The organism is Bacteroides caecigallinarum (assembly GCF_016902295.1).
Lineage (GTDB): Bacteria > Bacteroidota > Bacteroidia > Bacteroidales > Bacteroidaceae > Phocaeicola > Phocaeicola caecigallinarum_A.
The window spans coordinates 1-57,671 of sequence record NZ_JACJLQ010000016.1; the positions used below are offsets into that span (position 1 = coordinate 1).

Genomic DNA, 57,671 nt, shown 5'->3' on the forward strand with positions numbered 1-57,671 from the left:
AATACTGATAACTTAAATTCCAAATCAAATTTTCGATGTGTTGATTTCTTCTTTCCCATTTTAATCTCTAATTTGTTAAAACGGTGTAAAGTAAATCTGTATTAAGTCAGCTTAATTCAGATACTAAATTAAGCTGACACAAATTTAATCCTTATATTATTTTAATAACTCAGAAAGCTTTGAAGCAATCTCATCACCGCGCAAATTTCTTGCAACGATTGTTCCTTCCTGATCTACAAGTACTGTAGCAGGTATCGCACGAACGCCATATAGCTTGGCGCCTTCACACTGCCATGCTTTAAGGTCAGACATCTGAGGCCATGTAATGTTCAAATCCTTAATTGCTTTCTTCCACTGCTCAGCATCTTTATCCAATGAAACGCCAACAATACCGAAGCCCTTGTTCTTGAACTGCTTGTAAGCTTCGACCACATTAGGCATTTCCTGACGACAAGGTCCGCACCAGCTTGCCCAAAAATCAATAAGTGTATATTTGTTCTTAGTTACGAAATCAGACAATTTAACAGTTTCTCCTTCAGGAGTATTCATAGTGAAATCAATATACTTGTTTCCTACTACTGTCTTCATCGCATTGTCAAGATATTCCTTAAGTCCGGCCATAGACGAAGACATGAATTTTTGTGGCAATTTCTGCATCAAAGCATTAGCCTGTTCAACATCGAAAGAGAATCCGTTAGACTGCAGCAGATATGCTCCTACAGCATTTTCAATGTTAACTTCTGTCTGGCTATAGATATAGTCCATGCAATCGTCCATTATTTTGTCATAAGCTTCAACCAAAGAATCCTTCTGTACATCTGTAAGTGTAGAATCTGTGCGATAGGTTGTAGCAATCGCTGTCATCTGATTTTCATAATCTGCATATTTCTCACTGAATGCGGCAAAGGCATCATTGGCGGCAGTTCCTGACGCCTTAGAGTTACCTTCAGCCATTTGGAGTGTAATATTACCTTCTTCAGTAAAGACCAATGCATTGATATACTGCATATCGTCACCATAAGTTATGAATTTTGGCGCATATATAGAATCAGGCATTCCCTTAAATTCAAACTTACCGTTTTTTACTATGGCAGAATCCACTGTAACGGCTTCTTTACCTTCGTAATAGCGCATGTAAACATAGTCACCATCTTTCGCACCGGCAATAGTACCGTTAATGGTATAACCGCCTTTTTCCTGACATGCAGCCAATGCCATCACACCTGCTGCAGCAAATAGTAATACTTTTTTCATTTTTGTTTTTAAATCTAAAATTATTGTCTGCAAATTTATATCATTATTGTCTAATTATGATATAGAACATAACGTTTTAATTATATTTAATTTTCTGATGAAGGCAAAATTCCCATATAACAGGAAGGAAGCAACATATCCACTCAGCGATATCAAACATTTCGCGCGTCATTCCTATATATTCAGCCAAACCACTGTAATCAAACGCGGTAACAAAATTTATAACAAAAAACAATGATACTAAATATGAAGGAAAACGTGAAAACAAATACGACATTCCTTTTACCACATCCGTATCACTTCGGTAATGGTCGGCCGAATATCCATACATCATTGACACCAAGCCTAAACCTAATGCCAATATACCTGAAGCCCCATCGTGTAATGGCGAATCGACATACCTGCCTGTAACGCCACGGACTATATTCCACGGTCCCCATGCCAACAAGGCATAAACTATGAAATAAGCCACAGCTATCAATGCAGACGCAACAAGCGATTTCTTCTCCTTACCCGAAAGCTTTCGCTCATGACGCACTATCCGCCAAAGTACTCCGCCCAGACCTGAATGAACAAAAAGCCCTACCGACATGAAGAATATTATGGCTATATATAGTACAGGCGATGACATGAGTCTCTCTTCAGAATATCTGAGAAACCATCTCAACGCTTCTGTACTAATAATATTCTTAACACCGTTCCAGGCATATATGCTACCAATCCATGAGATTATAGCTACAAGCCACCAAAGCAGGAAGAATACAGTAGCCGGATGTATAATGTTTCTATTCCTCATCGGGCTCAAGATTGTCGATATCAAGTATTCTCAACTCGAATGCACGGGTTACAAGACGGCATGCGTTGACCCCAACCCTTTCATCAGGACGGAACAAACGGTTTATAAGCTCATTCTGTCTTTTCTCGATGGACTTGACGCCGAATGGCATAGCCTTGAGATTTGTTATCATCTCTTTTGTATAACCCAGGGCAAGGTGACGGAGCAGTCTTTCATCATACTCATCAATATCATAGTCAATGATTGCCTCCTGACGTCTCTGTTCGGCAGCTACACTCTGCTTGAAGCGAGCTACAATCTTTTCCAGAATAGGATAATTGAACACAAGTTTCTTCCCTTCCATTACCGCCTGTACATCTACAGCCGTAAGCAACTCGCCTGTCTTAAGAATTATTCCGTCGGCACCGGCATTAAGAGCGTCAACCCACAATTTTTCGTTCAGTACTTCGCCAGTGAATATCAGAATCTTGATTTCCGGCTTCTGCTTATGCAGACGCGAACAGATGTCAACACCTATCGTTGTAGAACCACCCAATCCGAGATCCAACAAAACCATATCAGGAGATTTTGTCTCGAGCAAGTTCCAGAACTCCGCTTCTGTCATGGCAGTGCCTATAACTTCAGCATTTGGAATTTCATGTCTGAATATTTCTTCAGTTCCTTTCAATTCCAACTTTACATCCTCTACTATTATTACTTTAAATTTTTCCATCTTAATAATATATATCTTTGTTTTCTTATATTTCCTATATCACAGTTTTCAACGGCAAAGTGAACCATACACTGAATCCCACACCGTCATCGGCTACATTAGCATTTATGCGACATCCTCTTCGTCCGCCAAATTCATCGTGGTCTCTGATAATCTGTTTGCAAATCAGATATTCCGTTCCGTACAATACATCACCATTGTCGGATACACCAACTTTCGCATTATCAGGATAAAACAGCAAATTCAGCTCTTCTTGAGTGAAACTTCGTCTTCGGTCAATGAAATCAAATCTTGCGAAACCGTCATCAATGCCTACTTTCAGCAACAATTCTCCTTCACCAGCATACCTCAACGCCTCATCCAACAGATTTTCAAAAAGATAACGTAACAATATTTCATCGCCTGTCACAATACAGTTATTTTGGACTTCTATATCAAGTACAGGATACGACTTCATACGTTTAACTGACTTCAGATAATACTTACGGGTATATTCCAGCACATGCGAGACATCGACTGACGAACGCTTAAAAGTTACCCCATCAAGCATCCTTGATGCACATGATGACAAAAGTGTAAATATTTCTTTGTAATAATTCACCAGTTCATCCATATCTTCGAGGCTCTTTGAAACGTCATCAGTAGTGAAATTGTCCGCTTTCCTCACCTGGTCAACAATTCTTTTCAGTCTTCCCGGATAATATATAGTCTCATGCTTGATAGTAGAAAGACAATTGTCAAGCACAAGGTTCTGAACATGGAGCGTATTCTCCTCATGCTCGGCTCTCAATGCCTCATCTTTAGCCAATTCAATATCCTGAAAACGTTGCTCTACCTGTACAATGGTATGATATAGCGCAACTCCCAAATATTCTCCTACAACCTCGAGCAATAATCTGTCCTCTATCCTTACTGACCTTTCATCGCACATCATAGCCATAACTCCTATATACTTCACGCCATCAGGAACATCTACACGCAATGGAATGAAAATCCAGTTGCTGTATTCATCGTAACTTATACTTTGACTAAAATATGATTTATTCAGTTTGTCCAGAATATTTTCATCGTTACAATCCTTATACCATGAGCAGTTCAGTTTCTTATCAACCTCATCGTAAACGCCTATAACAAGGTTTTCAATGGTAAGAAGTTCGTTAATATCACGGAAAATAACATTTACGGCTTTTGAACATATTTCGGACGGCAACTGTGATTTACTGTCCGACGCAAGTGACGAAAATACGGAACTGTTGATAGTAAGTACCTGTTCCATATTATACCTGTAATGAAGCATTCGCCTAAGATACATTACATAATATGCCACCAGACCCACTATTATCAATACCACGAAAAGCATAATCGCTACAATCTTGTTGTTCGAAGAACGCTGCATCTTCTGACAATATTGTTCCAACGATTTATCCTCACTAATTTGTTTATAGAGTGAAGTATAAGCCCTGTTATTGTAATAATATTTTGAAAATTCCTTTACGGCAAGACTGGCTACAGCCACCTCGTTGCGTACATCAAGAATAATATAATAGTCTGTATCAAAATTCTCATTCAACCATACAAGTTCAGGAACTTTATTTTTGTTCTCAGTATATAGAAGAGGTGATTTCTTTCCGGAATATTCAAGATAATGCATGTTCAGATAATGGAAAGCACTATCGGCAAAGCTTAAAGCCTGACGGTATTCTGCCCTTACATTACTCTCGTAAACCATATTGGCATACATATTAGCAATAGACAGAAGACTGTCGTAACCAGATATCACATAACCATTTTGAGTTAAAGCCTTTGATTCAGGACTACTTAATGCATTACAAGGCAGGACTCCGAAAGAGAACAACAGGATAAACAGAGTTATAACTTTCCTTACACCTTTTGGAAGGCGAAAATAAAAACGGCTTCCTTTTCCTGGTTCGCTATCAATTCCGAACATACAAACACTGAACAAAGGGCTTGTCTTTCTGTATTTATCAATAATACCCTTACAGTTCATCAGTCCGAAGCCATGACCTTTCTGACGCGCAAGCTCATCAGTATCAGCAGCTGTATCCACACCTATCTTTAATGAGTCGTAAACCTTCTCGTTCAATATACGTTCCACATCAGCCTGTGAAAGTCCGGGACCATTGTCTGTAACTGAAACTTCCACATAGTCATCTTCCTCTCTTGCATATAATTTAATACTGCCACCTGCGCCGGTATATTTACGCGCATTGTCCGTCAGAGTATTAATCATAAACATGGTCAAAGCCTTATCTGCCTTAACTATACTATGACACTCGCCAACATCGAGTGTCTGCTTCTTCATTTCGAAAGTACGCTTGCCCTTTGAGATGACAGCAAAGAGTTCGTCGAGTCCGAAATTTTCTATATTCAGGCTTATATCTCCACGTTTCATCTTAATCCAGACCGCAAGAATCTCATTGTAGTCATTAATCTTTGAGAGTAATTCTTCAATATAATCCAACTTGGAATTTCTGACATCATCTACTTTGGTGAATGAGGCTTTTCGTAGTTTAGCCACCTCGTTTATAACTCTGTCTATATAGGGTATTATACCAGTAACTATTGACACACAAGCTTTTTTCACTTCATTCTGATGCTTATTCTCGGCTATATGTTTACGGTGAATATACTCCTCATGTTCCAGTCTAACCTTTTCGTCAGTCAGCATCATTAAGTTCAATCCGTTTTCAAGCGTCCACGCCATGTAAGGAATTACAAGTTTCATTACAGATGTCTCGTCGCGTCTCAGTTTTCCTGTTTTCTTAAGCCATAACCTCCCTACAGCTTCACTTCTTCCAGGAGCGACAAGGTCAATTACAGGCATCCTGTTACCTGAAACCCACTGTGGTTTGTCTGAAATATTCTCACCTGAAGATAATTCAATCCACAAATCATCAGATCCGGTAATGCTCAGCACGTCAAGCCTTATAGCCTGTTCAACCATTGTCACCACCTCATCAGCTCCAGAAGCCTCAACAGGTACAGAAGCTGTTATATTACGACATACCTCAAGAACCTTTTTCAGTTTGTCTATATAAAGACTATTCCTTATTCTCCAGAACCTGTTAAGCAAAACCATAACAACGGCAAGAATAAAGAAGCCAAGCATAACCATCATAAGCAGGACATTCAGCAGATACGATTCTCGGTCAAGAGCGGCATATCTGCTTTCCAATTCTTTGTCCTGACGGGTATAATCCAATATATCAAGATAAATATTTCTGTTATAGTCCGACTGCGCTTTCATCCCCATTGCCGAATAAGTACGGCTCAGCTGTTCCCTCAAGCGTGCAATCCACTCGGGAACAGTCTTAATACCATCCTTGTTTATCCATTTGAGCTCAAGCGAATAGGGTATATCAGGACTATATGTTCTCAGTCGGTCCGTTGAGTCATTGCAATTATAAAACTTTTCATGATGCATGTTGACATATTGCAATGCCATGTCAAGGAGTGGCAAAGCTTTTTCAGGCATCCCCATATAATTATAATATGTAGCCATAGTTCTGTATGCGCCCGATATCTGATACCAGTCTCCATAAGTCTGGAAAAGATTCAGCGCACGCTTAGCCAGGTTCAACGGCAAACTGTCAATAGGACAGTCATCATCGTTTACAATTTCAAGCCATGCCTTCCTCTTTTCAGAAATCAAAGTCCTATTAGACCTGAAATTAAGAAGTTCAGCCATAGCCTGAAGCGAATTTGCCTCAAAATATACATAACCTTTTTCATGAGAGATTCTCAAACAGTCCAAAAGATAGCCGAACTCTCCGATAACTACCTCATTGGCTGTAGGAGCAGAATACATACCACCCGATCCCCTCATATACATATAGTTAAGTAATTGGGCCGTATCAGATTTAATCTTATTTATATCAATGGCATCAATCTCTGCCATTGATTCTTTTTCCTGTTGTAGATAATAGAAATAAACCCCAGAAGCTATATGAAACTCTGAAAGCGCATAGTTGAACCTCGCCGACAATATAGAATCCGTCTCCACTACCTTATCCTGACTTATTCTTTTTATCCGGCGTCGGGCACGGTTCCGATAATCATAAAATTCCTTGTTTGAAGAAGTACGCTGACATATTTTCATCAATCCAACATCAGCCACCAGACATTCAACCTCATTGTCGGAAATATCCACCACCGTGGAATACAATTTTATGGACTTCTCGAAATCCATCCGCATATATGCACAAAAGCCCATATTATTAAGTACTTCCGGAAAATCCGAATAATCAGGTGAAGCAAGATTAAATGCCTGCTCAGCAAATTCCGATGACTTAGTGAGGTCCTTATAACGGAAATTATACGAAAGATTATTTAATGAATCTATCTCCGACATTACAGCATCACGCACAACATCCTTATGACAAGAAGAGACTGTCACAAGTAACAAAAAAAACAAAAACATATCGAAGAATTTCTTCATTTCAATCTCCTTAATTAAATTAATATATGACGATACACGCCAAACCGCCAAACTATTTCATGACAAAACATTTAAACAAAAAGGTTGTATCACTCCAAAAATACAGAAGTAATACAACCCTCTAAATAAAGCGTTGCCAAAACATTATTTTTTAGATTCTTCTAAAGAAACTTTTCTAAATTCTTTCAACACTTTTTCCAAATCCAAAGATGCCTTGCGTGCACGTGTACCGGCAGCTTTGTTTCCTTTTTCAGCTTGCTGAGTAGCATCAGCAATAAGAGCCGCGCTCAATTCCTGAATCTTTCCAATTAATTCGTTCATAAATTATAATTTATTAAATTCTAAAAGGCCAAATCCGTTCATAATAAACACCTTGGTTTCTTCAAAGTAAATACAAAAACTTGGATTTACATTATCAATAGATATACATTTTACTATATTTAACCAAAAAACATATAATCTTATATCTTATTATATATTAGCTTAATATCTTTTTTTACAGAAAAGAAAAATTGTTATCCATATCAGGTTTTTGAAGACAAGACCTCAATCTCGACAACGTTTTCTGTCTTACCGTCAACACGGAATCTATTGTCTGTTCTTTCGTTTACTATCCACACTATATTATCACCTGAAGTAACAACCATAACATTCTCTTTTTCAAACAATGAAAGTTTCCTGTCGCGCAGATAATCACGAATTTTCTTAAAGCATTTCATTCCAAAAGGAACAAATTTGTCACCGGACTGCCACTTTCTCAACTTCAACTCTCCACAAAGCTTATCCGCATCAAGATATGCTACATCTGAACGTTTTGGAACTTCAAAACCTGGTTCAACTCTATAAGTTTTATAGTTTAGAACAAAACTTTCTGTTTCCTTATCCTTTGTTCTCAACAAAAGCGTATCCCTGTCTCTAAGTAATGTCCAGTCTTTTGAATAAAACATTTTACCGGACGTTGACTTCAAGCTTCTCAATACATCATCAATTTGTGCCGAATTAAATCCTAACGGTGATAACCATTCGAACAGAACAGCCTGAGGAGACACTTCCAATAACAATTTTCCGATTGATACAGAATTTGGTGAGATTTTTATACGCTGTAAAGATTCTGCCACAGCCTGCCTGTATATGGATGCCACTCCTGCCAGGCGCGATGCTGTTTCCGATACAGAATCACAAAAAGAAGGATTAATCTGTTTGAACAAAGGGATAATATCAAGTCTAATCTTATTTCGTGTATAGACATCCTCAAGATTTGTGCTGTCCGTGACATAATCTTGTCCTAAACCGCCCAAATACTCCAATATATCATCACGACCGACTTCAAGCATAGGGCGTACTATCAATCCATTCTTTGGCATAATACCTTTAAGACCGTTAATTCCGGTCCCACGGGAAAGATTCAGCAAAAAAGTCTCCACACTGTCATCCTTATGATGGGCAACAGCTATATACGAAGCACCATTTTTTCTCCTGATAGCGTCAAACCACTCATACCTCAATTCGCGGGCTGCCATTTCTATAGACAAGCCTTTTTCCTTTGCATATCCGGCTGTCTGAAAATGTACAACCTCAAGAGGTACAGACACGCTTCCGCAAAGATTTCTTACAAAAGCCTCATCCCTATCCGATTCTTCTGCGCGTAAATGGAAATTACAATGCGCGGCCACACAATCATAACCCAGCGACAACAAGATTCTCAGCAAAGCCACAGAATCGGCTCCACCGCTTAAGGCAACGACCAGCTTATCGCTATGGCCGAAAAGTTCCTTATCATGTATATATCTTTCTATTCTACGTTCTAACATACTGCAAATGTAGCATTTTTGTAAAGATGATATATCAAAGTATATAGATTTTATAGATAAACGATTGTCAGGAAGCGCCAAGCCACACAAGCCACAACTTTATTATTTAAAAACAATCTAAATAGCTTGCATAAAAAATTAGTATCAGCTATCTTTGCAGGAAAATAGAAGAATCATGAAATTATCGGAACTCAAAACAGGAGAAAAAGGAGTTATAGTCAAAGTATTGGGACACGGAGGCTTCCGAAGAAGAATCATCGAAATGGGATTCATCAAGGGAAAAACCGTTGAAGTAATACTGAACGCTCCCCTAAAAGACCCTATCAAATATAAAATAATGGGATACGAAATCTCATTACGCCGACAGGAAGCGGAGATGATAGAAATAATCAGTGAAGAAGAAGCAAGAAAAACAGCTACAGGAACATCATTGTACGACCCTATATCCGAAAACATACCGGTAACAGAAGAACAGATGAAAGCTTTGGCACAGGGTAAAAGACGTACTATAAACGTGGCATTGGTTGGCAATCCAAACTGTGGAAAGACATCATTGTTCAACATAGCTTCAGGCTCACACGAGCATGTAGGGAATTACAGTGGAGTAACAGTCGATGCGAAAGAAGGCTTCTTCGATTTCCAGGGTTATCATTTTCGCCTTATAGACCTTCCTGGCACTTACTCATTATCAGCATACAGTCCTGAAGAACTGTACGTAAGGAAACACATTATAGAGCAGACACCGGACGTTATTATCAACGTGGTTGACGCAGGAAATATAGAAAGGAACTTGTATCTTACAACGCAGTTGATTGACATGAACGTCAGAATGGTTATTGCGCTCAATATGTACGACGCGCTTCAGAACAGCGGAAACAAGCTTGACATAAAGAAACTGAGCCAGCTGTTGGGGGTTCCTGCCGTACCTACAATAAGCCGTACAGGCGACGGTATAGACGAACTGTTCCACGTAATTATCGGGCTATACGAAGGAGCGGACTTCATGGGACAGAAAGAAGAAATCCAGAATGAAGCCCTTTCAGAGTACCGTAAATGGCATGACGCATACGTTCCGGACCATAAATACGGTAGCCACAAGGAAGAGGAAAACGATTTCACACCCCGAAACTTCATCCGTCATATACATATCAATCACGGACCGGAACTTGAAAGAAGCATAGAAGCTGTCAAAAAGGAAATAGGCAAAATAGATAATATCAGGCACAAATACTCTACACGTTTCCTTGCCATCAAAATGCTGGAAAACGACAAGGATATTGAACGCCGCATAATTTCCGACATGCCTAACGCCGACACTATTATCGAAATCAGAAACAGAGAAGCCGAAAGAATAAAGGCCGCGATGAACGAAGACAGCGAACAGGCCATCACTGATGCAAAATACGGTTTCATTTCAGGAGCTCTGAAAGAAACATATACAGACAACAACCAGAACACCGAGTTATTTACACGCATAGTGGACAGCATAGTAACGCATAGGATATGGGGATTTCCTATCTTCTTCATCTTCCTTTACATCATGTTCGAAGGTACATTTGTCATAGGCGACTACCCTATGCAGGCTATCGAATGGTTGGTTGGAGTTATAGCTCAGGCTGCTGATAATTTCATTCCTGCCGGACCGGTTAAAGATTTGATAGTTGACGGTATAATAGGCGGTGTTGGAGGTGTAATAGTATTCCTTCCAAACATACTTATCCTATATACTTTCATTTCAATAATGGAAGACTCGGGGTACATGGCCCGTGCCGCATTCATTATGGATAAAATTATGCATAAGATGGGCTTGCACGGCAAATCTTTCATTCCGCTGATTATGGGATTCGGATGTAACGTGCCGGCAATAATGGGCTCGCGCATCATAGAGAGCCGCAAGTCAAGACTTGTGACAATGCTCATAACACCGCTTATGTCATGTAGCGCACGTCTGCCAATCTACCTTATACTTATCGGTGCATTCTTCCAGAAACATGCAAGCCTTGTATTGCTGACAATATACAGTACAGGAATATTGCTTGCTATAATCGTGGCAAGGATATTCAGCAAATTTATTGTAAAGGACGACGATGCCCCTTTCGTAATGGAACTTCCGCCTTACAGGATGCCTACTGTAAAATCAGTACTAAGGCATACATGGGAAAAAGGCGTACAATATCTTAAGAAGATGGGAGGCATAATCATGGTGGCATCTATCATTATCTGGTTCCTGGGATATTATCCTAACCATAATGAATACGCTACACAGGCAGAGCAGCAGGAACATTCATACATAGGCCAGATAGGAAAAGCCATCGAACCTGTTATCGAGCCATTAGGATTTGACTGGAAAATGGGTATAGGTATCCTTTCAGGAGTTGGTGCCAAAGAACTTGTAGTAAGTACATTGGGAGTCCTTTATGCCGACAATGAGGACGTTGACAGTACAGGATTGGCCGAGAGACTGAACATCACTCCACTTGTTGCTTTCGGATATATGCTTTTCATTTTGATATACTTCCCTTGTGTGGCGACAATAGCCGCCATCAAACAAGAATCCGGCAGCTGGAAATGGGCACTTTTTGCCGCCACTTATACTACAGCATTGGCATGGATTGTGTCATTCCTCGTATTTCAAATCGGAAAACTATTTATATAATATGGACATTCAATCTATAATTATAGGAGTAATATTAATCCTTTGTATCGTTTTCGTAGGGATACATATATACAGAATATTATCAGGCAAAGGGAAATCCGCATGTGACTCTTGCGCAGGATGCGCCCTTAAGAATGCATGCGAAAAGAAATCTTAGAATAAATTTTCCATACGTTTAGAAGGTGTTTACAAACCGTTTAGAAGGTGTTTATCTACAAAAATAGAGCATAAAAAGACATTGAAAATATATATTACACATAATGCTCTGAAACACAAGACAAACAGCCGTCTTTAATGGATATACAATCAGTATTGCAATTATTAAACAAGCGACAAAGTACAAATTAAAAGATATTTTTTTAATACAAAGTATTGCACATTTAAAAAAAAGAAGTACCTTTGCATCGCATTTGAGAAAAACAATATCAAAATGCCTTCCGGTTCCTTGGATGAGTGGCTTAGTCAGCGGTCTGCAAAACCGTGTACGGCGGTTCGAATCCGCCAGGAACCTCACTTTACTGAAAAAATTAATTGCTACGGTTCCTTGGATGAGTGGCTTAGTCAGCGGTCTGCAAAACCGTGTACGGCGGTTCGAATCCGCCAGGAACCTCAAAATAGCAGAATGCACTCTTAGCTCAGTTGGTAGAGCAACTGACTCTTAATCAGTGGGTCCAGGGTTCGAATCCCTGAGGGTGTACAAAAAGAGAAGTATTGAAAGACTATTGACTTTCAATACTTCTCTTTTTGTATGCCATAACAAATTTATCAATCCATTTTTAGAAATCAAATGATTCATTCACCTAATCTTTTAGCTACGAACGAAGCATATTGAATTCCTATAGGCAAACTAATGTCTCCTTTTAATGTAATTTTTGTATGCGAATATGATAAAACAACATCTAATGCTATGATATATGAGCGATGAATCCTTAGGAATCTGTCAGATGGAAGAAGATTGTATATAGATTTCAGATTATTACGCGTAAGGACATGACCTCCTGAACGACGCATGATCTTAACATAATTCCCCAAAGCCTCAACATATAGAATGTCCGATAACAGAATATTAACCTATTAGTAATCAGGCAAAATGGTATTATAATGACCTTAAAAAAGCTTCTGAACTAACAGATAGAGAATTGAATGCAGCTATAGGCTGGTTAGCCAGAGAAGGAAATATTGAGTTTGAGGAAGAAAAATCATCAGGCAAGGATGTATTCTTTTTATCATTAAACGTTTACTATTAATGATTCACTCAAAAAAAACGAACCCAACATAATCTTTATAAAAAAACTCATTTTCTAATTTACTTTATCCGGCTTTAATGCCGGATAAAGTTTTTTCAGTTTATTCTAAGACATAATATTTTCATAAATATACCACATTATTATATATGATAAGGAAAGAATTAATCCGCAGATATTTTGTTTTTTGTATCTCACTCTTAATTATTGCGTTAGGAATCAGTATCATCACACGTTCCGATTTAGGCACATCGCCTATAACAAGTGTGCCTTATGTAGCAAGCCTTAACACGTCTGTATCTTTAGGCATGTATTTCTTTTTATTTACCATAGTCCTGATTATATTACAATTATTGTTGTTAGGTAAAGAAAAGATAAAAGAAAAGAAAATGGAACTGTTAATGCAGTTTCCGGTTGCATTTGTATTGTCTGTCTTTACAGATCTGACTATGTGGTTAACAACCAGCCTCACCCTTGAATCATATTTTTTAAAAGTCATTTCTCTGATTATCGGATGTATCATATTAGCGCTTGGAATATGCTTGGAAGTCATAGCCGATGTGACAATGATTAGCGCTGAATATACAATACAATTTGCTACAATGCGCTTTAAAAAAGACTTTGGAACAATAAAAATCGGATTTGATGTATCTCTTGTAATTATTGCCATTATATGCTCATTAGTTATGTCCGGGAATATTGAAGGAGTACGAGAAGGCACTGTAATTACATCACTTCTTACAGGACCATTTGTTCGTATTATCATGCCGCGACTTTTCTCTTTGAGAAACTGGTTGACAGGAACAACAGCAACAACAGCCACATCCAAAAATACAAATAATACAAATTTACCTTTGGTTATTACTATATCACGAGAATATGGTAGTGGGGGGGCACAATTTAGGTAAAATACTTGCAAAACAATTAGGAATTACATTCTATGATAAGGAACTTATAACTTTAGTTGCCGGAGAAACAAATTTTAGTGAGGATTTTATATCCGAAAATGAGCAGAAATTACCTAACTCACTACTATATCAAATGATAATGCAGGATTACGAAGCCCCATTAAATAAAAGTATGTCCTATGATGATGCTTTGTTCGTTGCACAAAGTAGAATCATTCGACGCATTGCATCTGAAAAACCATGTATTATTGTTGGTCGTTGTGCTGACTATATCTTAAAAGACCGTCCAAACACTATCAATGTATTTTTATATGCAAACATGGAATTTAAAATAAATAGAGTAATTAACGAATATGGCGTTTCATCAGATAAGGCATTAGAAACCATTAAACAAACAGATAAGAATAGGAAGGAACATTATTTCCATTACACCGGTCAAGAATGGGGTTATTCAAGAAACTATAATATTACATTCGATACCAGCACTATTCCAATATCAAATATCGCTGATTTTATCAAGGGAATATACACAGAGAAAATTCCTGAATAATTTATGGTACAAGCCTAATCATGTTATTTTTAACGTGACAAGTTTCCAAATGATTAAATATTTTATTCTTAATTACAAAGTTCAAATTTGGTTCAACTCTCTAAGGGTGTACAAAAAAAATTGTATTTTTGCACCAACTAACAAATAAATATATCAGATTATGGGTCTATTATCATCCCTGTTCGGCGGGAACAAGAAAGACGAAAGCAACGAACAGGAGAAACAGGAAAAGAAGAATTTTGAGATTTTAAAATACGACGGCATCAGAGCGCGCAATATCCATCAACTGCCTTATGCCATCAAATGTTTCGAAGAAGCTACAGCTTTGAAGGAAGATACTGAAACAATGGAGCTATTGGCCGCTTCATACATTCAAACAGGAAAGACAGACGAGGCAAGAACTGTTTATAACCGCCTGACAGAACTTGAACCGGAAAACACAAAGATATTACTATCGCTTGCAGGCGTATGCTTCATACAGGAAGATTACTCAACCATGAAAGAAGTTTGTAATAAAGCTATTGCAATAGACGACAAAAACAAAGCGGCTTTCTATCTGGCGGCAAAGGCTGCAATGGGAATCAAGGATTACATACAGGCTATCGTGATGCTGACAAAAGCAATAGCCCTCGACGAAGACTTCAAGGATGCATACCAGCTTAGAGCCGAAGTGCTATGGAGCATGAGGCAGGCCAAAGAAGCTATAGACGACCTTGACGTTATCCTGTCAAAGGAGAGTGATGATGAGGATGCTCTGGTCCTGAAAGGAGAGATTTGTGCAGCGACAGGAAAGCAGGAAGAAGGTATCTCGTATTTAGATAAAGTGCTATCCGTGAATCCTTTCAACGAAAAGGCTTATATAATAAAAGGTACAGTCCTGCTGGAAAGCAAAGAATTCGACAAAGCTATTGCAGTTTATGACGAAGCGTTGGAACTTTCACCGGAGAATGCCAAACTTTATCAGGAAAGAGGACGCGTGAAATTGCTTAAGGGTGATAAGGATGGTTCTGTAGAGGACTTGAAAAAAGCTATAGAACTTAATCCGGAAAGCGAAAATCTGATAAACGGCAATTACAACAATTTCTCTCAGGAAAATAAAGTAGGAATATATTAATCCATTTTCAAACAGTATTTAAACACTGTTTAAACGGTATTTAAACAAAATAAAAGCCCGGCATAAAAGCATAAAGAACTTTTATTGCCGGACTTATTTTTATGGTTGTTATAAAGATTTATACGCCTCTGACAATTGCTTCATGGCACGCTCAACCACAGAACGCTGAGTGCCGACGTTCATTCTCATAAACCCTGCGCCTTCACGACCGAACATCTCGCCGTCATTCAATGCAAGACCAGCCTTGTCGGCGAAGAATGAATTTAGCTCCCCATGATTCAATCCCAATTCACGGCAATCCAGCCATATCAGGTATGATGCCATCGGACGTATAGCCTTGATTTTCGGGGTATTCTCTTTCAGGAAAGAGTCAACATAATCTATATTTCCCTGAATATATTCCAGGCATTGGTCAAGCCACTCTGTTCCATTCGAATAGGCAGCCTCAACGGCAGGGAATGCAAACACATGGCCCGCTCCAAGCTCACCGGCTTCAAGATAAGTCTCGAACCTCGCGCGCAAAGCATCATTATAAATAATGGTGTGCGAAGCAGCTACCCCAGGCATATTGAAGACCTTGCTTGGAGCCATGAAAGTGACAGAATTATTCTTTGCCTTTTCAGAAACCATGGCAAATGGAATATGTTTATGCGGTGGAAGAGTAAGGTCGGCATGTATTTCGTCAGAAAACACAAGGATATTGTCCTCCGCACAGATTTCCGCAAGTTCCTGAAGCTCTTCTTTTTTCCACACTACCCCACCCGGATTATGAGGATTGCAAAGAATAAGCGCACGAACACCTTTCTTTATGCTCCGTAGAAGTTCAAGATTCATTCTGTATTCCCCGTTCTCGAATATCATGGGACATTCCACCAACCGCCTGTTGTTTTTCGTAGTCAGCCATGCGAAAGGATGATAAACCGGAGGCATAATCACAACTTTATCGCCGGGGGATGTAAAACATTTCAATGCCATGCCCAGTCCGGCAACTATACCAGGCACATAGTCAATATGTTTTTTCTCGACCACCATACCATAACGGTCCTTCACCCAGTTTACTATAGAGTTGTAATAACCATCCGACTTCATTGTATAACCTAATATAGGATGTTCACAACGTTTCTTCACGGCATCGATTACAAAATCCGGTGTGGCAAAATCCATATCTGCCACCCACATCGGGATAAGATCGTCCCTACCCCATATATCTTTCATTTCGTCAAGCTTGACAGCATTCGTATTCTTTCTGTCAATCTGTTCATCAAAATTATACTTCATAATGACTATTTTGTTTGTTGCAATATCAATTAAGCATTACAAAATAAGGTAATAATGCTTGAAAATTAAAAATTTTGAAGAAAATTTTCATCATATTCTTGTTTTTTCAAGAAAAGTATTACATTTGCATCAGAAACGATAACAAAAAGTATTTTATGAAAACATTTGCTACATACTTCTTCTTTTTCTTTTATTACTTTTACTTTAGCAATGAAGTGAAGCGGGAAGTCGTATGTGCATGATACGAAAGATAATCAATACAAAATAAAATAACGAAATCCCGCTTCTATATGAGGCGGGATTTTTTTTAATGGTTAAATAAAAAAATGAGAAAGATAGCAATTCAAGGAGTAAAGGGCTCATATCACGACATAGCTGCCCACAAGTATTTCAAGGAAGAAGAAATTGAGCTTATCTGTTGCAATACCTTCGAGGAAGTGTTTGCACAAATGAAGAAAGACAGCGACGTGATAGGCGTGATTGCGATAGAAAACACAATAGCAGGAAGCCTGCTGCATAACTACGAACTCCTTCGTGAAAGTGGCGCCACAATCATAGGCGAACACAAACTCAGAATAAGCCACAGCATAATGTGTCTGCCGGAAGATAACTGGGAAGACCTTACAGAAGTAAACTCCCACCCTGTAGCCCTGGCTCAGTGCCGCGATTTCCTCCACAGCCATCCGGAACTGAAAGTAGTGGAAACAGAAGACACAGCAGGAAGTGCCGAGAATATCAGAAAGAACAACCTGAAAGGACATGCGGCCATCTGTTCCAAATATGCTGCCGGACTTTACGACATGAAAATTCTGGAAGAAGGAATAGAAACAAACAAACATAACTTCACACGTTTTCTGGTAGTTTGCAATCCTTGGCTTGCCGATGAAATAAAAGACCGCTCGAAGGTAAACAAGGCTAACATAGTATTCTCATTACCACACAGCGAGGGAAGCCTTTCGCAAGTACTTTCAATCTTCTCATTCTACAAGATAAACCTGACGAAGATACAGTCACTGCCGATAATCGGACGCGAATGGGAATACATGTTCTACGTTGACGTGATGTTTAATGATTATTTAAGATACAAACAGTCTATAGATGCTGTTACACCGCTTACAAAAGCACTTAAAATTTTAGGAGAATATGCAGAAGGAGAATCAACAATATAACATTCAGCCGGCCGACAGACTGGCAAATGTCAGTGAATACTATTTCAGCAGAAAGCTGAAGGAAGTGGCAAAGATGAACGCCGAAGGCAAAAACGTGATAAGCCTCGGAATCGGAAGTCCTGACATGCCGCCTTCAGAAGAAACCATCAACGTACTTTGTGAAAATGCCAGGAAAGCAGACGCGCACGGATATCAGCCTACCGTGGGAATACCGGAACTGAGAAAGGCCATGGCCGACTGGTACAAAAGATGGTACAATGTAGATCTTGACCCGGCAACAGAAATACAGCCCCTTATCGGCTCAAAGGAAGGTATCCTGCACGTTACCTTGGCATTGGTAAATCCGGGCGACAAGGTTCTGGTTCCAAATCCTGGCTACCCTACTTACACTTCGCTAAACAAAATACTTGGCAGTGAAATAATCAACTATAACCTGCGCGAAGACAACAACTGGCAGCCGGATTTCGACGAACTTGAGAAGATGGACCTTACAGGAGTGAAAATCATGTGGACCAACTACCCTAACATGCCTACCGGAGCCAATGCCACAATGGAACTCTACGAAAAGATAGTCGGTTTCGCACGCCGCCACAACATCGTAGTTGTGAACGACAATCCTTACAGCTTCATTCTCAACCGCAAACCTATAAGCATACTTAATGTTCCTGGAGCGAAAGAATGCTGTATTGAATTCAACTCTATGAGCAAGAGCCACAATATGCCGGGCTGGCGTGTGGGAATGCTTGCAACAAACGCCACTTTCGTGCAGTGGATACTTAAAATAAAGAGCAACATCGACTCAGGAACATTCCGACCAATGCAGTTGGCAGCCGCACAGGCATATCAGAACAGCGCCGAATGGCACGAGGAGGCAAACATAAATGTTTACAGCCGACGCCGCAAACTGGCAGAAGGAATTATGGACGAGCTAGGATGTACTTACGACAAGAATCAGGTAGGAATGTTCCTCTGGGGCAAGATTCCGGAATCATACAACGATGTGGAAGACCTGACAGAAAAAGTGTTGCACGAAGCCAGAGTCTTCATCACTCCGGGATTTATATTCGGAAGCAACGGAAAGAGATACATCCGCATCTCGCTTTGCGCAAAAGATGAAAAATTAGCAGAAGCGCTCGAAAGAATCAAGAATATGAAATAAAATTTACAATACAAATAAATCTAAAATATTACAACTATGGCACTCGAATTAGAACCCATCAGACTGGAAGGCGTATCAGAAGAACGTCCTTTGATTATAGCAGGACCTTGCAGCGCAGAAACAGAAGAACAAGTAATGAGCACAGCAAAACAGCTGGCCAACAATGGCACAAAAATTTTCCGCGCCGGAATATGGAAACCACGTACCAAACCGGGAGGCTTCGAAGGTATTGGAGTTGAAGGTCTGGCATGGCTGAAAGAGGTTAAAAAGGAAACAGGAATGTATGTAACTACAGAAGTCGCTACAGCAAAACATGTCTATGAATGTCTTAAAGCGGGAATAGATATCCTGTGGATTGGTGCACGTACCACTGCCAACCCGTTTGCCGTACAGGAAATAGCCGATGCCCTGAAAGGAGTTGACATACCTGTTCTTGTAAAAAATCCTGTAAACCCTGACCTTGAGTTATGGATTGGAGCGATGGAGAGAATAAACAACGCAGGAATTAAGCGTTTGGGAGCCATTCATCGCGGTTTCTCTTCATACGACAAGAAAATCTACCGTAATCTTCCACAATGGCATATACCTATCGAACTGAGAAGACGTATTCCTAACCTTCCTATCCTGTGCGACCCAAGCCATATCGGTGGTAAACGTGAACTTATCGCATCACTATGCCAGCAGGCTATGGACCTCGGTTTCGACGGACTGATTGTGGAATCCCACTGCAATCCTGACAGTGCATGGAGCGATGCCTCACAACAGGTTACGCCGGATGTGCTCAACTATATCCTCAATCTGTTGGTTATACGTAAGGAACGCCAGTCAACAGAAAGCCTTAGCGAGCTGAGACGCCAGATAGACGAATGCGACAACGAACTGATGGAGATTATGGCAAAACGTATGCGCGTGTGCCGTGAAATCGGAACATTCAAGAAAGAACACAATATGACTATCCTCCAGACAGGACGTTACAATGAAATCCTTGACAAGCGTGGCGCACAAGGTTCTCTGTGCGGTATGGATTCTGAATTTGTGAAACATGTATTCGAAGCTATACACGAAGAAAGCGTACGCCAGCAGATGGAAATAATAAACAAATAAGTTCATGAGTTTTTAAGTTTGTCAGTTTGTTATCATCCAACAACTTAAAAACTCAACAACTTAAAAACTTAAGAACTCAACAACTTAAAAACTTAAAAAATGCGTATATTAATAATGGGAGCCGGCAAAATGGGTTCCTTTTTTACCGATGTATTGAGTTTCGACCACGAAGTAGCGGTTTACGATGTAAAGCCTCAGAACCTGCGTTTCATGTACAACTGCCAGCGTTTTACATCATTAGACGAGATTAAGGAATTCCGCCCTGAACTTGTGATTAATGCAGCGACAGTGAAATACACCCTCGAAGCATTCCGCCAAGTACTTCCTGTTCTCCCTAAAGACTGTATCATAAGCGATATAGCGTCTGTAAAGACAGGTCTTCAGGAGTTCTATGACAATTGCGGCTTCAGATATGTATCAACCCACCCTATGTTCGGTCCCACATTTGCCAACCTCGACCAGTTGAGTACGGAGAATGCCATAATAATAAAGGAAGGTGACTGTCTGGGCAAAGTGTTCTTCAAGGACCTTTACCAAAGACTTGGACTAAACATTTTCGAATATACATTCGATGAGCACGACGATACAGTGGCTTACTCTCTGTCTATTCCTTTCGTATCAACATTCGTATTCGCCGCAGTGATGAAACATCAGGATGCGCCGGGTACAACTTTCAAACGCCACATGGCAATAGCCAAGGGGGTTTTGAACGAAGACGATTATCTGCTTCAGGAAATCCTTTTCAACCCACGTACTCCTAAACAGGTGGAAGGAATACGTACAGAGCTGAACGAGCTTCTTGACATTATAAGCCGCAAGGATGCCGACGGCATACATGCCTATCTTAGCAAGATTCGAAACAATATAAAATAAAACAGAACGGGCTGTTACGTTAGTTTATGCTCTCGTAACAGCCCGTATTTTGTTTTATAATAACACTCTACGATTATATCTGGACTTCTATTTTCAATTTACCGCCCAACCCTTTCTCTACTATATCATAAAGAGTTTTAAGAGTGATATTTCCACCGTCATTCTCCACTTTTGATATAAAAGACCGTTTTTTATCAATACGATCTGCCAATTCAGACTGGGTTAATTTCATTTTCTCTCTTGCTTCCCGAATTTTTATCCCTATTCGCAAAGCTTCAAGTTCTCTTTCCAGGTTATCACGTTCAGGAGTTCCTTTCTCTCCATAATAACGCTCTTTAATCTGATCAAGTGATGTTGTATTCATTTTCCTGCCTGACTTGCCTTATCTTGTCCATAGCACAAAGGTAACTTATAAATGACATTTATGCAAGAAAATGACAAAATAATTATACCATAAAAAAAACAGACCATTCCACATACGGAACAATCTGTTTCTTATTATATTCATTAAAACTGATTATTTTCTGTCAGCTTTCAGACGGTCAGCCATAGCCTTTGCAAGTTCTTTTGCCTGAGCATAGTTGTCCTGCTTCATAGACTGCTTCATTTCTACAGGGTTGCCTACAACCTCAAACTTCAGTTTTTCAGTGTATTCGCCAATCTTCTTCACAGCAGCACTTGCCCAAGTATATGAGCCGAAGTAGCCCATCACACGGTTCTTCACTTCGCGGGATGCAATCTTGCTCAACAGCGATTCCATTTCAGGATAAAGATTCATATTGTATGTAGTACATCCCACGATAAGACCTTTGTACTTGAACACATCAGCCAAAATGTATGAATGATGAGTGTGAGAAACATTGTGCATGATAATGTTCTTGATACCCTGACGGCTCAGTTCTTCAGCTATTGCCTCAGCCAGTTCCTCTGTATTGCCGTACATAGTTCCGTATGCTATCACAACACCTTCTTCAGCTTCGTAACGGCTCATCTTGTCGTACATATCAACGACCTGAGGAATCTTTTCTTCCCAAACAGGTCCGTGAGTAGAACAGATAGTATTAATTTTCAGTCCGCCAAGTTTCTGCAAAGCCTTCTGTACAGGATTTCCGAACTTACCAACGATATTAGCATAGTAACGGCGCATTTCATTCCAATAAATATCTGTATTGATATTCCTGTCGATGCATCCACCGTTCAAAGCTCCGAAACATCCGAAAGCATCACCCGCAAACAGGATTCCGTCTGTTTCATCGTATGTAACCATTGTTTCAGGCCAGTGAACCATAGGAACAAGGTAGAAACGAAGGTTATGATAACCAAGTTTCAGGAAATCACCGTCGGCAACTACATAGCGGTCGCCGGTAACCCCGTAATATCCTTCCACCATTTCGAAAGTCTTCTTGTTACCTACAAGTACGATATCAGGATAATACTGCTTGATGAGAGCTATAGAACCAGAATGGTCAGGTTCCATGTGGTTTATAATAAGATAATTGATTTTACGGTCGCCGATAATGCTGCGTATTTTCTTCAGATATACTTCAAAGAATGCAACATCAACTGTATCCACCAATGCCACCATCTCATCATCTGCAATCAGATAAGAGTTGTATGACACGCCGTATGGCAACGGCCAAAGATTTTCGAACAATGCTTTGGTGCGGTCGTTCACACCTACGTAATGTACTTTACCTTTAATTTCCATTTTAAATATGAATTTGTTATTTATATGTTGACTAATTTTTTCCCTTGATACGAATCTCTTTCAATCATCCTCTTCTTCAGCTTCGCAGTGAATTCATGGTTCTTCAATCCCCAATCAGGAGCAATAAGTAAATCGCGCGGCGACTGCGATATAAACCTTTCCAATACGAGGTCTGGACGCAAATGCTCTATATAATCCAAAACAAGATCGATATATTCTTCTGCCGAATACAGATGAAAATCTTCAGGACATTCATCGTACTCGTGCGCCATTCTTGTTCCCTTTATAAGCTGCAACTGGTGCATCTTCAGTGTAGTGAGGGGCAATGATGATATATCTTTCGCCTGACGTATAATCATATCCTTATCCTCACCGGGAAGTCCCAATATGACGTGTCCTCCTGTCATTATACCTTTTAAGGCAGTCCGCTCCACAGTATCAGCTGTACACGCAAAATCATGACCTCGGTTTATGCGTTTCAGGGTAGCGTCGTTTGTACTCTCTATACCATACTCCACCAAGAGGAAAGTCCTGCCGTTTATCTCTTCCAGATAATCCAATAGAGAATCCGGCATACAGTCCGGACGTGTACCTATAACCAGTCCCACTACTCCATCTACAGAAAGTGCTTCCTCATACATCGCCTTGAGTTTTTCCAACTCAGCGTATGTATTGGTATAAGCCTGGAAATAAGCAAGATATTTCATTTCGGGATACTTTCTTGAGAAAAACTCCTTTCCCTCTTCAAGTTGCTGTCTCACAGACTTCTCTGTCCGGCAATACTCCGGATTAAATGTCTGGTTGTTACAATAAGTACATCCCCCATATCCCTTGCTACCGTCACGGTTAGGACATGTAAAGCCTGCATTGACTGAGATTTTCTGAACCTTATACGGGAAGTGTTTTGCCAGAAAACACCCGAAATCATTATATCTTATCTTATTATCCATCTGACTAAAAATACAATGCAAAGATAATATTTTTCCGCCGAAACGACAATAAATGAAAAAACAGATTTTTATAAGTCATTTAAAGGGTTATACCATACAAAAAAGTATTCCGCGCATTAAGTGGAGAAGAAAGATGGAATATCTGCTATTCTTTGAAGAGTAAAATATTGTAGCTATTCCTAGGAATACAAAAGTTATCTTAGTTCTTATTTTGCTCAAACAAAAATGAGTCAAAAACATCTTCTGCTTGAATTCCTATTTCCAAAGTTCTATTGTCATCACTACTATTCGAGAGAATCGAAACAGTCATAATGCTTTCATCATCTATTTTTATAGAGTACCACTCTCTTTCTATTTTTTTATCTTCATAACTTATTGAAAGATACTCACCGTTTTCAGACAAGGCATAAATCCAAAAACTTTTATAATTCGTACACTTAAAGACATAAACACCACCCTTATTTGGTACTTCTATCTTGTTTTTATTGATATTTGATACATTGGTTTCCCATTTCATCGATTCCCAATCTCCATCTTTTCCCCGACTTTCACATGCGACAAATATCGCTGCAAAGATTATTAATAAAAGAATTTTGAATAAATTTCCTGTTTTCATACCGTTAGTATAATTAAATTGATAAAAGATTTATGTATAAAAAGTTATGCATACTTTTAATGGGCAAATATCATAAGCAATATTAGCAAAATGTCCGAACATATGCAAGCAAGTAGCCGGAAATTTTGCCAATGAATCAGGGAATGTGCCTAGAAAAGGAGTAGTTTCCAGATTATCAGACCTTGAAATAATGGCATTTGAATATGACAACAAAATCTGTTCATCACATGTCAGATTCTAATTCTTTCTCAATTTCTTCAATAGTAGGCAAACTACCTCGGAAATCTTTTGGTAGAGCTTGCCCTAATTCATAATCGGAAATTCCGATAGGCTTCTGAATATCACGCAATGCATATTCTGCCTTGATACGGTCTTTGCTCCTACAAAGGAGTAATCCGATGGTTCGATTATCGCCCTCCCGACAAAGAATATCATCTACGGCAGAGCAGTAGAAATTCAGTTTACCGATATACTCCGGTATAAACTCCGTATCTTTCAATTCAATCACCAAATAGCGGTGCAGAAAGGTATTATACATCAATATGTCAATATAATAATCATCGCCAGACACCTCTATATGATACTGTCGTCCCATGAAAGCAAAGCCTGCACCCATTTCTACAAGGAATTTCTCCACATGCTTCACCAAGCCGATTTCCACGTCACGCTCATTGTATTGCTCTGTAAAAGTCAGCATATCAAATATATATGGGTCTTTGAGCATTGATTTCACATCATTTGCCTCTGGAACAGGCAGAGTTTCCGTGAAATTGTTAGCTAACGCTCCGTGCTTACCATAATCATCAAGTTTGATGGCTTCTTGCAGATAGCGTGTTGTCCAGTGATTGGTAATGCTCTGCACCATATACCAATAGCGTGCACGAATATCTTTGACCTGCTTTATCAATACAAGATTGTGCGTCCAATCCAAATGCTTGATAGGTAGGGTGAAATTATATTCATCCAATTGCGAAATCAATGATTTCGCAATTGGGGAAACTGCCCTTTTTATCATCGTAAGTTCCTGATTATACTCATTAAAAAACTGCACCATATATTGCATGTTACGTACAGTAAATCCATTTATTTCGGAATAATCGTTCTTCAAGTCCGCTGCCAGCCGTTGCAAGGTTTTCTTGCCCCAACCGTCTGCATCCTGGCTTTGCTGCAACATGCCGCCAATATCCCAATACATCCTGAGCATTTCTTCATTGGCAGCATAAATCGCCCTTTGCTGGGCTATCAGTACCCGTTGCTTGATTTTGCGAAGCAATGCCGCATAACCACGAAAGTTATCCGACATGTTTTCAATTGCTTGTTTATCTGTATTTTTAGCCATAATTTTCTTTGATAGATTTCAAAGTTACGTTTATATCAATTATTCAAACATGTATAAACAAAAATAATACATAAAAGTGAAATCCACAACCAAACAATAATAAAGACATAATTTACATTTTGACATTTTGCTTTTCTAACCTTCCAAGGTTTAAATATTCAGAAGAAAGATATTATCCATCAATAAAAATTTAAGCCACAAGACATACGAAACAAAACAAAATAACACGCAATAAGACACAAAACATTCACCAATATACTATTCCACCAATTACACAAGCAAAATTTCACATTATATAATATAATTCTTTCTATTTAATATTACAAATTATATTAAAAACACGACAAATCCAGATAAAAATAACGGCTTGTGGAAGCCTCAAGAAAAACGTTTTGACGTTTTATCCGAAACGTCCAAGCGTTTTAAATCACATAACAGGAAGAAATTTTTTTTCTTCTAGGCAAAAAATATTTTTTACAAGCAGAATTTATGTTAACACAGATATCCTATTTTACATTTCAAGGAAATTTAATTCAAATATTATAAAGTAAAAACTAACATAGATTAACATTTTCCTTCTAGAATAATATTTTCCGAAAATAGCAATAATACATAATAGATAAAAATGCAAACATTTTGACAGATAAAAGGACTTTCCACTTACAAAATAACAGATATACACAAACAAGAAGATTTGCCACCAAAATTATAACCCGGTTCCGCACCTGAACTACAGGATGGAAACCGGGTTAAACTAATAAATATATTAAAGCTCTTTCTTTATCTTATCAATCATCGAAGCATACTCTTCGTCAGATAAATATACTTCCTTAGGATTCATTCGGAACACGCCACCGAAATCAGGACCATCAACATACTTAGGAACAAGATGGAAGTGCAAATGCTCCAAGGTATCTGAATATGTGCCGTAATTTATCTTGGCTGGACTGTTTTTCAATATATCACATACATCTAAAGCAAAATTTAAAACTGTTTGAAAAGCTTTTGCAAAAGGTTATCAAACTTTAAGATTTATGGCAAATTCCATTATACAGACAAGCTGAATAACAAAATAAATATACAAAATGAGAAAAAAATTTTCATATTTCGAAGTTATATGCTATATTTGTCATAGAAATTAGGTAGTATAGATGACAGAAGAGGATAAAAATCTACTAAACAGTTTTGAAGGAAAGCTAAGACATATCCTATTTTTATACGATGAAGAAAAAAAGGAGAACGCAAACCTGAGAGAAACGGTAATCAAGAAAGATACTGAAATTCAGGAACTGGAAAGTAGGATAAAAGAACTTGAAACCAGATATGCGAACCTGAAAATGGCCCGTATGATAAGTGTTAACGACAATGAAATCAGAGACACGAAACAAAGACTTACGAGGCTGGTGCGTGAAGTCGATAAATGTATTGCTTTACTGAACAAATAAAAGGAAAGAAAAGACAGTGAACTATAATATATGGACGACAAACTGAAAATAAACTTGCAGATTGACAGAGAACGGTATCCGCTGATGATTAATCGTGAAGAAGAGATATTTTACCGTGACGCTGCCAAGATGATTGATAATAAACTAAACAAATACCGCAGTCTATATCCGGATTTCGGAACCATGAAACACTGGACTATGGTGGCACTGGAACTGGCATACGAAAATGCCAAAATAAAAGATTCAGTAGATATAACACCATATATGGAGAAAATAAAACAACTGGAGGACGAGTTAGACGGATATATCAGAGATAGCAAGTAATTGTTTTAGAACAAGAGTAAGGAAATTCGCGCACAAGTTTACAGATAAGACATCTGTGGCTTGTGCGTTTTTATTTATATTTTAAACTTAAATTATAGATGTTGACAACAGTAATATTAACAGTTGTAGCCTTCCTTGTAGGAGGAGCTCTTTCATATATCTTTTTCAGATACGGTCTGAAATCGAAATATGAAAATATCATTAAAGAGGCAGAGACAGAAGCCGAGGTAATCAAGAAAAACAAACTCCTGGAAGTTAAGGAGAAGTTCCTGAACAAGAAAGCCGACCTTGAAAAGGAAGTAGCCGCCCGCAACCAGAAAATCCAGCAGGCAGAAAACAAGTTGAAACAACGTGAGATGGTGTTGAACCAGAAGAATGAAGAACTTCAGCGCAAACGTAACGAAACAGAAGCCATCAAGGAAAATCTTGACGCACAACTGGTAATTATCGAGAAGAAGAAAGAAGAACTTGACCACCTGCAGTCGCAGGAACGCGAAAAGCTTGAGGCTATCTCAGGACTGTCTGCAGAGGACGCAAAAGAAAGACTGATTGAATCGCTCAAGGATGAAGCCAAGACTCAGGCTCAGTCTTACATCAACGACATTATGGACGACGCCAAACTTACAGCAAACCGCGAAGCCAAGCGTATAGTAATACAGTCTATCCAGAGAGTGGCTACTGAAACCGCAATTGAAAACTCTGTAACTGTATTCCATATCGAATCGGACGAAATCAAAGGACGTATCATCGGACGTGAAGGACGTAACATCCGTGCCCTTGAAGCTGCCACAGGAGTGGAAATAGTAGTTGACGATACTCCTGAAGCTATCGTACTTTCTGCTTTCGACCCTGTTCGCCGCGAAATCGCCCGCCTTGCACTTCATCAGCTGGTTACTGACGGACGTATCCACCCGGCACGCATCGAAGAAGTTGTTGCCAAGGTACGCAAGCAGGTGGAAGAAGAAATAATCGAAACAGGTAAACGTACTACTATCGACCTCGGTATCCACGGTCTGCATCCTGAACTTATCCGTATCATCGGTAAGATGAAATACCGTTCATCTTACGGACAGAACCTGCTGCAGCACGCACGCGAAACAGCCAACCTCTGTGCTGTGATGGCTTCCGAACTTGGATTGAATCCTAAGAAAGCAAAACGTGCCGGATTGCTTCACGATATAGGTAAGGTGCCTGATGAAGAACCGGAATTGCCACACGCACTGCTCGGTATGAAACTGGCTGAGAAATATAAGGAAAAACCTGATATCTGCAACGCCATCGGTGCTCACCACGACGAAGTGGAAATGAACAGCTTGCTGGCTCCTATCGTACAGGTGTGCGACGCTATCTCAGGTGCACGTCCTGGTGCCCGCCGCGAAATTGTTGAAGCATATATCAAACGTCTGAACGACCTTGAACAGCTTGCGATGTCTTATCCTGGTGTAACCAAGACATACGCTATCCAGGCCGGACGTGAGTTGCGCGTAATTGTCGGTGCGGACAAGATTGACGACAAGCAGACAGAAAGCCTGTCAACAGAAATCGCCAAGAAGATACAGGACGAAATGACTTATCCGGGTCAGGTAAAGATTACTGTGATAAGGGAAACACGCGCCGTAAGTTTCGCAAAATAACAGACTGAACAGAGAACAAATAATATAGGCTATATTTCAAGTCCTTGTCAAGAGGATTGGAATATAGCCTTTTTTTACTACTAATAATTGAGGTATATATAAAACTAATACGAATTGAATAATCACCGCAACAGTCCTATTCTTCCGGAACATACTCTTCTATAGAGAAATCATTTACCGTCAGGTTTATCTGTCTTTTGTTAGGCTCGCATATCATTCTGACCGTCATACCATCATTGGCCGTAAGAATATATTCCGACCACCCGTACTGGTTCATCTTATGCCACATACCGTTCTGCCCATATTGAACCTCAACGTAGTTATTATATGAATTGAAATCCCACTTAATTTTATATTTTGACGTAACACCCTTGTAAAAAACGAAACAGCAATTCTCTTCGTCATAATCCACATAATCAAGAGCTGTCACTTCATCCTTATAAAAATTCAATACTACTACAGAATCGCCTTGTTTTATATTATTTGTTGTACACTCATATATGAATTCTTCGCCAATATGCATTTTGTCAATAGGCTGGTAAATTCTTATATCACTGTCGTCATCGCATGATGACAAACAGACAACGGACAGAGTCAAAAGGCTTGACAAAAGCAAAGGTAATTTCATTTTTATAACTCGCATATCTCTAAAACTTTTATTTTAATACAAAAATATACAGCAAAAAGGCGCCGGAAAAAAAGTTTAGATATACAAGTGGATTTTATCGACCAAATAAAAAAGGTAGCTTGCGGCTACCCCTTGAATGACGTTATATAAATTGGAATAATCATTTTACATGACGTTTAACTCTACGTTTGCGCCTGCTCTGATTTTGCCTGTTCTTATAGCGCTTGATTTTCTGATAAGAAACATAAATTACCAATACAACGAGAGTTATTAGTATGACGGCTACCAATCCTCCTCCCAGGTTATCACCTTTCACATGCGACCACATATCAAGTACAGCCTGAGTGTTGTCTCCGGCATCACGTATGATGGCACATCTTGCCACTACACTGCTATCCGGATACTGGATAGGGTCTATCTGTATATGTCTTGCCTCAGGACCGAAGAAATAAGCCAGATTGGAATATGTTTCAAGAGTGGTATCAATCTTTTCCTCAAGAATCTCAGGTGTGGCTACGGCACTGACATAGCCTATGGTTTCCATATTTGCCAATGCTACATCAGGACGGCAAAGGTAATTTATAAAATAGCTTGCGGCCTTCCTGTTTCGCGAATAACGCGGAATCACCCAACCGTCAAACCAGACATTACTTCCTTCCATCGGCACTTCGTAACCAAGCTCCACTCCTACCGCGTCGGCTTCTTCTATAGCCCACACAGCATCGCCGCTCCATGTCATATTCAGGTATGCCTTGTTTTTTGTCATCATCTCCTTACCGAAATCAGCTTCCCAACCTGCAATATTAGGCTTCAGCTCTTTGAGATATTTTTCGGCTGTGGCAATTGCTTCGGGAGAATAATTGTTCATCAAATCTTCAACCCTTATATCGCCTTTTGCCAGAGCGTCACGGTTGGCATAAATCACAGCAGTACCGTATGCGTCGCGGTAACTGTCCTTCATCAGCAATTTGTTACGGAACTTACTGTCCCAGAGTGAATGCCATGTAGAAGCCTCCTCGCGTGTAACGTTACTCTTGTTATAAAGTATTCCTGCAGTTCCCCACATATAGCCCACGGCATATTTTGAAGTTGGACGTCCCGGGACACTGAGTTTCTCCATCTCGCCACGTACATAAGGCGATATGTTATGTATATAATTTGGCGTTTTGCCGAACGCAGTATCAATAGGCACCAGCAAATCCTTGACCAGCATTCGCTCTATAATATATTCAGACGGACAAACGACATCGAAATCCTCTTTTCCACGCTCTATCTTGGTAAGCATTATTTCGTTGATATCGAATGTCTGATATACTATACGGACATCTTCACCTGTCTGTTCCTTATACCACTCGGGAAAAGCGGCAAGCACTTCCTCGTCAATATAGTCTCCCCAGTTATATATCTTAAGGACATTCTCGCGCGACTCGCAGTCGTAACACCCCGGAAGGAGCATAACAGTCAGCAATGACAGAAATATTGTATAAAATTTCCTCATGACAAAAATGATTATTTTACGTTCTTCTTACCCGCACGGCGGTTTATCATTATAAGCATAACCAGCACAATCAGGAATATTATGGTAGATAACGGACGAAGCTCCGGAGTCAGACCGCCCTTTCTTGCATCGGAATAAATATACGTGGAAAGTGTCTCAAGACCTTCATTGCCGATAGTAAAGATGGTAACGGCAAAATCGTCGATGGAAATAGTTACGGCAAGCATGAAGCCGGCTATCATGCCGGGCAATATTTCCGGTATGATGACTTTCCTTAAAGCCTGTCCAGGAGTCGCTCCAAGATCGAGTGCGGCTTCATAAAGGTTCGGGTTCATCTGCTTAAGTCTTGGCAACACACTAAGCACCACGTATGGCGTACAGAATGCGATGTGAGCCATAAGGACAGTGGTATATCCCTGATGAATGCCGAGCGATACGAAGAGAAGAAACAAGGATACACCCATGATTATATCACCGTTCAGAATAGGAATGTTATTGATGAACGACACCATTTTTCGCTGTCGTAAGCGCATGTTATACATCCCTATAGCTGTAATCGTTCCTAAGGCAGTGGAAACGACAGCTGTGAGAAGCGCTATGGTTACAGTATTCCACAAAGCATTCACAAGAGAATGATGTGTACCTTGTACAAAAAGGTTTTCATAAAGCTTGGTGGAAAAGCCGGTCCAGTTTCCGAGTACCTTTGCTTCGGTAAACGAATAAATCATTATTATGATAATAGGAGAATAAAGCAGCAAAAGAAGCAGCCACAAATATCCATGACATAATATTTTCTTTACCATAATCCACCTCCTTCTCTCTCCTGATTATCATCGGAGGCAAAAAGCGTTGCAGCACCTATAAGGAACAGCATAATGAGCGAAAGCGCGGCACCGTAATTCCACATACTGTTGTTAATGTTCTCCTGTATTGTTGTACCGAAGAGTTTTATGTTGTTCATCGTAAGCAGCTCGGCTATCGCGAAAGTTGAAATTGTAGGCATAAACACCATCAGTATCCCACTCGCCACACCCGGCATGGATAGAGGAAGAATAGTCTTTGTAAATACCTGCAATGGTGTTGCTCCAAGGTCCTGGGCAGCCTCGATATAGCTGCGGTCCATCTTGACCAGTGTATTATAGATGGGGTAAATCATAAACGGAATGTAGTTATAAACCATACCGAAAATCAATGCCCCCTCTCCCAACGGTACACGGAAGAAATCGAACAGTGCCACCGTAGCAAGAGTACGTATCAGAATATTTACCCACATAGGCAGGATGAAAAGCGTCACTACTATCTGCGAATAGCCTGACTTGAGCCTGCTCAGAATATATGCTGCAGGATAACCCAAAAGAATGCAAATAAGAGTATTTATTATGGCAATACCTATGGAATAGATAAAAGTGTTCACCGCTTCTGGATGCGACATGAACTTAACGAAATTGCCGAAAGTAAAATTACCGTTCTCGTCGGTAAATGCGAATACCACAATCAATATAAGTGGCAGGACTACAAAAAATGCCGAAAAAATAATGTACGGCAACGTCCAGCTCTTACGCGAAGTAAGAAATATACGAATGTTACTTAGTTTCACCTCGTTTAACGTTATTGTTAGTTATTTAATTTTCTGTGTATAGTTATGTGTTCTGCCGGAATGCTGATACCCACATTGTCGCCCTTGTCCCAGATATCATTGGTATCGACATACACATCCTCGTCCCAGTCGGAATCAACTGTGATATGGTAATGATTTCCTTTATAAAGAATAAAACTGATGCTTCCGGTCAGGGTTCCGTCCTCCTGATTATCGTCAAGGACTACTCCGTCGAAAGAAACATCCACAATCACATCAGTACCAGGTTCTATGCCGGCAGTAGCTTCCTTCGTACACTCGAACTCGCAACCAAGAAACTCTACGTGGGTTTCGTCAATGACTTTTCCGTCGAAAGTGTTGCAGATTCTTTCCTTCCTCATTATATGTATATCATACGGCTTCACGAGCAAGCCAACTTCCGAACCAACCTCGAAGTGATGATAGTCCTGAACTACAAACTCAAATCCGTTTGTCTCGACAATCATTTCATAATGTACGCCCTTGAATATGCACGATGTAACTTTTCCGCGGAACTGTGCCGACTCATTTACATGGAATATATAAAGATCTTCAGGGCGTATTACGACATCAACCGGTGTGTTTTCCCCAAATCCCTCGTCCACACATTCAGCCTCGACTCCGGCAAAACGAACAAGACGGTCGCGAAGCATAACGCCATTAAGAATATTACTCTCGCCGATAAAGTCTGCCACAAAAGCATTTACAGGTTCATTGTATATATCCGTAGGTGTACCTATCTGCTGAATTTTTCCTTCGCTCATAACCACTATGGTGTCGCTCAATGTAAGCGCCTCTTCCTGATCGTGGGTTACATAAACAAAGGTTATGCCGAGACGTTTGTGCATCTCTTTAAGCTCCATCTGCATGTCCTTACGCATCTTGAGATCGAGAGCTGCAAGCGGCTCGTCAAGAAGCAATACATCCGGCTCATTGACAATAGCTCTGGCAATGGCAACACGCTGCTGCTGACCTCCTGAAAGTGAATTAACATCACGATATTCATAATCGCTCATACTCACCATCTTCAGGGCGTTCTTCACCTTGCGCATGATTTCGTCCTTAGGCATCTTCTTGAGTTTCAGGCCGAACGCTATATTGTCGTAAACATTCAAATGCGGGAATAAAGCATATTTCTGGAAAACTGTATTAACCGGACGCTTATGCGGTGGAGTCTGTGTAATTTCCTTACCATTGATTGTTATCACTCCTTCCGAAGCTGTCTGGAAACCAGCCAAAAGACGCAGCAATGTTGTTTTACCGCAACCTGAAGGTCCCAATATTGTTACAAACTCGCCTTTACGGATATTCAGGTTGATATCGTCAAGCGCAACCTTCTCGTCAAAGTATTTCGAGACATGAGAAATCTCGATTATGTTATTCACTGTTTCTTGCATTTCAAATAAAAAACTCTAAACGGCGGCAAAGTTACTTCTTTTTTGCATAAATAATCATCTTATCAAGACTTTTATATCAAAAAACATTGAATATTCGCAAATATATACCTTATACTTAATATATATTGCAAAAAAATGCATGTACACATTCTACTGCATACATGCACCTTCAAAAACAAAACTATGGTATCATTCCTCTATCAATCCTATAGACTTCCAGTTTTCAAGCAAGACACGGGAATCCTTCAAAGCGACACTACGTTCGATGTCATATTCATCCAACAGCAAATCGACCAATGTTTCCAAATCAAACTCTCTGTCCACGACATGTTCCCATAAATAAGCCGCAGAGGAATTCAATGTAACCAATTTATTGAAATCAACCTGTTCAAGACCTTCGCCTGTCACGACTTTCTGGCCCACAATTTCACGTAAAACAAATCCTTTCTTAATTCTCATATATTATATAATGTTATAATGTTTAAATCCATTCAAATGATATGATGTTTTATGTCATTTCACCGTATCATGACATAAAATAGAAGCAGCCGCGTCAGGAAGGCATTCCAAATGATATATTCCAACTATATCAATAATCCTGGTCAAAGTCCGGTGCAGACCATCGGCCATCTTTTTCTCCCATTTCATAGAAGATGCCGACGGCGCCAAAGCCGCATAAGCAGATATTCCTGAAAGTTTTCTTATGGCATTTTGGGGTGCCTGGCTAAGTCTTACCACAGCTTTCAGACGTACACCCTCGTTTTTGTAACATGGAGTTTTCCCGCTCCAGGGAGAACCGTAAATAATGGGATTGCCATTGTCATCGACCCTGACAACGGGATTATCATCGTTCAGCAACCATGTTCTCGGGATATTCTGCAACCATAATCGAGTGTGCGTACTTTTACCTGTACCGCTTTTACCCAGAAAAGCATATCCCAAGTTATCGGCAACAACAACTGAAGCATGAATCAACATTGTATTTCTGACGGATGTGAACAATGCATACAACAACATCAATGAGTTATTTATAACAAACAGGCCATGACCGTAATTTGTGCAGGCTCCCATATATAACTTACACTTGTTAATTCCGTTCCCTACTACCAGCAATCCTCCAAATTCCTTTAGACCACTGTTAAGGGCAATAATGAAAACACGTTGTTTTTCCGGACCTGACATTAAAGAGATATATGCTGTTTCATCGTCAAATTCCGCCATACGGCTTGAATTGTCAATAATATCTTTTCCATCAGAGCATAAATCTATATCCAAAACGAAAATAGAATCCGATATGTCCTTATCACATAAATCAGTATCAATCATATCCGAAACGAAAGGTCTGTAATTATCCATACCGTTCCATAATACGGAATTTTCAGGCATAGACACACTGAATTTATGTCCTCCAACTATATACGATCTAACCATATACAATAATTATATTATTTTAATCAAAAGTCTTCTATATATCGCAAGCAAATAACGTCTTACGGGCAATAACTTTCTCCATACTATATACATCAACCTCCAACTTCCCGAATCAGGATTGCATCTTTTGCCTTTTCTGACAACAGTTACAGCCTTTCCACATAAACGGCTGATATGACAATTCTCTGTTCCACGAATATTCCCATCTCCCATTAATGTAACAAAACCGTCATCCGAGATATTTATTATCCGATGCAACACATATACACCGTTATCAAGATGCGCAAGCGCTATATCCCCAATACGTGGTTCTCCGTATGATTTAAGGACTACACTATCTCTTTCGCCTACAATAAACGGCAGCATACTGCAACCCTTGGTATTTATGGTCACCATCGTTCCCTGTGATAAAAGTCTCTCCACTTCTCCCAAAATAATTTCATTAGGCATTACCAGCTTTTTCATCCGACTTTTTCTTTCTATATAAACTAACTATATTATCACAACGCTCTGCTATCTCGCTGCGATGTGTAATGAACACCAATGTCTTGTCATAATTATTTTTTATCAGACGCTCCATCAATCTATGTTCTGTTACAGCGTCAAGAGCCGAAGTAAACTCATCGAGCAACATAATACGTCCTTTGTTAAGCAAAGCCCTGGCAATGGCTATTCGCTGTGCCTGCCCCTCACTCAGTCCCTCTCCACCTTCACCACACAAAGTTTCAAGTCCATCAGGAAGCTCATAAACAAACTCGGCCGCCGCCATATAAAGGGCTTTTTTTATATCTTCTTCGGATATTGCCTTATTACCGCCTATAAGATTATCCCTGATTGTAGCACTCAGCAAACTGTTTCCCTGCGGAACATAATCAATATCAGCTCTTGAACTTGGAGAAGGACATGTTGTTTCACCAAATTCATTATATAACACCACATTTCCACTTTCAGGTTTAAGGAGACCCAACATAAGTCTCATCATTGTACTTTTACCGGCACCTGTTTCACCCATAATGGCAGTCGATGTGCCCGAAGAAAAATCATGACAGAAATTATCCAATATTTTCCTATCGCTGTCAGGATAGGCGAATGTGACATTCTCAAATCTGATTCCATTCCATGAGCCATGCACATTGCAGCCACAAACAGACGACTCTTCTTGTTCAGAATTATAAAGTTCTATAAGTCTGTCGGCAGATGCCATTGAATGAATCAAATTAGGCAAACGGCGACTCATGTCTGCTGTAGGACGCTGTATCTGTCCCACCAACTGAAGGAAGGCCGACAACATACCAAAGGTTATTATACCATCCTGCATACGATGCACTCCCCATATAAATGCTGTAAGATATCCAGTTGCAAATCCTGCCATGATAGCCAAACGTGACGTTATGGTAAATTTATTTCTTCTCATAACTTTATCAAACAGCGTTTTTTGGGCATCATCCAAACGCCTCAATATATATTCTGTTCTCGAAAGCGCTATTATAACAATACGTTTCTGAAGAGATTCCTGCAGAATAGACTGTACACGAGAGTCTGAATTACGGATTTCAGAGGTCAGCCTTTTAATCCGATGTGCCATAAAAGCTGAAATAAGCAGGAATAAAGGAAGGATACATATTATTACCCATGCCAAAGCCCTATTCATTGACCATAGGAATATGAAAGCCGCAAACAGCTGTACCAGAGTAATAACTGTCCCGGGCAACAGACGACATAAAGTATCGGCTACTACGCGAACATCTTCTTCCAGACGATTGACGACATCACCGGTATGCCACTTTTCCTTACCGGACCACCGTCCGTTCAAAGCCTTTCTGAAGAGACTATCTCTTAAGGAATTGCGCAACCCTACCTCAGTTTTGTTGTCCAAATATCCCTGTAAAGCCGAACATATTATTTCTACTGAAATAGCGACAATCAAACCTACAGAAAAGCCCGTAAGATTTGTTTCTGAATTAACAGCCGCATCAATCAACTCTTTACTTATCCAGATAAAAGCCAATGACGCTACTATTCTGACCACCCCCATAAACACAGAGGCAAATACCGGAGCTCTATATCCCGCCATCTGCCTCCACATCCATGAAACTGTATTGAATATCTCTAAAAAAGAATTCTTATTAACCAACATCGTCAGGAGAATGTTATTCACGTGTTATACCTATATCCTGCCAATGGTTCATATATACCAAAGCATCATCCAGGGCACGGCTGTAATCCATACCAAACTCGCTGCAAAGCATTTCGGCCAAAGTATCTTCGTCAAATTCTTCCTGGCCTATCTCGCGTATTAAAAAAGCCGCCTCATCGCTTAGAGGAATCAGCATATCATATTCGGATGCCTCCATATCACTTCCACCAAGGATATATCCATCAGGTCCCTTTTCTAATTCTATATCTTTTTTCAATCTCATACCCAGACTATTACCTGTTTTTCCTGCGCAAATTTACTAAAAAAGGATAAATAATTCAAATTAAGCGCTTATGATACTATAAAAAACTTACCACTTTATTATGTTAATAACATTCCAAAGTTTAAATTTGTTTTTATGAGACATTGAGAAACGGTATAAATACAGTTTAACGGACGCTAAACAAAATCTGAACACATATAAACAATCCACAGACAAATATTCATCTTCTTTTTTTGAAATGAAACAGCATTGTGCTACCTTTGCCGCGTATTTATAAATGGCATTTTAACTAAAAGAAAGATGATATATCCCCTTAATTTTGAACAGAAAATAGGGTTCGACCAAATACGTTCGCTAATAAAGCAAAAATGTTTGTGTACATTAGGCGAAAAAAAAGTGGACGAAATGGCTTTTTCCGATGATTTCAGCAATGTAAACCTATTACTGGACCAGGTTAATGAGTTCACGCAAATACTGCAGGGAGAAAATGATTTCCCGGACCAGAACTTTTTCGATGTGCGCCCTTCGCTGAAAAGAATAAGAATTGAAGGAATGTACATGAACGAAGCCGAACTTTTTGACCTCAGACGTTCACTCGAGACTATCAGGGATATTGTCATGTTTTTCCAAAAAGACAATAACGACGATACCGAGGAAGACGAGAAATCCAGTCCATACCCGACATTATACAAACTGGCTGAGGACATCATGGTCTTTCCGCAACTTACCGCAAAAATAAACAACATACTCGACAAATTCGGAAAGATTAAGGACAATGCCTCACCTGAACTATTGTCCATCAGACGAGAACTGTCATCTACAGCAGGCAGCATATCAAGAAGCCTAAACTCCATTTTGAGACAGGCACAATCTGAAGGTTTTGTTGACAAGGACGTTACTCCTACCGTCCGCGACGGGCGACTCGTAATACCTGTAGCGCCGGGTATGAAAAGAAAAATCAGGGGTATCGTTCACGATGAATCGGCAACAGGAAAAACTGTATTCATAGAACCGGCCGAAGTGGTAGAAGCAAACAACAGAATACGTGAGCTGGAAGGCGAAGAAAGAAGAGAAATAATAAGAATTCTCACAGAATTCTCAAAAGAAATACGTCCACACATTCCGGCTATACTCATTTCATACGAATTTCTCGCGAAAATAGATTTCATCAGGGCAAAGGCTCTGTTTGGCATTGACATAAAGGCTGTCAAGCCCGCAATGGAAAACAGCAGGACTATAGACTGGTTTGATGCAATACACCCGCTGTTGAGAATAAACCTCGAGAAACATAACAAGAAAGTGGTACCGCTGGAAATAGCTTTAAACCGTAAAGACAGAATACTTCTTATATCCGGTCCTAACGCAGGCGGTAAATCAGTCTGCCTGAAGACAGTAGGACTGTTGCAATATATGCTGCAATGCGGCATACCTGTACCAATGAACGAACGAAGCCATGCCGGTATATTCAGCGACATATTCATAGATATAGGCGACGAACAGAGTATAGAAGACGACCTCAGTACATATTCTTCACACCTTACAAACATGAAGAATATGATGAAATACTGCAACGAAGGAAGTATTATACTTATCGATGAATTCGGTGGAGGTACTGAACCGCAAATAGGTGGTGCCATAGCCGAGGCAGTTCTGAAACGCTTCAATGCCAAAAAGACATTCGGAGTGATTACCACACACTATCAGAACCTGAAACACTTTGCCGAAGACAATGAAGGCGTCATAAACGGAGCCATGCTATACGACAGACACGAAATGCGCGCGCTATTCCAATTACAGATAGGTAATCCGGGAAGTTCTTTTGCCGTTGAGATAGCAAGGAAGATCGGACTTCCGGAAGACGTTATAGCCGATGCTTCGGAAATAGTAGGTAGCGAATACATACAAAGCGACAAATATCTGCAGGACATCGTCCGCGACAAACGATACTGGGAGACAAAGCGCCAGAATATCCGTAAACGCGAAAAACAAATGGAGGACACCATAGCCAGATATGAAAAGGATATGGAAGAACTCGAAAAAAGCAGAAAAGAAATTCTGCGCAAAGCAAAGGAAGAAGCAGAAAAGATTTTGCAGGAATCCAACGCCAAAATAGAAAACACCATACGTGCCATTAAAGAAGCACAAGCCGACAAGGAGAAAACACGATTGGCCCGTCAGGAACTGTCAGATTTCCGTCGTGAGGTAGAAGAAATGGAAAAGGCGGCTATGGAAGAAAAAATAGCGCGCAAAATGAACCAGCTCCGCGAAAAGCAGGAACGCAAAAAAGAGAAAAAAGGACAAAAGGCAGAACAGAAAAACGTTATAGCTGCACCAAAAGTTAAACCGATACAGACAGGCGATTATGTCCGCATAAAAGGACAGACAAGCACCGGTCAGGTATTGGAAATAAACGGTAAAAACGCAGTTGTGATGTTCGGTCTGATGAAAACAAACGTAAAGACTGAACGACTGGAACATACAGACGCTCCAAAACCATCGATGGCAGCACCCGCAAAGGCAACCTTTGTAAGTTCGGCAACACAAAGCAGCATGTACGAGAAAAAGCTGAATTTCAAGCATGAAATAGACGTACGGGGCATGAGAGGCGACGAAGCCATCCAGGCTGTTACATATTTTATTGACGACGCAATACTTGTTGGAGCGAAAAACGTAAGAATACTGCACGGTACTGGCTCAGGAATCCTGCGAACACTTATCAGACAATACCTCGCTACAGTACCCGGAGTTTCAAGTTTCAACGACGAGCATGTACAATTCGGAGGTGCCGGAATAACAGTTGTAAATTTATAATATGCCGAAACGGCAAACGATAATAGAAAAAGGATTTAGAAATGAAATCAATCAGAGAGCTATACAGAATAGGAACAGGACCGTCAAGCAGCCACACTATGGGTCCGCGAAAGGCTGCAGAAATGTTCCTCAAGAAACACCCTGAAGCCGCATCGTTTCAGGTAATACTATACGGAAGCCTTGCAGCCACCGGAAAAGGACACATGACAGATGTTGCGATATTGGACACGCTTCAGCCACAAGCGCCGGTAGAAATTATATGGAAATCGCATGTATTCCTCCCCTTTCATCCAAACGGGATGACATTCAAATCGCTCGATGCTAACAAACGCGTCACCGACGAATGGACTGTATTCAGCATAGGTGGAGGAGCTCTTGCCGAAGAAGGACAAGGAATGACAGTGACCAAAGACATCTACGACATGAAAAACATGAGCGAAATTCTTGAATGGTGCAAGAATACAGGCAAAAGCTATTGGGAATATGTAGAACAATGCGAGGGTCCGGGAATATGGGAGTTTCTTTCAGAGGTATGGGAAACGATGAAAGCTGCCGTTTACCGAGGACTTGACGCTGAGGGAGTATTGCCAGGTCCACTTAACCTTCCAAGAAAAGCATCATCATATTACATTCGCGCCAAAGGATATAAAGACTCACTCCGCTCAAGAGGACTTGTTTTTGCATACGCGCTTGCAGTAAGCGAGGAAAATGCCGCCGGAGGAAAAATCGTTACAGCCCCCACATGTGGCTCATGCGGAGTTGTGCCTGCGGTATTACTGCATCTGCAGAAAAGCCGTGAATTCAGCGACGCAAGAATATTAAGAGCTCTTGCCACCGCCGGACTTATTGGAAATATAGTAAAACAGAATGCATCAATATCCGGTGCCGAAGCAGGATGTCAGGCAGAAGTCGGAGTAGCATGTTCAATGGCATCTGCCGCCGCAAGCCAACTGTTCGGCGGAAGCCCGGCACAAATAGAATATGCGGCCGAAATGGGACTGGAACATCACCTCGGGATGACATGCGACCCTGTTTGCGGCCTCGTACAAATACCTTGTATTGAAAGAAACGCATACGCCGCCGCACGCGCGCTTGACGCAAATATTTATTCAGCTTTCACTGACGGACACCACCGTGTTTCTTTCGACCGTGTTGTTGAAGTAATGAAACAGACAGGACACGATCTTCCTTCATTATACAAAGAAACGAGTGAAGGCGGATTGGCAAAGAATTACAAACAGATGTAAAAAAACAAAGGGTTAATAAGTTGGAAAGCCCAAACTTATTAACCCTTTGATTATATGAAACATTAATTGAAATAATAAAGGAATGTAGCAACTCCTTCGAGCGCTTTCTTCTTTTGATCTTTTATTTCGATAGAGAATTTAATCTCTGCCTTGGCAACCCCACGAAGATTAACCAGCGACTGCAAATCAGCAACAAGTCTCACACTCTGACCTGAAAGGACAGCCTGACCGAATTTCATCTTGTCCATACCGTAATTGACCATCATCTTCAGGTTATTTACTTCGATTATCTGGTTCCAAAGATATGGAAGGATTGAAAGTGTAAGATATCCATGTACGATAGTACTTTTATAAGGGCTTTCCACCTTTGCCCTCTCAATATCCACATGTATCCACTGATGATCCAAAGTTGCATCCGCAAACTGATTTATACGTTCCTGAGGTATCTCCAACCAATCAGAAACACCAATCTGTTTTCCTACCAACTGTGCAAACTCATCATAAGAATTAATGACAACTTTTCCCATAATATATAATTCATTAATATTTTTTATATTTGACAGCAAAGATACTGAAATATACCGTAAACAGGCAAAAAAAGAGACATTAATTACACATAAAAGCATGTATTGTGCAATTATTTCATAAATATTTACCAGTAAGACGTTTAGGAGACCCATGCCATGAACATCCCAGGCAATACACTTCTGTAAGATCAAAACCTTCAAGACTCTCTTCCGGATATTTCGGAACAACGTTATGATTTTCATCTACATAAACCAGACGGCGCTCACCTCCGGCATTCTTCACATACATCGATGCAATTTTACACTGCGGACAAAGTTGTTTCTTCATATTCAATCCAATATTAACGTATCATTTACTTTTTAAGTATAATTATAGTAACAGCCGAAATTATAAGCAATATTCCTATAGCAATCGTCAAAGTAAAAGCCTCACCAAATACTACTATGCCGACAATAACTGCCGTTACCGGCTCCATAGCTCCCAATACAGATGTCTTAGTGGCCCCTATGTGTTTTATGGCTTCTATTAAAGTAAGGTTCGACACTATGGTTGGTATTATGGCAAGCAAAAACAGGTTACCGGCAGTTGTCAAATCGGGTATCGAATGTAAACTCCCTGTTGACGACATTCCTGCAAGCAATATTACCGTACTGAAAAGAAACACATAAAAAGTCAGTTTCAGTCCTTTCAGGCTCTGATTCTTGCGTTGCCCCACCGTAACAAGATATAAAGCATAGCCTACAGCCGAAATCAACACTATACCCACTCCCAATATATTAGTCTCACCTTGTGCCTCCGAATACGAGAGCGCATATACTCCGGCTATAGCCATCAGAATAGCCAACGTACGAAACAAAGAATTTCTCTCACGAAAGAAAATCATCATAACCAGAGTCGTTATTACCGGATACATGAAATGAATGGTGGTGGCAACACCCGACGGCATGAACTTGTATCCCCATAACAGAAATACTGAAGAAATAAGATAAAAAATTGAAAGCAGCAATAGCGTAGGCAAGTCTGACTTCTCTATGCCAAAAGAGACCTTCCTTATTTTCAGAAGAACAGCCAATGCTATTGTAGCAAAAAGAAATCTATACGAAATGACATTCATAAAGTCCATACCATGCCGCATGGCAGGAATGGCAAACAACGGAATCAATCCGAACGACGCCGAAGATATTATACCATAAATCAGTCCGTTTAGTTTATTCATATTCCATGATATTATCGAAACGGAGGCAAAGATAGTAAATAAACCTTAGGAGGCAATTTCTTATTGTCAAAATGATAATTTAAGTAAGTAATAATAATAAAATACGGACCGATGCCAAGTTTGATTGAAAAAATTCCATTCTCGCCATAGTTCATAAATACATAATGACAGAATTTTATTATACAAATGAGCTATTCATGTAAAGATTAATATACATAAATAACACATCAACACAAACCAATCAAATATAGCGACATAATAACACATATAAAACTTACTATTCTACGGCAAATATAGAGCGAAAAAACATAATTTCCAATCTTATTTCTGCCCAAACATAAAACATGAAGAAACCTTTAATAAAATGACAAGGCATTCCAATCAAGATTTCAGCACGTTTCTAATGAAATGACAGGCCATTTTTCATCGTCATTGGCCTTAACAAATAAATCCATTTTAACTATTCTGCATTATTTAATCGCCATATCAGCAACCAAAAGTGCACATAAGATTAACAGTTCATTCTATTTTGATGAAAGCCAACTGATAGTACATTCACTAAAAGCGGCATAATACAATCTTTTTAATACATAATACACAAATATCCTTTCTTTTTGCACAAGGACTATTTATTATATAATTCAATCAATATTATACCATATTATTATGGACTCTGTTTTAGGTTTAAGCCGCAGAAGCACTAACAACAGAACTATACAAAAAAAGCCCCATAATCAATTGATTACAGAGCTTATTTTGCGGAAGCTGGGGGATTCGAACCCCCGGTACGGTAACCCGTACGTCAGTTTAGCAAACTGGTGGTTTCAGCCACTCACCCAAACTTCCTTCCTTGGTAGCGCCTACGGGACTCGAACCCGTGTTTCAGCCGTGAGAGGGCCGCGTCCTAGACCGCTAGACGAAGGCGCCATAAAAAAAAAGTGACCGCGACAGGATTCAAACCTGTAACCGGCTGATCCGTAGTCAGCTACTCTATTCAGTTGAGCTACGCGGCCATCTTACATTACTACTGGCGGAAGCTGGGGGATTCGAACCCCCGGTACGGTAACCCGTACGTCAGTTTAGCAAACTGGTGGTTTCAGCCACTCACCCAAACTTCCTTCTTTTCAGTAGTGCATTTCTTTAAATGCGGTGCAAAGATATGCGTACTTTCCGATATATCCAAACATTTTCATACATTTTTGTCCTTTTTTTTGTTACTTTTTAATAGTCGTTTGATTATAAAGTAGTTAATAAAATATACTTTTTACATTATGATTTCATTGAGGAGATAAGCCACATTATTTTATATTAATATGCACTTGATTTTAATCAAAATAACTTTGTAATTAATACAAATTAATAATATACCTAATTGTAGGTATTGTATAGTATGGTATTTATTAGTATCTTTGCAGTGGTTAAAAATCATTTTAAACAATAAAATATTAATCACTATGGTAATGAATTTCAAAGAAGGTCGTTGGAACCATGAAATCAATGTCACAGATTTTGTAAAGACAAACATCACTCCTTACGAGGGTGACGCTTCATTTCTGGCAGGTCCGACAGAACGCACAAAGGCAGTTTGGAACAAATGTTTGGAAGCTTTGGCCGAAGAACGCGCTAACAACGGAGTACGCTCGCTTGACCCTTCGACAGTTTCTACCATCACATCATTCGCTCCAGGGTATATAGATAAGGATAACGAGGTTATTGTAGGTTTGCAGACTGACGAAGTTCTGCGCCGCGCAATCAAGCCTTTCGGAGGTATTAAGGTTGTAGAAAAAGCATGCCGTGAAAACGGTGTAGAAGTAGATCCAAAGGTTAAGGATATTTTCACTCACTATCGCAAGACTCATAACGACGGTGTATTCGATGCTTACACTGAAGAAATACGCTCATTCCGCTCACTGGGATTCCTTACTGGTTTGCCTGACAACTATGCACGCGGACGTATAATCGGTGACTACCGCCGTCTTGCACTTTACGGTATCGACCGTCTTATCGAATCAAAACAGGATGATTTACGCCATCTGACAGGTCCTATGACTGAAGCACGCATCCGCCAGCGTGAGGAAGTGGCAGAACAGATAAAGGCCCTGAAGGAAATCAAAGTTATGGGCGAGCAATATGGTCTTGACCTCAGCCGTCCGGCTACTAACGCTCAGGAAGCTGTTCAGTGGGTATATATGGCATATCTTGCTGCTGTTAAGGAACAGGATGGTGCTGCGATGTCACTTGGTAACGTTTCATCATTCCTTGATATATATATTGAATATGATATGGCTCACGGTCTGTTGGACGAGATACATGCACAGGAATTGATTGACCAGTTCGTAATCAAGTTGCGTATGGTTCGTCACTTGCGTATGCAGGCTTACACAGATATCTTCGCAGGTGACCCTACATGGGTAACTGAAGCTATCGGCGGACGCTTCAACGACGGACGTACAAAGGTTACAAAGACTTCATTCCGTTTCTTGCAGACTCTTTACAACCTCGGCCCATCACCTGAACCAAACTTGACAGTTCTTTGGAGCCCTGAACTTCCGGAAGGATTCAAGAACTTCTGTGCTCAGGTTTCTATCGATACATCATCTATCCAGTACGAAAACGACGAACTGATGCGTGAAGTACGTAACTCTGACGACTACGGTATCGCATGCTGCGTATCTTATCAGGATATAGGCCGCCACATCCAGTTCTTCGGTGCACGTTGTAACCTTGCAAAAGCTCTTCTTCTTGCAATCAACGGTGGTAGATGTGAGAACACAGGTACACTGATGGTTAAGGACATTCCTGTATTGAGCGGTGACGTTCTTCAGTTTGAAGAAGTTCTTGCCAACTACAAGAAGGTATTGAAGGAAATGGCTCGTGTTTACAACGAAGCTATGAACATCATCCACTATATGCACGACAAGTATTACTACGAAAAGGCTCAGATGGCTTTCGTTGATACTGACCACGTGATAAATCTTGCATACGGTGTGGCTGGTATGTCAATCGCTGTTGACTCACTCTCAGCTATCAAATATGCTAAGGTTAAGGCTAAACGTAACGATATCGGCCTGACTGAAGGATTCGAAATCGAAGGTGAATTCCCATGCTTCGGTAACGATGATGACCGAGTTGACCACTTGGCTGTTGACCTGATATACTACTTCGACGAAGAGTTGAAGAAACTTCCTATCTACAAGAACGCTAAGCCAACACTTTCTATCCTTACTATCACTTCGAACGTTATGTACGGTAAGAAGACAGGTGCTACTCCTGACGGTCGTGCCAAAGGTGTCGCTTTCGCTCCGGGTGCCAACCCAATGCACGGACGTGACAAAAACGGTGCAATTGCATCACTGAGCTCAGTAGCAAAACTTCGTTACCGCGACTCACAGGACGGTATCAGTAACACATTCTCTATCGTACCTAAATCACTGGGAGTGGATATGGAAAACCGTATCGAAAACCTGGTTACAATGATGGACGGTTACTTCGTGAAAGGCGCGCACCACCTGAACGTAAACGTACTGAACCGCGAAATGCTTGAAGATGCGATGGAACATCCAGAGAAGTATCCACAGCTGACAATCCGTGTTTCGGGATATGCCGTAAACTTCATCAAGCTGAGTCGCGAACATCAGCTGGAAGTTATCTCACGTAGTTTCCACGAACGTATGTAATAGAATCGCGTATCTCGTCATTCTCAGATTACAGATTGGCGACGACAAGATACTATATAAAGCAGAGGCTGCCAATCAAAGAAAAAGCAGTCTCTGCTATTTTTTAATATCATGCCAACAGGTCATATTGACATCTCAATAACTATATTCAGACATCTGTCTAAAATAATAGCCGCTTTATGATAAGAGTACATTCATACGAATCGCTTGGCACATACGACGGACCGGGCATCCGCCTTGTAGTATTCCTCCAGGGATGCAATTTCCGTTGTCTGTATTGTGCCAATCCTGACACAATAGACGCAAAAGGAGAAAGCAAGGAAACAGCTCCTGAGGAAATACTTAAGATGGCTGTAAGCCAGAAGCCTTTTTTCGGCAAAAAGGGAGGTATAACTTTCAGTGGTGGAGAACCTACATTTCAGGCCAAAGCGCTTGTTCCATTATTTAAAATGCTGAAAGAAGCAGGAATCCACATCTGCGTGGATACAAATGGGGGAATATGGAATGACGATGTAAAGGAAATGCTTTCATTGGCCGACCTCGTTCTGCTTGATGTAAAAGAGTTCAACCCTTCCAGACACAAGACCCTCACAGAACGTAGCAACGAGCAAACACTGAAAACGGCGGCATGGCTTGAAGAAAACGGAAAACCGTTCTGGCTTAGATATGTGTTGGTTCAGAGGTACAGCGCCTTCAATGAAGACATGGAAGCACTTGGCGAGCATTTCAAGGATTACAAACATATTGAAAGAGTTGAAATCCTCCCATACCATACTCTCGGAGTACATAAATACGAAGCCATGAACATGGAATACAAGTTGAAAGGCGTAGAATATAATACACCGGAACAGCTTGAAAACGCAAAGACTATTTTCCAGAAATATTTCAAGACTGTTTATGTAAATTGATTTTCTGAAAAAAAATTATGATTGCCGTGCAGTAATACGACCAATTCCTCGTTTACAATATACAAGCAAAGAATATAACAAAACGACAATTTTAAAATATCAACATTAAGATATTAATAAAAGAACAGTCACAACCATCAATAACACAAAACAACGAAAATGTAAAAAAGACTATTTATAATCCTATTTGCATTTGCAATCAGACAAAATTCAATTTTTTAAATGCGTGCACCCCGCGAATCACTTCGCAGGGTGCGCCCAATTAATAACAAACTTTTTTACTTATTTGTGGTTTACGTAATTTATATATGACTAACACTGCAAAGGTAAGAACGACAGCAATCATACGCAATACCTAAAAATAGGTATTTTTCAGAGTTTCATTTTCACTTCGCTTATATCAACCAGTTTGTTCACAATGGCATAAATTGTAAGTCCCGCTGCCGAATGTATCTGAAGCTTGCGAGTTAAATTCCTTCTATGTGTGATAACCGTATGCACAGATATGTAAAGTTTCTCAGCAATTTCCTTGTTTGTCATACCTCTGACCACACATCCAAGTATTTCTTTTTCGCGCTGGCTCAATGAGTCGGTATCTTCATCATCTTCTTCAAAATTCATCATCAAAGATATCTTTGACGACAAGCTTTCAATATTATCAAAAAGATTTATACTGTCATCGTATCCTTTCAGCACATTTGAATCCACTACAGAGCAAATGAGTGAAATGAATTTAGTTTCGTGCGCTTCGTACTTTTGCTTCAGTTCTTCCAGATTAATCCACCCGTCAAACATAGGATTAATTATAAGTATATCCGGTTTATGTGATTCCATACATAAATGAAGCCCGTCAATGGAAGACACTTCAAGTGTCTGAATATTCAAGTCAGGCAAATGTTTCAGTACAGAAATCAGACCGGTTCTTACTATCATGGACGTTTCTGCCACTGCTATGTTTATAACATCCTGCGATTTCATTTTGCCTCCTTTTCCAATTTCTTTATTGCAGGCACAAACAGGAAATCCTCTACCCTATTGTGCGACGCCAAATCTTCCTCACAACTGAAAATATCAAACAAGGTAGCATTGAGCAAACGGTTGTTTCCTCCTGATGGGAAATACTTTATGATGATATTCTTGAGTTCAGTGAGTTTGGTGTCTATATGTTCGTGATGGCTGGCAAATACACTTATATTATATTCCTCCGGATGTTCTCCGCCAAGAAGTCTCTCCACGTATGTAAACACATTTTTGTTTTCATGCTCCATGTGTTTCTTAACCTCATCAACGTATGCATCGAAGAAACGAAGTATAAGGAATGTCACCTCTTTCTCTTTTGAATCGCCAATAGCCTCTATCAGTTTCTTTCTTATCGAAGGCAATTGGAAGTCAAGGAAATAGCTATGAGCCTCCCTTAGATAGCTCATCAATGATTGGATGGATATACCTTCCAGATGATCCTGCATCCTGAAACTGTCCTCAATAAGGAAATTTACTACTGCAAGAAATGTATTACAGTCAACATTATTTATTTCACAGACTTCGCGTACATTCCTATCCCCAAATCCAAGAGATATACCAAAACGGCTTAATACTTGAAGGAGAGCATAATTCTCGCATATCAGGTCGCTCATTTTATCGGTCGGTCTGTAAATTCTTGTCCTATACATATTCAATACACTGTCCATAATTTTGTTCGCTTGCAAAATAATATATATAAATCAGACTTGTCAATACCTATTTTTAGGTATATTTCATGATTACAAAGTTAACAGAAAGAATCTAATTTCATACTTTAATTTTCAAAATCTGATTGAATGTAATATCTTTGCATTAATAAACACGAAACAGGATGTCTGATAGCAAATACATTTCAATAAAAGGCGCAAAGGTAAACAACCTTAAGAATATAGACGTTGACATACCACGCAACAAACTGGTTGTCATAACCGGCCTTTCCGGCTCAGGAAAATCGTCATTGGCATTCGATACTCTTTATGCCGAGGGGCAAAGAAGATACGTAGAAAGCCTGTCATCGTATGCCCGCCAGTTTCTTGGCAGAATGGGTAAACCGGAATGTGATTTCATAAAAGGTATCCCGCCTGCAATAGCAATAGAACAGAAAGTAATAAGCCGTAATCCGCGTTCAACCGTAGGAACTTCTACTGAAATTTACGAATATCTGCGACTGTTGTTTGCAAGGGTAGGAAAAACATATTCACCGGTAAGCGGCGAACTGGTAAAAAAAGACAGTCCTGAAGATATTGTCAACTGTATGCTGTCGTATCCAAAAGGTACAAGATATACTGTATTGACTCTATTGCTTCCACGCGACGGGCGTACTCATCAGGAACAGTTGGATATGGACTTCAAGCAAGGTTTCACTCGTCTTGAAGTTGACGGAGAAATAGTCCGCATAGAAGACTATACCTACAACGAAAGCGACAAGGTATATCTGCTGATAGACCGTATGAGCTGCAATGATGACAAGGACTCCATAAGCCGACTGACTGATTCTGCCGAGACAGCGATGTACGAGGGTGACGGAACATGCATGTTACGTTTTTACATGCCCGACGGCGAAACAAGGCTTCACTGTTTCAGCACAAAATTCGAAGCCGACGGTATCAAGTTCGAAGAGCCTACAGACCAAATGTTTTCATTCAACTCACCTATCGGTGCATGCCCTACTTGTGAAGGGTTCGGCAAAATAATCGGCATAGACGAACACCTCGTAGTACCTAACAGAGCCTTAAGCGTTTACGATGGAGCCGTCATGTGCTGGCGAGGCGAGAAAATGGGCGAATGGCTTCAGGAATTCCTGCGTGAAGCGCCAAAACACAATTTCCCGATATTCACACCATATTACGAACTTACCGAAGAACAGAAAGATTATCTGTGGCACGGTCCGCGCGACAAGGTATGTATAGATACATTCTTCAAAATGCTGGAAGAAAACCAGTACAAGATTCAATACAGAGTAATGCTGGCACGCTACAGAGGTAAGACTACTTGTCCTACATGCAAAGGTGGCAGACTGAAGAAAGAAGCCACATACGTCAAGGTTGGAGGAAAAAATATTTGCCAGCTTGTGGATATGCCAGTAACCGAACTGAAAGAATTTTTCCGTACTCTGCAACTTAACGAGCATGACACATTGGTAGCCCAAAGACTTCTGAATGAAATAAACAGCCGTATCAATTTCCTCATCGATGTAGGATTAGGATATCTCACGCTTAACCGCCTTAGCAATACATTGTCGGGAGGTGAAAGCCAGCGTATCAATCTCGCTACGTCATTAGGAAGCAGTTTGGTCGGCTCTCTATATATACTTGACGAGCCAAGCATCGGGTTGCATAGCCGCGATACAGACAAACTTATAAAAGTGCTACGCCAGCTTCAGCAGCTTGGCAATACAGTAGTAGTGGTTGAGCACGATGAGGAAATAATCCGTGCTGCCGACTATATTATCGATATAGGTCCTAAAGCCGGACGACTTGGCGGTGAAGTAGTCTATAAGGGAGACATGAAGGACTTGCAGAAAGGAAGCAACAGCTACACGGTGAAATATCTGCTGGGCGAAGAAACAATTCCTCTCCCTCTAAGCCACCGTTCATGGAACAATTATATAGAAATAAAAGGGGCACGAGAAAACAATCTGAAGGGAATTGACGTAAAATTCCCGCTAAACATAATGACTGTAGTTACCGGGGTAAGCGGTTCCGGAAAGAGTACACTTGTACGCGACGTGTTCTATAAAGCGCTAAAACGTGAATACAGCGAGGCAAGTGAGCGTCCCGGAGAATTTGTCTCACTTGAAGGAGACATAAGGATGATAAACGACATTGAGTTTGTCGATCAGAATCCTATAGGAAAATCATCGCGAAGTAATCCTGTGACATACGTCAAGGCTTACGATGAAATCAGAAAACTGTTCGCCGAACAGCCTCTGTCCAAACAGATGGGATATTCTGCCGGATATTTTTCTTTCAACACCGAAGGCGGAAGATGCGAAGAATGTAAAGGTGAAGGTACAGTGACCGTAGAAATGCAATTCATGGCAGACCTTGTACTGGAATGCGAATCATGCCATGGGAAACGTTTCAAGAACGATGTTCTGGAAGTTAAATTTGAAGGCAAAAACATTTACGACATACTGGAGATGACAGTGAACCAGGCAATAGAATTCTTTACAGAACATAATCAGAAGAAGATTGTAAAGAAACTGATGCCACTGCAGGAAGTAGGTCTTGGATATATCAAATTGGGACAGTCATCTTCAACCTTGTCTGGAGGTGAAAACCAAAGAGTAAAACTTGCATATTTCCTCAGTGTGGAAAAATCTCAGCCTACGATATTCGTGTTTGACGAACCGACTACCGGTCTGCATTTCCACGATATAAAGAAATTGCTCGAAGCCTTTGACTCATTGATAGCGCGTGGACACACGATTGTTATTATAGAACATAACATGGACGTAATAAAATGTGCAGACTATGTAATCGATCTCGGTCCTGAGGGCGGCGACAAAGGCGGTAATCTGGTTATAGCAGGAACTCCGGAAGAAGTTGCCAAATGCGGTGCTTCCTATACCGGACAGTTTCTTGCAGAAAAAATGAACCTATAAAAAAATTACATACATATTTCTTTCCAAAGGTTGTGTAACGTACGTAAAAATGTTGCACAACCTTTGTTTTTATTATCTATTTACCATGAAAAAGACAAAATGAAACATGAACTAAAGAATTTGTTACATTAAGATATTACATATTTAGCCATAAGAACTAAATTTGCATCTGTTACGGAATATAAAAGGCCGTAAATAATACCAAGGAAAACATAAATATATAAACTGTCATGAATTTTAAAATCTTATTACAGACTGGTATTTTCTGTGCTATTCTATCTTCATGCGCACAAGAAAATAAGTACCCTTATCAAGACCCTTCATTATCACCTGAAGAAAGAGCTGAAGACCTGCTGAAACGACTCACTCTTGAAGAAAAAGCATTATTGATGCAAAATGAATCTCCGGCAATAGAAAGATTAGGAATAAAGGCATACGACTGGTGGAACGAAGCATTACACGGAGTGGCAAGAGCCGGATTGGCTACCGTTTACCCGCAAGCCATTGGTATGGCAGCATCGTTCGACAATGAGCTGTTATACGAAGTTTTCACGTCAGTGTCGGACGAAGCAAGAGCCAAATCTACAGAATTCAGCAAAAATGGAAAACTGAAAAGATATCAGGGACTGACAATGTGGACTCCAAACGTAAATATATTCAGAGACCCACGTTGGGGAAGAGGTCAGGAAACATACGGTGAGGACCCATATCTGACTTCACAAATGGGAGTTGCAGTAGTAAAAGGATTACAAGGTCCCGACGATGCCCAATACGACAAGCTTCATGCCTGTGCGAAGCATTATGCCGTACACTCAGGTCCGGAATGGAACAGACATAGTTTCAATGCCGAAAACATTTCTCCGAGGGACTTGTGGGAAACCTACCTCCCGGCTTTCAAAGAACTGGTTCAGGAAGCCGATGTAAAAGAAGTCATGTGTGCATACAATCGTTTCGAGGGTGAGCCCTGCTGTGGAAGCAACAGGCTGCTGACTCAGATTCTTCGCGACGAATGGGGCTTCGACGGTATAGTGGTTTCAGACTGTTGGGCCATCAACGATTTCTGGACAAAAGGGAATCATGAGACACATCCGGACAAGAACCACGCCATCGCTGACGCAGTATCTAACGGGACTGACCTTGAATGTGGTCCAAACTATTCTTCACTTCCTGAAGCCGTAAAAGCAGGACTCATAACAGAAGAACGTATAGACACTTCACTGAAAAGACTCCTTAAAGCCAGATTTGAATTAGGAGAAATGGACGAAAATACATCATGGAGCGAAATACCTTATTCTGTTGTAGATTCGAAAGAACATAAGGAACTTGCACTCAAGATGGCAAGAGAATCAATGGTACTTTTACAGAATAGAAACAATATCCTTCCACTTAGAGGAAATGAAAAAATTGCTCTTGTAGGGCCTAACGCCAACGATTCCATCATGCAGTGGGCAAACTACAATGGTTACCCATCACATACAATCACACTGCTGGAAGCTCTAAAAAATACTATTCCGGCTGAAAATCTGATTTACGAACAAGGTTGCGACCGCACAGAAACCACTACACTGGAAAGCACATTCAGCCAATGCAGTTATGACGGGAAACCTGGTTTCAAGGCTACATACTGGAATAATACAGAAATGAATGGCGAACCCGCAACCGTCACACACGTAAGTACACCTTTCCACTTCATCACTACAGGAGGTACAACTTTTGCTTCAGGAGTAAACATTCAGAACTTTTCAGCTAAATACGAAAGCATCCTGAAACCTGCAAAAGATACAGACATAAATTTCTGTTTCACCGCACATGCCCAAATTAAATTATACATAAACGGCGAAAACGTTGGAGAAGGAAGATTTATCAAAAACAACGAGAGTCTTTACACCCTCAAAGCAAAAGCCGGACAGGAATACGACATCACCATCGAATACATATTCAACAGTAACGACCGTGCCGCGTCATTGGATTTCGATATGGGTTACTACGTTCCTGTAAATTTACAGAAAAGCGTCAATAAGGTAAAAGATGCTGATATAATAATATTTGCCGGAGGTATCTCTCCTACTCTTGAAGGCGAAGAAATGTCTGTCAAAATACCAGGTTTCAAAGGTGGTGACAGAACTAATATAGAACTTCCGGAAATACAGAGAGAGTTTATCAAAAAGCTGAAAGCGGCCGGAAAGAAGATTGTTTACGTCAACTTCTCAGGCTCAGCTATGGGACTTGTTCCCGAATCACAGAATTGTGATGCCATTCTCCAGGCATGGTATCCAGGACAGGCGGGTGGACAGGCTGTAGCCGATGTCATCACAGGCAAGTACAATCCTGCAGGAAAACTTCCTATAACATTCTACAAGAATGTAGAACAAATACCAGATTTCGAGGATTATTCAATGAAGGGACGAACATACAGATATATGACAGAGAAACCTCTGTTCTGTTTCGGTCACGGATTAAGTTATACCACATTCGAATATGGTAAAGCTGACGTAAGCAGCAATACTCTTGAAGATGATAAAGAAATCACACTTACAATCCCGTTAAAAAATACAGGAAAGATGGATGGTGAAGAAGTGGTTCAGGTATATCTGAAATACAATAAAGACGCCGAAGGTCCTTCGCACGCGTTAAGAGGTTTCAAGAGAGTTGATATAGAAAAAGGAAAGACAAAGAACGTAGAATTCACTCTCGACAAAGAAGACTTTGAATGGTTCGATACTCAGAATAACACAATGAGAGCCATAGAAGGAGAATATACCATATATTATGGTGGCACTTCTGATATTAGTAAACTGAAAAAACTCACTGTTGAAGTGAAATAACAGTTATTTCTTGCATTCAACGAAAAAGAGTTGTAATTTTGAATTCAAAGAATACGACTCAAGCATGAATACAGAAATCATTAGTACATTATACAAACAAATTACCGGTCAGCAGCACGAATCAATCGAGCCGCTGACCGGTTCCGGTTCTAACCGTCAGTATTTCCGAATGACCGGCTGCCGCAGCCTGATAGCTGTATGCGGTGAATCTATACAAGAGAACAGAGCTTTCATTTACATGGCACGCCATTTCCGCACTAAGGGCATACCCGTTCCTGAAGTATTGGCTGTTTCAAACGACGAGAGCTGTTATATTCAGGAAGATCTTGGCGACACTCTCCTTTTCAATGCCATTGCCAATGGCAGAACTACAGGGATATTCAGTGACTCCGAAAAAGAGCTTATCCGTAAAAGCATATCCCGCCTTCCCTCGATACAGTTCAAAGGTGCAGAAGGAATGGATTTTGGTATGTGCTATCCACTTTCAGATTTCAACCGCCGTACAATAATGTGGGACTTGAACTATTTCAAATACTGCTTCCTTAAAGCTACCGGAATCAGTTTCAACGAAAATTCTCTTGAAGATGATTTCGAGACTTTGACAGATATTCTTCTTGACACACCATCCGAGACTTTCATGTACCGCGATTTCCAGAGCCGTAATGTTATAATAAAAGATAACGAACCATACTTTATTGATTTCCAGGGTGGTAGAAAAGGTCCTGTATATTACGATGTAGCATCATTCCTATGGCAGGCAAAGGCTAATTTCAATAGCGAGCTGAGAGAGGAGATGATTGATACATACATTGCAGAAGCAAACAAATATACTCACATTAATCAAGACGATTTCAAGAAGACATTACATCATTTCGTAATTTTCCGCACCATGCAGGTACTTGGCGCATACGGTTTCAGAGGATTGTTTGAACGGAAAGCCCATTTCATAGAAAGTATTCCATACGCTTTAAATAATCTTCAAACACTGTTTAAAAACCATTTAGACGAATATCCATATTTGAGCAAACTACTTGTTCAACTCTCCGAAATGGATATCAATGACATAACAATATTAAAACGATGAACACAGAAAAACAGCTTACAGTAAAAGTAATAAGTTTCTCCTATCGCAGAGGTATCCCTGAAGACAATTCCGGCAATGGAGGAGGATATGTTTTCGACTGCCGGTATGTACACAATCCGGGAAGATACGATGAATACAAGCCTTTGACAGGGCTTGACCAGCCTGTAATAGATTTTCTTGAAAAGGACGGCGAAATAACCGAGTTTCTTACAAACATATATGCTCTGACAGACGCACACGTGAAACGTTACATCGAAAGAGGATTTACTAACCTTATGATATGTTTCGGCTGTACGGGAGGGCAACACAGGTCAGTATATTCGGCCCAGCACACAGCCGAACACATTCACAAGAAATTCGATGTTAGGGTAGAACTTATCCATCGCGAACAGAACGTTGAACAAACTTTTGAAGCCAATACAGGAATATGAGAGCAATGATTTTTGCAGCCGGTCTGGGTACACGTCTCAAGCCTCTGACAGACACTATGCCTAAGGCACTTGTTCCTGTAGCAGGTAAACCTATGCTGGAACACGTAATAATGAAACTTAAAACAGCCGGATTTGATGACATAATTATAAATATCCATCACTTCGGAGAGCAGATTATCGACTTCCTCCACGCCAACAATAACTTCGGAGTGAATATCCATATAA

The 57,671-nt window shown here is 40.2% G+C and carries 47 protein-coding genes, 7 tRNA genes and 3 pseudogenes (1 of these 57 running past the window's edge); 24 read left to right on the forward strand and 33 right to left on the reverse strand.

Annotated elements, in window-relative coordinates; genetic code table 11:
• Positions 1–156: 156 nt before the first annotated feature.
• The 6 genes from H6A27_RS07015 to tilS form a co-directional block, all read right to left on the reverse strand.
• Positions 157–1,254, reverse strand: a complete 1,098-nt coding sequence (locus H6A27_RS07015) for a TlpA disulfide reductase family protein (RefSeq protein WP_204402825.1) — start codon at positions 1,252–1,254, stop codon at positions 157–159.
• A gap of 76 nt (positions 1,255–1,330) precedes the next feature.
• A complete protein-coding gene (locus tag H6A27_RS07020) occupies positions 1,331–2,050 on the reverse strand; it encodes an AbgT family transporter (protein ID WP_204402827.1) in 720 nt (239 codons plus the stop codon).
• Positions 2,040–2,768: a DUF5932 domain-containing protein gene (locus H6A27_RS07025; protein WP_204402913.1), complete on the reverse strand. Its 729-nt coding sequence runs from the start codon at positions 2,766–2,768 to the stop codon at positions 2,040–2,042. Before H6A27_RS07025 ends, H6A27_RS07020 begins: the two co-directional genes overlap by 11 nt.
• Before the next feature lie 28 nt (positions 2,769–2,796).
• Positions 2,797–7,221, reverse strand: a complete 4,425-nt coding sequence (locus tag H6A27_RS07030) for a DUF5113 domain-containing protein (protein WP_204508122.1) — start codon at positions 7,219–7,221, stop codon at positions 2,797–2,799.
• A gap of 144 nt (positions 7,222–7,365) precedes the next feature.
• A complete protein-coding gene (locus H6A27_RS07035; protein WP_204402830.1) occupies positions 7,366–7,542 on the reverse strand; it encodes a histone H1 in 177 nt (58 codons plus the stop codon).
• 203 nt (positions 7,543–7,745) lie between these two features.
• Complete coding sequence (tilS, locus tag H6A27_RS07040) at positions 7,746–9,032, reverse strand: tRNA lysidine(34) synthetase TilS (protein ID WP_204402832.1); 1,287 nt, start codon at positions 9,030–9,032, stop codon at positions 7,746–7,748.
• A gap of 175 nt (positions 9,033–9,207) precedes the next feature.
• Here tilS and feoB point away from each other — a divergent pair, with 175 nt between their 5' ends.
• The 4 genes from feoB to H6A27_RS07060 all read left to right on the forward strand — a co-directional run bounded on the left by feoB (position 9,208) and on the right by H6A27_RS07060 (position 12,385).
• A complete protein-coding gene (gene feoB, locus H6A27_RS07045; protein ID WP_204402834.1) occupies positions 9,208–11,688 on the forward strand; it encodes a ferrous iron transport protein B in 2,481 nt (826 codons plus the stop codon).
• Positions 11,689–12,127: 439 nt separating this feature from the next.
• A tRNA-Cys gene (locus H6A27_RS07050) sits at positions 12,128–12,199 on the forward strand.
• A gap of 27 nt (positions 12,200–12,226) precedes the next feature.
• Positions 12,227–12,298 (forward strand) — tRNA-Cys (locus H6A27_RS07055).
• A gap of 14 nt (positions 12,299–12,312) precedes the next feature.
• Positions 12,313–12,385 (forward strand) — tRNA-Lys (locus H6A27_RS07060).
• A 95-nt stretch (positions 12,386–12,480) separates the two neighbouring features.
• On the opposite strand, the gene H6A27_RS07065 is transcribed toward H6A27_RS07060, so the two are convergent.
• Positions 12,481–12,753 (reverse strand): LytTR family transcriptional regulator DNA-binding domain-containing protein, encoded by a 273-nt coding sequence (locus H6A27_RS07065; RefSeq protein WP_204508144.1) that lies wholly within the window; start codon positions 12,751–12,753, stop codon positions 12,481–12,483.
• A gap of 8 nt (positions 12,754–12,761) precedes the next feature.
• Here H6A27_RS07065 and H6A27_RS07070 point away from each other — a divergent pair, with 8 nt between their 5' ends.
• From H6A27_RS07070 to H6A27_RS07085, 4 genes are all read left to right on the forward strand, one after another.
• The gene (locus H6A27_RS07070; RefSeq protein ID WP_204508145.1) at positions 12,762–12,935 is read left to right on the forward strand and encodes a winged helix-turn-helix domain-containing protein; all 174 of its coding nucleotides are present in this window, start codon (positions 12,762–12,764) and stop codon (positions 12,933–12,935) included.
• Positions 12,936–13,081: 146 nt separating this feature from the next.
• Positions 13,082–13,840 carry a YczE/YyaS/YitT family protein gene (locus H6A27_RS07075; protein ID WP_204508123.1) on the forward strand — a complete coding sequence of 253 codons (759 nt, stop codon included), beginning with the start codon at positions 13,082–13,084 and terminating at the stop codon, positions 13,838–13,840.
• Positions 13,812–14,390 carry a cytidylate kinase-like family protein gene (locus H6A27_RS07080; RefSeq protein WP_204508124.1) on the forward strand — a complete coding sequence of 193 codons (579 nt, stop codon included), beginning with the start codon at positions 13,812–13,814 and terminating at the stop codon, positions 14,388–14,390. The genes H6A27_RS07075 and H6A27_RS07080 overlap by 29 nt, the downstream gene beginning before the upstream one ends.
• A gap of 160 nt (positions 14,391–14,550) precedes the next feature.
• Positions 14,551–15,504, forward strand: a complete 954-nt coding sequence (locus H6A27_RS07085) for a tetratricopeptide repeat protein (RefSeq protein WP_204508125.1) — start codon at positions 14,551–14,553, stop codon at positions 15,502–15,504.
• A gap of 108 nt (positions 15,505–15,612) precedes the next feature.
• Here the strand turns inward: H6A27_RS07085 and H6A27_RS07090 are convergent, their stop codons facing one another.
• The gene (locus H6A27_RS07090; protein ID WP_204508126.1) at positions 15,613–16,782 is read right to left on the reverse strand and encodes a MalY/PatB family protein; all 1,170 of its coding nucleotides are present in this window, start codon (positions 16,780–16,782) and stop codon (positions 15,613–15,615) included.
• Positions 16,783–17,108: 326 nt separating this feature from the next.
• Here H6A27_RS07090 and H6A27_RS07095 point away from each other — a divergent pair, with 326 nt between their 5' ends.
• The 4 genes from H6A27_RS07095 to H6A27_RS07110 all read left to right on the forward strand — a co-directional run bounded on the left by H6A27_RS07095 (position 17,109) and on the right by H6A27_RS07110 (position 21,087).
• Positions 17,109–17,951, forward strand: coding sequence for a prephenate dehydratase (locus H6A27_RS07095; protein ID WP_204402842.1), 843 nt, complete (start codon positions 17,109–17,111; stop codon positions 17,949–17,951).
• Positions 17,926–19,110 carry a pyridoxal phosphate-dependent aminotransferase gene (locus H6A27_RS07100; RefSeq protein ID WP_204402844.1) on the forward strand — a complete coding sequence of 395 codons (1,185 nt, stop codon included), beginning with the start codon at positions 17,926–17,928 and terminating at the stop codon, positions 19,108–19,110. The genes H6A27_RS07095 and H6A27_RS07100 overlap by 26 nt, the downstream gene beginning before the upstream one ends.
• 36 nt (positions 19,111–19,146) lie before the next feature.
• Positions 19,147–20,214: a bifunctional 3-deoxy-7-phosphoheptulonate synthase/chorismate mutase type II gene (locus H6A27_RS07105; protein WP_204402846.1), complete on the forward strand. Its 1,068-nt coding sequence runs from the start codon at positions 19,147–19,149 to the stop codon at positions 20,212–20,214.
• Positions 20,215–20,313: 99 nt separating this feature from the next.
• On the forward strand, positions 20,314–21,087 hold the full coding sequence (locus tag H6A27_RS07110; protein ID WP_204402847.1) for a prephenate dehydrogenase: 774 nt from the start codon (positions 20,314–20,316) through the stop codon (positions 21,085–21,087).
• A 73-nt stretch (positions 21,088–21,160) separates the two neighbouring features.
• Here H6A27_RS07110 and H6A27_RS07115 read toward each other — a convergent pair whose 3' ends face one another.
• From H6A27_RS07115 to H6A27_RS07130, 4 genes are all read right to left on the reverse strand, one after another.
• A complete protein-coding gene (locus tag H6A27_RS07115) occupies positions 21,161–21,451 on the reverse strand; it encodes a helix-turn-helix domain-containing protein (protein ID WP_204402849.1) in 291 nt (96 codons plus the stop codon).
• Between the two features lie 153 nt (positions 21,452–21,604).
• Positions 21,605–22,795, reverse strand: a complete 1,191-nt coding sequence (locus H6A27_RS07120; protein WP_204508127.1) for an FprA family A-type flavoprotein — start codon at positions 22,793–22,795, stop codon at positions 21,605–21,607.
• Positions 22,796–22,815: 20 nt separating this feature from the next.
• On the reverse strand, positions 22,816–23,745 hold the full coding sequence (gene mnmL, locus H6A27_RS07125; protein ID WP_204508128.1) for a tRNA modification radical SAM protein MnmL/YtqA: 930 nt from the start codon (positions 23,743–23,745) through the stop codon (positions 22,816–22,818).
• Between the two features lie 199 nt (positions 23,746–23,944).
• Positions 23,945–24,361 carry a hypothetical protein gene (locus H6A27_RS07130; protein ID WP_204508129.1) on the reverse strand — a complete coding sequence of 139 codons (417 nt, stop codon included), beginning with the start codon at positions 24,359–24,361 and terminating at the stop codon, positions 23,945–23,947.
• A 76-nt stretch (positions 24,362–24,437) separates the two neighbouring features.
• Here H6A27_RS07130 and H6A27_RS15135 point away from each other — a divergent pair.
• A pseudogene (locus tag H6A27_RS15135) lies at positions 24,438–24,612 on the forward strand (IS982 family transposase); the annotation flags it as partial.
• Here the strand turns inward: H6A27_RS15135 and H6A27_RS07135 are convergent.
• A complete protein-coding gene (locus H6A27_RS07135; protein WP_204508130.1) occupies positions 24,585–25,700 on the reverse strand; it encodes a PDDEXK nuclease domain-containing protein in 1,116 nt (371 codons plus the stop codon). The pseudogene H6A27_RS15135 and the gene H6A27_RS07135 sit on opposite strands and share 28 nt — an antisense overlap.
• A gap of 766 nt (positions 25,701–26,466) precedes the next feature.
• A pseudogene (locus H6A27_RS07140) lies at positions 26,467–26,646 on the reverse strand (HIT family protein); the annotation flags it as partial.
• 205 nt (positions 26,647–26,851) lie between these two features.
• On the opposite strand from H6A27_RS07140, the gene H6A27_RS07145 reads away from it, so the two are divergent.
• The 3 genes from H6A27_RS07145 to rny all read left to right on the forward strand — a co-directional run bounded on the left by H6A27_RS07145 (position 26,852) and on the right by rny (position 29,103).
• Positions 26,852–27,145, forward strand: a complete 294-nt coding sequence (locus H6A27_RS07145) for a hypothetical protein (protein ID WP_204508131.1) — start codon at positions 26,852–26,854, stop codon at positions 27,143–27,145.
• Between the two features lie 30 nt (positions 27,146–27,175).
• Positions 27,176–27,469 carry a cell division protein ZapA gene (locus H6A27_RS07150; RefSeq protein ID WP_204402867.1) on the forward strand — a complete coding sequence of 98 codons (294 nt, stop codon included), beginning with the start codon at positions 27,176–27,178 and terminating at the stop codon, positions 27,467–27,469.
• A gap of 98 nt (positions 27,470–27,567) precedes the next feature.
• Positions 27,568–29,103 (forward strand): ribonuclease Y, encoded by a 1,536-nt coding sequence (rny, locus tag H6A27_RS07155; RefSeq protein WP_204402869.1) that lies wholly within the window; start codon positions 27,568–27,570, stop codon positions 29,101–29,103.
• Positions 29,104–29,239: 136 nt separating this feature from the next.
• Here the strand turns inward: rny and H6A27_RS07160 are convergent, their stop codons facing one another.
• From H6A27_RS07160 to H6A27_RS07205, 10 genes are all read right to left on the reverse strand, one after another.
• Entirely contained in the window at positions 29,240–29,746 is a 507-nt protein-coding gene (locus H6A27_RS07160; protein ID WP_204402871.1) for a hypothetical protein, read from the reverse strand.
• Between the two features lie 145 nt (positions 29,747–29,891).
• Positions 29,892–31,229, reverse strand: coding sequence for an ABC transporter substrate-binding protein (locus H6A27_RS07165; protein WP_204508132.1), 1,338 nt, complete (start codon positions 31,227–31,229; stop codon positions 29,892–29,894).
• Positions 31,230–31,240: 11 nt separating this feature from the next.
• The gene (locus tag H6A27_RS07170; protein ID WP_204508133.1) at positions 31,241–32,032 is read right to left on the reverse strand and encodes an ABC transporter permease; all 792 of its coding nucleotides are present in this window, start codon (positions 32,030–32,032) and stop codon (positions 31,241–31,243) included.
• Positions 32,026–32,826, reverse strand: a complete 801-nt coding sequence (locus tag H6A27_RS07175; RefSeq protein ID WP_204508134.1) for an ABC transporter permease subunit — start codon at positions 32,824–32,826, stop codon at positions 32,026–32,028. Before H6A27_RS07175 ends, H6A27_RS07170 begins: the two co-directional genes overlap by 7 nt.
• A gap of 17 nt (positions 32,827–32,843) precedes the next feature.
• The gene (locus tag H6A27_RS07180) at positions 32,844–34,241 is read right to left on the reverse strand and encodes a polyamine ABC transporter ATP-binding protein (RefSeq protein ID WP_204508135.1); all 1,398 of its coding nucleotides are present in this window, start codon (positions 34,239–34,241) and stop codon (positions 32,844–32,846) included.
• A 189-nt stretch (positions 34,242–34,430) separates the two neighbouring features.
• The gene (locus H6A27_RS07185; RefSeq protein WP_204402880.1) at positions 34,431–34,700 is read right to left on the reverse strand and encodes a PqqD family protein; all 270 of its coding nucleotides are present in this window, start codon (positions 34,698–34,700) and stop codon (positions 34,431–34,433) included.
• 54 nt (positions 34,701–34,754) lie between these two features.
• Positions 34,755–35,672, reverse strand: coding sequence for a hypothetical protein (locus H6A27_RS07190; RefSeq protein ID WP_204402882.1), 918 nt, complete (start codon positions 35,670–35,672; stop codon positions 34,755–34,757).
• 9 nt (positions 35,673–35,681) lie between these two features.
• Entirely contained in the window at positions 35,682–36,137 is a 456-nt protein-coding gene (locus H6A27_RS07195) for a S24/S26 family peptidase (protein WP_204402884.1), read from the reverse strand.
• Entirely contained in the window at positions 36,115–37,830 is a 1,716-nt protein-coding gene (locus H6A27_RS07200) for an ABC transporter transmembrane domain-containing protein (RefSeq protein ID WP_204402886.1), read from the reverse strand. The genes H6A27_RS07195 and H6A27_RS07200 overlap by 23 nt, the downstream gene beginning before the upstream one ends.
• A complete protein-coding gene (locus H6A27_RS07205) occupies positions 37,823–38,092 on the reverse strand; it encodes a hypothetical protein (protein WP_204402887.1) in 270 nt (89 codons plus the stop codon). The genes H6A27_RS07200 and H6A27_RS07205 overlap by 8 nt, the downstream gene beginning before the upstream one ends.
• Before the next feature lie 300 nt (positions 38,093–38,392).
• On the opposite strand from H6A27_RS07205, the gene H6A27_RS07210 reads away from it, so the two are divergent.
• Entirely contained in the window at positions 38,393–40,903 is a 2,511-nt protein-coding gene (locus tag H6A27_RS07210) for an endonuclease MutS2 (RefSeq protein ID WP_204508136.1), read from the forward strand.
• A gap of 41 nt (positions 40,904–40,944) precedes the next feature.
• On the forward strand, positions 40,945–42,150 hold the full coding sequence (locus tag H6A27_RS07215; RefSeq protein WP_204402891.1) for an L-serine ammonia-lyase: 1,206 nt from the start codon (positions 40,945–40,947) through the stop codon (positions 42,148–42,150).
• A 62-nt stretch (positions 42,151–42,212) separates the two neighbouring features.
• Here the strand turns inward: H6A27_RS07215 and H6A27_RS07220 are convergent, their stop codons facing one another.
• From H6A27_RS07220 to H6A27_RS07250, 7 genes are all read right to left on the reverse strand, one after another.
• Entirely contained in the window at positions 42,213–42,677 is a 465-nt protein-coding gene (locus H6A27_RS07220; RefSeq protein WP_204402893.1) for a MaoC family dehydratase, read from the reverse strand.
• Between the two features lie 115 nt (positions 42,678–42,792).
• Positions 42,793–43,005 carry a hypothetical protein gene (locus H6A27_RS07225; protein WP_204402894.1) on the reverse strand — a complete coding sequence of 71 codons (213 nt, stop codon included), beginning with the start codon at positions 43,003–43,005 and terminating at the stop codon, positions 42,793–42,795.
• 25 nt (positions 43,006–43,030) lie between these two features.
• The gene (locus tag H6A27_RS07230; RefSeq protein ID WP_204508137.1) at positions 43,031–43,894 is read right to left on the reverse strand and encodes a DMT family transporter; all 864 of its coding nucleotides are present in this window, start codon (positions 43,892–43,894) and stop codon (positions 43,031–43,033) included.
• A 759-nt stretch (positions 43,895–44,653) separates the two neighbouring features.
• Positions 44,654–44,740, reverse strand: a tRNA-Ser gene (locus tag H6A27_RS07235).
• A gap of 5 nt (positions 44,741–44,745) precedes the next feature.
• Positions 44,746–44,821 (reverse strand) — tRNA-Glu (locus H6A27_RS07240).
• A 12-nt stretch (positions 44,822–44,833) separates the two neighbouring features.
• Positions 44,834–44,907 (reverse strand) — tRNA-Arg (locus H6A27_RS07245).
• A gap of 15 nt (positions 44,908–44,922) precedes the next feature.
• Positions 44,923–45,012 (reverse strand) — tRNA-Ser (locus H6A27_RS07250).
• 336 nt (positions 45,013–45,348) lie between these two features.
• On the opposite strand from H6A27_RS07250, the gene pflB reads away from it, so the two are divergent.
• Positions 45,349–47,571, forward strand: a complete 2,223-nt coding sequence (gene pflB / locus H6A27_RS07255; RefSeq protein ID WP_204508138.1) for a formate C-acetyltransferase — start codon at positions 45,349–45,351, stop codon at positions 47,569–47,571.
• A 179-nt stretch (positions 47,572–47,750) separates the two neighbouring features.
• The gene (gene pflA, locus H6A27_RS07260; RefSeq protein WP_204402900.1) at positions 47,751–48,479 is read left to right on the forward strand and encodes a pyruvate formate-lyase-activating protein; all 729 of its coding nucleotides are present in this window, start codon (positions 47,751–47,753) and stop codon (positions 48,477–48,479) included.
• 372 nt (positions 48,480–48,851) lie between these two features.
• On the opposite strand, the gene H6A27_RS07265 is transcribed toward pflA, so the two are convergent.
• Both H6A27_RS07265 and H6A27_RS07270 read right to left on the reverse strand, forming a co-directional pair.
• A complete protein-coding gene (locus H6A27_RS07265) occupies positions 48,852–49,457 on the reverse strand; it encodes a response regulator transcription factor (RefSeq protein ID WP_204508139.1) in 606 nt (201 codons plus the stop codon).
• The gene (locus H6A27_RS07270) at positions 49,454–50,149 is read right to left on the reverse strand and encodes a hemerythrin domain-containing protein (RefSeq protein ID WP_204402915.1); all 696 of its coding nucleotides are present in this window, start codon (positions 50,147–50,149) and stop codon (positions 49,454–49,456) included. Before H6A27_RS07270 ends, H6A27_RS07265 begins: the two co-directional genes overlap by 4 nt.
• Before the next feature lie 182 nt (positions 50,150–50,331).
• Between H6A27_RS07270 and uvrA the strand changes: the two genes are divergently transcribed.
• The 4 genes and pseudogenes from uvrA to H6A27_RS07290 all read left to right on the forward strand — a co-directional run.
• Positions 50,332–53,106 carry an excinuclease ABC subunit UvrA gene (gene uvrA, locus H6A27_RS07275; protein ID WP_204402903.1) on the forward strand — a complete coding sequence of 925 codons (2,775 nt, stop codon included), beginning with the start codon at positions 50,332–50,334 and terminating at the stop codon, positions 53,104–53,106.
• A 230-nt stretch (positions 53,107–53,336) separates the two neighbouring features.
• Positions 53,337–55,931, forward strand: coding sequence for a xylan 1,4-beta-xylosidase (xyl3A, locus tag H6A27_RS07280; RefSeq protein WP_204508140.1), 2,595 nt, complete (start codon positions 53,337–53,339; stop codon positions 55,929–55,931).
• A gap of 64 nt (positions 55,932–55,995) precedes the next feature.
• Positions 55,996–57,446, forward strand: a pseudogene (locus H6A27_RS07285) (RapZ C-terminal domain-containing protein).
• A protein-coding gene (locus H6A27_RS07290) for a nucleotidyltransferase family protein (protein ID WP_204508141.1) crosses the window boundary here: on the forward strand, positions 57,443–57,671 show its beginning. It continues 509 nt past the right edge of the window; the window shows 229 of its 738 coding nt (coding positions 1–229); it begins with the start codon at positions 57,443–57,445; the stop codon falls past the right edge of the window. The pseudogene H6A27_RS07285 and the gene H6A27_RS07290 overlap by 4 nt, the downstream one beginning before the upstream one ends.

What these genes read in the sequence shown, in the direction of transcription:
- H6A27_RS07105 (WP_204402846.1), top strand. Translation starts at nt 19,147, where the DNA reads ATGGCACTCGAATTAGAACCCATCAGACTGGAAGGCGTATCAGAAGAA.
- H6A27_RS07265 (WP_204508139.1), bottom strand. Translation starts at nt 49,457, where the DNA reads ATGAAATCGCAGGATGTTATAAACATAGCAGTGGCAGAAACGTCCATG.
- H6A27_RS07160 (WP_204402871.1), bottom strand. Translation starts at nt 29,746, where the DNA reads ATGCGAGTTATAAAAATGAAATTACCTTTGCTTTTGTCAAGCCTTTTG.
- H6A27_RS07135 (WP_204508130.1), bottom strand. Translation starts at nt 25,700, where the DNA reads ATGGCTAAAAATACAGATAAACAAGCAATTGAAAACATGTCGGATAAC.
- H6A27_RS07165 (WP_204508132.1), bottom strand. Translation starts at nt 31,229, where the DNA reads ATGAGGAAATTTTATACAATATTTCTGTCATTGCTGACTGTTATGCTC.
- H6A27_RS07020 (WP_204402827.1), bottom strand. Translation starts at nt 2,050, where the DNA reads ATGAGGAATAGAAACATTATACATCCGGCTACTGTATTCTTCCTGCTT.
- H6A27_RS07075 (WP_204508123.1), top strand. Translation starts at nt 13,082, where the DNA reads ATGATAAGGAAAGAATTAATCCGCAGATATTTTGTTTTTTGTATCTCA.
- H6A27_RS07225 (WP_204402894.1), bottom strand. Translation starts at nt 43,005, where the DNA reads ATGAAGAAACAACTTTGTCCGCAGTGTAAAATTGCATCGATGTATGTG.
- feoB (WP_204402834.1), top strand. Translation starts at nt 9,208, where the DNA reads ATGAAATTATCGGAACTCAAAACAGGAGAAAAAGGAGTTATAGTCAAA.
- uvrA (WP_204402903.1), top strand. Translation starts at nt 50,332, where the DNA reads ATGTCTGATAGCAAATACATTTCAATAAAAGGCGCAAAGGTAAACAAC.
- mnmL (WP_204508128.1), bottom strand. Translation starts at nt 23,745, where the DNA reads ATGGATAATAAGATAAGATATAATGATTTCGGGTGTTTTCTGGCAAAA.
- H6A27_RS07100 (WP_204402844.1), top strand. Translation starts at nt 17,926, where the DNA reads ATGCAGAAGGAGAATCAACAATATAACATTCAGCCGGCCGACAGACTG.
- H6A27_RS07015 (WP_204402825.1), bottom strand. Translation starts at nt 1,254, where the DNA reads ATGAAAAAAGTATTACTATTTGCTGCAGCAGGTGTGATGGCATTGGCT.
- H6A27_RS07230 (WP_204508137.1), bottom strand. Translation starts at nt 43,894, where the DNA reads ATGAATAAACTAAACGGACTGATTTATGGTATAATATCTTCGGCGTCG.
- H6A27_RS07195 (WP_204402884.1), bottom strand. Translation starts at nt 36,137, where the DNA reads ATGAAAAAGCTGGTAATGCCTAATGAAATTATTTTGGGAGAAGTGGAG.
- H6A27_RS07270 (WP_204402915.1), bottom strand. Translation starts at nt 50,149, where the DNA reads ATGTATAGGACAAGAATTTACAGACCGACCGATAAAATGAGCGACCTG.
- pflA (WP_204402900.1), top strand. Translation starts at nt 47,751, where the DNA reads ATGATAAGAGTACATTCATACGAATCGCTTGGCACATACGACGGACCG.
- H6A27_RS07190 (WP_204402882.1), bottom strand. Translation starts at nt 35,672, where the DNA reads ATGGTTAGATCGTATATAGTTGGAGGACATAAATTCAGTGTGTCTATG.
- H6A27_RS07035 (WP_204402830.1), bottom strand. Translation starts at nt 7,542, where the DNA reads ATGAACGAATTAATTGGAAAGATTCAGGAATTGAGCGCGGCTCTTATT.
- H6A27_RS07130 (WP_204508129.1), bottom strand. Translation starts at nt 24,361, where the DNA reads ATGAAAACAGGAAATTTATTCAAAATTCTTTTATTAATAATCTTTGCA.
- H6A27_RS07205 (WP_204402887.1), bottom strand. Translation starts at nt 38,092, where the DNA reads ATGAGATTGAAAAAAGATATAGAATTAGAAAAGGGACCTGATGGATAT.
- H6A27_RS07220 (WP_204402893.1), bottom strand. Translation starts at nt 42,677, where the DNA reads ATGGGAAAAGTTGTCATTAATTCTTATGATGAGTTTGCACAGTTGGTA.
- H6A27_RS07170 (WP_204508133.1), bottom strand. Translation starts at nt 32,032, where the DNA reads ATGGTAAAGAAAATATTATGTCATGGATATTTGTGGCTGCTTCTTTTG.
- H6A27_RS07090 (WP_204508126.1), bottom strand. Translation starts at nt 16,782, where the DNA reads ATGAAGTATAATTTTGATGAACAGATTGACAGAAAGAATACGAATGCT.
- H6A27_RS07085 (WP_204508125.1), top strand. Translation starts at nt 14,551, where the DNA reads ATGGGTCTATTATCATCCCTGTTCGGCGGGAACAAGAAAGACGAAAGC.
- H6A27_RS07210 (WP_204508136.1), top strand. Translation starts at nt 38,393, where the DNA reads ATGATATATCCCCTTAATTTTGAACAGAAAATAGGGTTCGACCAAATA.
- H6A27_RS07080 (WP_204508124.1), top strand. Translation starts at nt 13,812, where the DNA reads ATGGTAGTGGGGGGGCACAATTTAGGTAAAATACTTGCAAAACAATTA.
- H6A27_RS07115 (WP_204402849.1), bottom strand. Translation starts at nt 21,451, where the DNA reads ATGAATACAACATCACTTGATCAGATTAAAGAGCGTTATTATGGAGAG.
- H6A27_RS07120 (WP_204508127.1), bottom strand. Translation starts at nt 22,795, where the DNA reads ATGGAAATTAAAGGTAAAGTACATTACGTAGGTGTGAACGACCGCACC.
- H6A27_RS07030 (WP_204508122.1), bottom strand. Translation starts at nt 7,221, where the DNA reads ATGAAGAAATTCTTCGATATGTTTTTGTTTTTTTTGTTACTTGTGACA.
- H6A27_RS07150 (WP_204402867.1), top strand. Translation starts at nt 27,176, where the DNA reads ATGGACGACAAACTGAAAATAAACTTGCAGATTGACAGAGAACGGTAT.
- H6A27_RS07185 (WP_204402880.1), bottom strand. Translation starts at nt 34,700, where the DNA reads ATGAGAATTAAGAAAGGATTTGTTTTACGTGAAATTGTGGGCCAGAAA.
- H6A27_RS07095 (WP_204402842.1), top strand. Translation starts at nt 17,109, where the DNA reads ATGAGAAAGATAGCAATTCAAGGAGTAAAGGGCTCATATCACGACATA.
- H6A27_RS07215 (WP_204402891.1), top strand. Translation starts at nt 40,945, where the DNA reads ATGAAATCAATCAGAGAGCTATACAGAATAGGAACAGGACCGTCAAGC.
- tilS (WP_204402832.1), bottom strand. Translation starts at nt 9,032, where the DNA reads ATGTTAGAACGTAGAATAGAAAGATATATACATGATAAGGAACTTTTC.
- pflB (WP_204508138.1), top strand. Translation starts at nt 45,349, where the DNA reads ATGGTAATGAATTTCAAAGAAGGTCGTTGGAACCATGAAATCAATGTC.
- H6A27_RS07145 (WP_204508131.1), top strand. Translation starts at nt 26,852, where the DNA reads ATGACAGAAGAGGATAAAAATCTACTAAACAGTTTTGAAGGAAAGCTA.
- xyl3A (WP_204508140.1), top strand. Translation starts at nt 53,337, where the DNA reads ATGAATTTTAAAATCTTATTACAGACTGGTATTTTCTGTGCTATTCTA.
- H6A27_RS07110 (WP_204402847.1), top strand. Translation starts at nt 20,314, where the DNA reads ATGCGTATATTAATAATGGGAGCCGGCAAAATGGGTTCCTTTTTTACC.
- H6A27_RS07180 (WP_204508135.1), bottom strand. Translation starts at nt 34,241, where the DNA reads ATGCAAGAAACAGTGAATAACATAATCGAGATTTCTCATGTCTCGAAA.
- rny (WP_204402869.1), top strand. Translation starts at nt 27,568, where the DNA reads ATGTTGACAACAGTAATATTAACAGTTGTAGCCTTCCTTGTAGGAGGA.